This window comes from Streptomyces sp. NPDC003034 (assembly GCF_053591375.1).
Map to the genome: position 1 here is coordinate 1 of NZ_JBSFTS010000019.1, position 56,857 is coordinate 56,857.

47 protein-coding genes, 1 rRNA gene and 2 pseudogenes (1 of these 50 cut by a window edge) are annotated in these 56,857 nt (G+C 72.8%); 37 read left to right on the plus strand and 13 right to left on the minus strand.

Features of this window, described 5'->3' with window-relative positions; genetic code table 11:
- The 3 genes and pseudogenes from rrf to ACWDX7_RS19345 form a co-directional block, all read left to right on the plus strand.
- A 5S ribosomal RNA gene (gene rrf, locus ACWDX7_RS19335) occupies positions 1-105 on the plus strand; the annotation flags it as partial.
- A gap of 673 nt (positions 106-778) precedes the next feature.
- Positions 779-1,741 (plus strand): annotated as a pseudogene (locus ACWDX7_RS19340) (hypothetical protein); the annotation flags it as partial.
- Positions 1,742-1,870: 129 nt separating this feature from the next.
- Positions 1,871-2,707 carry a tetratricopeptide repeat protein gene (locus tag ACWDX7_RS19345; protein WP_451492863.1) on the plus strand — a complete coding sequence of 279 codons (837 nt, stop codon included), beginning with the start codon at positions 1,871-1,873 and terminating at the stop codon, positions 2,705-2,707.
- Positions 2,708-2,784: 77 nt separating this feature from the next.
- Here ACWDX7_RS19345 and ACWDX7_RS19350 read toward each other — a convergent pair whose 3' ends face one another.
- The gene (locus ACWDX7_RS19350) at positions 2,785-4,056 is read right to left on the minus strand and encodes a DUF1015 family protein (protein WP_451492828.1); all 1,272 of its coding nucleotides are present in this window, start codon (positions 4,054-4,056) and stop codon (positions 2,785-2,787) included.
- Positions 4,057-4,151: 95 nt separating this feature from the next.
- On the opposite strand from ACWDX7_RS19350, the gene ACWDX7_RS19355 reads away from it, so the two are divergent.
- From ACWDX7_RS19355 to ACWDX7_RS19370, 4 genes are all read left to right on the plus strand, one after another.
- A complete protein-coding gene (locus ACWDX7_RS19355) occupies positions 4,152-5,219 on the plus strand; it encodes an HAD-IIA family hydrolase (protein ID WP_451492829.1) in 1,068 nt (355 codons plus the stop codon).
- A 46-nt stretch (positions 5,220-5,265) separates the two neighbouring features.
- A complete protein-coding gene (locus ACWDX7_RS19360; RefSeq protein WP_451492830.1) occupies positions 5,266-6,318 on the plus strand; it encodes a FecCD family ABC transporter permease in 1,053 nt (350 codons plus the stop codon).
- Positions 6,315-7,391, plus strand: a complete 1,077-nt coding sequence (locus ACWDX7_RS19365; protein ID WP_451492831.1) for a FecCD family ABC transporter permease — start codon at positions 6,315-6,317, stop codon at positions 7,389-7,391. The genes ACWDX7_RS19360 and ACWDX7_RS19365 overlap by 4 nt, the downstream gene beginning before the upstream one ends.
- A 112-nt stretch (positions 7,392-7,503) precedes the next feature.
- Positions 7,504-8,310, plus strand: a complete 807-nt coding sequence (locus ACWDX7_RS19370) for an ABC transporter ATP-binding protein (RefSeq protein ID WP_451492832.1) — start codon at positions 7,504-7,506, stop codon at positions 8,308-8,310.
- Positions 8,311-8,411: 101 nt separating this feature from the next.
- Here ACWDX7_RS19370 and ACWDX7_RS19375 read toward each other — a convergent pair whose 3' ends face one another.
- Positions 8,412-8,759: an SCP2 sterol-binding domain-containing protein gene (locus tag ACWDX7_RS19375; protein WP_451492864.1), complete on the minus strand. Its 348-nt coding sequence runs from the start codon at positions 8,757-8,759 to the stop codon at positions 8,412-8,414.
- A gap of 64 nt (positions 8,760-8,823) precedes the next feature.
- Here ACWDX7_RS19375 and ACWDX7_RS19380 point away from each other — a divergent pair, with 64 nt between their 5' ends.
- From ACWDX7_RS19380 to ACWDX7_RS19400, 5 genes are all read left to right on the plus strand, one after another.
- A complete protein-coding gene (locus ACWDX7_RS19380; protein WP_451492833.1) occupies positions 8,824-9,132 on the plus strand; it encodes a hypothetical protein in 309 nt (102 codons plus the stop codon).
- Positions 9,133-9,139: 7 nt separating this feature from the next.
- Positions 9,140-9,955: a TlyA family RNA methyltransferase gene (locus ACWDX7_RS19385; protein ID WP_451492834.1), complete on the plus strand. Its 816-nt coding sequence runs from the start codon at positions 9,140-9,142 to the stop codon at positions 9,953-9,955.
- Positions 9,952-10,869, plus strand: a complete 918-nt coding sequence (locus ACWDX7_RS19390; RefSeq protein WP_451492835.1) for an NAD kinase — start codon at positions 9,952-9,954, stop codon at positions 10,867-10,869. Before ACWDX7_RS19385 ends, ACWDX7_RS19390 begins: the two co-directional genes overlap by 4 nt.
- 163 nt (positions 10,870-11,032) lie before the next feature.
- The gene (gene recN / locus ACWDX7_RS19395; protein ID WP_451492865.1) at positions 11,033-12,769 is read left to right on the plus strand and encodes a DNA repair protein RecN; all 1,737 of its coding nucleotides are present in this window, start codon (positions 11,033-11,035) and stop codon (positions 12,767-12,769) included.
- 276 nt (positions 12,770-13,045) lie between these two features.
- Positions 13,046-14,158, plus strand: coding sequence for a glycosyltransferase family 4 protein (locus tag ACWDX7_RS19400; protein WP_451492836.1), 1,113 nt, complete (start codon positions 13,046-13,048; stop codon positions 14,156-14,158).
- Between the two features lie 138 nt (positions 14,159-14,296).
- Here ACWDX7_RS19400 and ACWDX7_RS19405 read toward each other — a convergent pair whose 3' ends face one another.
- Positions 14,297-15,922, minus strand: a complete 1,626-nt coding sequence (locus ACWDX7_RS19405; protein ID WP_451492837.1) for a PucR family transcriptional regulator — start codon at positions 15,920-15,922, stop codon at positions 14,297-14,299.
- 180 nt (positions 15,923-16,102) lie between these two features.
- On the opposite strand from ACWDX7_RS19405, the gene ACWDX7_RS19410 reads away from it, so the two are divergent.
- Both ACWDX7_RS19410 and ACWDX7_RS19415 read left to right on the plus strand, forming a co-directional pair.
- Positions 16,103-17,743, plus strand: coding sequence for an amino acid permease (locus ACWDX7_RS19410; protein ID WP_451492838.1), 1,641 nt, complete (start codon positions 16,103-16,105; stop codon positions 17,741-17,743).
- Between the two features lie 12 nt (positions 17,744-17,755).
- A complete protein-coding gene (locus ACWDX7_RS19415; RefSeq protein WP_451492839.1) occupies positions 17,756-19,381 on the plus strand; it encodes a flavin monoamine oxidase family protein in 1,626 nt (541 codons plus the stop codon).
- A 107-nt stretch (positions 19,382-19,488) separates the two neighbouring features.
- On the opposite strand, the gene ACWDX7_RS19420 is transcribed toward ACWDX7_RS19415, so the two are convergent.
- Both ACWDX7_RS19420 and ACWDX7_RS19425 read right to left on the minus strand, forming a co-directional pair.
- On the minus strand, positions 19,489-20,871 hold the full coding sequence (locus tag ACWDX7_RS19420) for an FAD-binding protein (protein ID WP_451492840.1): 1,383 nt from the start codon (positions 20,869-20,871) through the stop codon (positions 19,489-19,491).
- 150 nt (positions 20,872-21,021) lie between these two features.
- On the minus strand, positions 21,022-22,827 hold the full coding sequence (locus ACWDX7_RS19425; protein WP_451492841.1) for a glycoside hydrolase family 15 protein: 1,806 nt from the start codon (positions 22,825-22,827) through the stop codon (positions 21,022-21,024).
- Between the two features lie 459 nt (positions 22,828-23,286).
- On the opposite strand from ACWDX7_RS19425, the gene ACWDX7_RS19430 reads away from it, so the two are divergent.
- The 13 genes from ACWDX7_RS19430 to ACWDX7_RS19490 all read left to right on the plus strand — a co-directional run bounded on the left by ACWDX7_RS19430 (position 23,287) and on the right by ACWDX7_RS19490 (position 38,020).
- Positions 23,287-24,957 (plus strand): CTP synthase, encoded by a 1,671-nt coding sequence (locus ACWDX7_RS19430; protein WP_451492866.1) that lies wholly within the window; start codon positions 23,287-23,289, stop codon positions 24,955-24,957.
- Between the two features lie 78 nt (positions 24,958-25,035).
- Entirely contained in the window at positions 25,036-25,692 is a 657-nt protein-coding gene (locus ACWDX7_RS19435) for an NUDIX domain-containing protein (RefSeq protein ID WP_451492842.1), read from the plus strand.
- Positions 25,693-25,831: 139 nt separating this feature from the next.
- Positions 25,832-27,805 carry a tetratricopeptide repeat protein gene (locus tag ACWDX7_RS19440; protein WP_451492843.1) on the plus strand — a complete coding sequence of 658 codons (1,974 nt, stop codon included), beginning with the start codon at positions 25,832-25,834 and terminating at the stop codon, positions 27,803-27,805.
- Positions 27,806-27,957: 152 nt separating this feature from the next.
- Positions 27,958-29,073: an alanine dehydrogenase gene (gene ald, locus ACWDX7_RS19445; RefSeq protein ID WP_451492844.1), complete on the plus strand. Its 1,116-nt coding sequence runs from the start codon at positions 27,958-27,960 to the stop codon at positions 29,071-29,073.
- A gap of 368 nt (positions 29,074-29,441) precedes the next feature.
- Entirely contained in the window at positions 29,442-30,560 is a 1,119-nt protein-coding gene (locus ACWDX7_RS19450; protein WP_451492845.1) for a ParA family protein, read from the plus strand.
- Entirely contained in the window at positions 30,545-31,090 is a 546-nt protein-coding gene (locus ACWDX7_RS19455) for a hypothetical protein (protein WP_451492846.1), read from the plus strand. The genes ACWDX7_RS19450 and ACWDX7_RS19455 overlap by 16 nt, the downstream gene beginning before the upstream one ends.
- Positions 31,091-31,139: 49 nt before the next feature.
- A complete protein-coding gene (locus ACWDX7_RS19460; protein ID WP_451492847.1) occupies positions 31,140-32,300 on the plus strand; it encodes a segregation/condensation protein A in 1,161 nt (386 codons plus the stop codon).
- On the plus strand, positions 32,297-32,953 hold the full coding sequence (gene scpB, locus ACWDX7_RS19465; RefSeq protein WP_451492848.1) for an SMC-Scp complex subunit ScpB: 657 nt from the start codon (positions 32,297-32,299) through the stop codon (positions 32,951-32,953). Before ACWDX7_RS19460 ends, scpB begins: the two co-directional genes overlap by 4 nt.
- Complete coding sequence (locus ACWDX7_RS19470) at positions 32,953-34,344, plus strand: pseudouridine synthase (protein WP_451492849.1); 1,392 nt, start codon at positions 32,953-32,955, stop codon at positions 34,342-34,344. The genes scpB and ACWDX7_RS19470 overlap by 1 nt, the downstream gene beginning before the upstream one ends.
- Positions 34,345-34,516: 172 nt before the next feature.
- Positions 34,517-35,125: a nicotinamide riboside transporter PnuC gene (gene pnuC / locus ACWDX7_RS19475; RefSeq protein ID WP_451492850.1), complete on the plus strand. Its 609-nt coding sequence runs from the start codon at positions 34,517-34,519 to the stop codon at positions 35,123-35,125.
- A complete protein-coding gene (locus ACWDX7_RS19480; RefSeq protein WP_451492851.1) occupies positions 35,122-36,255 on the plus strand; it encodes an AAA family ATPase in 1,134 nt (377 codons plus the stop codon). Before pnuC ends, ACWDX7_RS19480 begins: the two co-directional genes overlap by 4 nt.
- Positions 36,252-36,995 carry an NUDIX domain-containing protein gene (locus tag ACWDX7_RS19485; RefSeq protein WP_451492852.1) on the plus strand — a complete coding sequence of 248 codons (744 nt, stop codon included), beginning with the start codon at positions 36,252-36,254 and terminating at the stop codon, positions 36,993-36,995. The genes ACWDX7_RS19480 and ACWDX7_RS19485 overlap by 4 nt, the downstream gene beginning before the upstream one ends.
- Positions 36,992-38,020 (plus strand): ADP-ribosylglycohydrolase family protein, encoded by a 1,029-nt coding sequence (locus tag ACWDX7_RS19490; protein WP_451492853.1) that lies wholly within the window; start codon positions 36,992-36,994, stop codon positions 38,018-38,020. The genes ACWDX7_RS19485 and ACWDX7_RS19490 overlap by 4 nt, the downstream gene beginning before the upstream one ends.
- A 2-nt stretch (positions 38,021-38,022) precedes the next feature.
- Here ACWDX7_RS19490 and ACWDX7_RS19495 read toward each other — a convergent pair whose 3' ends face one another.
- The 3 genes from ACWDX7_RS19495 to ACWDX7_RS19505 all read right to left on the minus strand — a co-directional run bounded on the left by ACWDX7_RS19495 (position 38,023) and on the right by ACWDX7_RS19505 (position 39,669).
- Entirely contained in the window at positions 38,023-38,706 is a 684-nt protein-coding gene (locus tag ACWDX7_RS19495) for a nucleotidyltransferase domain-containing protein (RefSeq protein WP_451492854.1), read from the minus strand.
- Positions 38,707-38,798: 92 nt separating this feature from the next.
- Entirely contained in the window at positions 38,799-39,242 is a 444-nt protein-coding gene (locus ACWDX7_RS19500; protein ID WP_451492855.1) for a Rieske (2Fe-2S) protein, read from the minus strand.
- 85 nt (positions 39,243-39,327) lie between these two features.
- Entirely contained in the window at positions 39,328-39,669 is a 342-nt protein-coding gene (locus tag ACWDX7_RS19505) for a DUF952 domain-containing protein (protein ID WP_451492856.1), read from the minus strand.
- 131 nt (positions 39,670-39,800) lie between these two features.
- Between ACWDX7_RS19505 and ACWDX7_RS19510 the strand changes: the two genes are divergently transcribed.
- From ACWDX7_RS19510 to der, 4 genes and pseudogenes are all read left to right on the plus strand, one after another.
- Positions 39,801-40,889 (plus strand): prephenate dehydrogenase, encoded by a 1,089-nt coding sequence (locus tag ACWDX7_RS19510; RefSeq protein ID WP_451492857.1) that lies wholly within the window; start codon positions 39,801-39,803, stop codon positions 40,887-40,889.
- 293 nt (positions 40,890-41,182) lie between these two features.
- Positions 41,183-41,875: pseudogene (gene cmk / locus ACWDX7_RS19515) on the plus strand ((d)CMP kinase); the annotation flags it as partial.
- A 173-nt stretch (positions 41,876-42,048) separates the two neighbouring features.
- The gene (locus ACWDX7_RS19520) at positions 42,049-42,636 is read left to right on the plus strand and encodes a lysophospholipid acyltransferase family protein (protein ID WP_451492867.1); all 588 of its coding nucleotides are present in this window, start codon (positions 42,049-42,051) and stop codon (positions 42,634-42,636) included.
- A 75-nt stretch (positions 42,637-42,711) separates the two neighbouring features.
- Complete coding sequence (der, locus tag ACWDX7_RS19525; RefSeq protein WP_451492858.1) at positions 42,712-44,172, plus strand: ribosome biogenesis GTPase Der; 1,461 nt, start codon at positions 42,712-42,714, stop codon at positions 44,170-44,172.
- A gap of 33 nt (positions 44,173-44,205) precedes the next feature.
- Here der and ACWDX7_RS19530 read toward each other — a convergent pair whose 3' ends face one another.
- Together ACWDX7_RS19530 and ACWDX7_RS19535 are read right to left on the minus strand one after the other, a co-directional pair.
- Positions 44,206-44,580 carry a hypothetical protein gene (locus ACWDX7_RS19530; protein ID WP_451492859.1) on the minus strand — a complete coding sequence of 125 codons (375 nt, stop codon included), beginning with the start codon at positions 44,578-44,580 and terminating at the stop codon, positions 44,206-44,208.
- A gap of 346 nt (positions 44,581-44,926) precedes the next feature.
- A complete protein-coding gene (locus ACWDX7_RS19535) occupies positions 44,927-45,739 on the minus strand; it encodes a hypothetical protein (protein ID WP_451492860.1) in 813 nt (270 codons plus the stop codon).
- Between the two features lie 334 nt (positions 45,740-46,073).
- Between ACWDX7_RS19535 and ACWDX7_RS19540 the strand changes: the two genes are divergently transcribed.
- The 3 genes from ACWDX7_RS19540 to ACWDX7_RS19550 all read left to right on the plus strand — a co-directional run bounded on the left by ACWDX7_RS19540 (position 46,074) and on the right by ACWDX7_RS19550 (position 48,633).
- The gene (locus ACWDX7_RS19540; RefSeq protein ID WP_451492861.1) at positions 46,074-46,931 is read left to right on the plus strand and encodes a transglycosylase family protein; all 858 of its coding nucleotides are present in this window, start codon (positions 46,074-46,076) and stop codon (positions 46,929-46,931) included.
- A 117-nt stretch (positions 46,932-47,048) separates the two neighbouring features.
- Positions 47,049-47,591, plus strand: coding sequence for a hypothetical protein (locus ACWDX7_RS19545; RefSeq protein WP_451492868.1), 543 nt, complete (start codon positions 47,049-47,051; stop codon positions 47,589-47,591).
- A 61-nt stretch (positions 47,592-47,652) separates the two neighbouring features.
- A complete protein-coding gene (locus tag ACWDX7_RS19550; RefSeq protein ID WP_451492862.1) occupies positions 47,653-48,633 on the plus strand; it encodes a helix-turn-helix transcriptional regulator in 981 nt (326 codons plus the stop codon).
- Positions 48,634-48,956: 323 nt separating this feature from the next.
- On the opposite strand, the gene ACWDX7_RS19555 is transcribed toward ACWDX7_RS19550, so the two are convergent.
- Positions 48,957-50,069, minus strand: a complete 1,113-nt coding sequence (locus tag ACWDX7_RS19555) for a phosphatase PAP2 family protein (RefSeq protein ID WP_451492296.1) — start codon at positions 50,067-50,069, stop codon at positions 48,957-48,959.
- Positions 50,070-50,316: 247 nt separating this feature from the next.
- Positions 50,317-51,432, minus strand: a complete 1,116-nt coding sequence (locus ACWDX7_RS19560; protein WP_451492295.1) for a hypothetical protein — start codon at positions 51,430-51,432, stop codon at positions 50,317-50,319.
- A gap of 282 nt (positions 51,433-51,714) precedes the next feature.
- Between ACWDX7_RS19560 and ACWDX7_RS19565 the strand changes: the two genes are divergently transcribed.
- Positions 51,715-53,403, plus strand: a complete 1,689-nt coding sequence (locus tag ACWDX7_RS19565; RefSeq protein WP_451492294.1) for an MFS transporter — start codon at positions 51,715-51,717, stop codon at positions 53,401-53,403.
- A gap of 255 nt (positions 53,404-53,658) precedes the next feature.
- The gene (locus ACWDX7_RS19570) at positions 53,659-54,831 is read left to right on the plus strand and encodes an acyl-CoA dehydrogenase family protein (protein WP_451492293.1); all 1,173 of its coding nucleotides are present in this window, start codon (positions 53,659-53,661) and stop codon (positions 54,829-54,831) included.
- Between the two features lie 9 nt (positions 54,832-54,840).
- Here the strand turns inward: ACWDX7_RS19570 and ACWDX7_RS19575 are convergent, their stop codons facing one another.
- The gene (locus ACWDX7_RS19575) at positions 54,841-55,290 is read right to left on the minus strand and encodes a cell division protein SepF (protein WP_451492292.1); all 450 of its coding nucleotides are present in this window, start codon (positions 55,288-55,290) and stop codon (positions 54,841-54,843) included.
- 286 nt (positions 55,291-55,576) lie between these two features.
- Between ACWDX7_RS19575 and ACWDX7_RS19580 the strand changes: the two genes are divergently transcribed.
- A protein-coding gene (locus tag ACWDX7_RS19580; RefSeq protein WP_451492291.1) for a DUF5685 family protein crosses the window boundary here: on the plus strand, positions 55,577-56,857 show its 5' portion. The gene runs 9 nt beyond the window's last position; only the first 1,281 of its 1,290 coding nucleotides appear in the window; the start codon lies at positions 55,577-55,579; the stop codon falls past the right edge of the window.

Genomic DNA, 56,857 nt, shown 5'->3' on the forward strand with positions numbered 1-56,857 from the left:
AGCGTTAGGGAAACGCCCGGTTACATTCCGAACCCGGAAGCTAAGCCTTTCAGCGCCGATGGTACTGCAGGGGGGACCCTGTGGGAGAGTAGGACACCGCCGAACAATCTTTCAAAGGACCCTTGGTCCAGCGTTCAACGCTGGACCAAGGGTCTTTTTTGTTTTTGTACATCTTTGCGCCGAAGCGCGGCCATGGGTTGGTTGCGCGAGAATGACTAGCGGTACCCCGAAGACAGGAGCTACACCCATGTCCAACTCTCCCGACGATCGTCCGGAGCGCGAGCCTCGGCGCAACGACGGTGGTGACAGGGGCGGCTACCGCGGGGGCCGTGACGACCGTGGCGGTGACCGTGGTGGCGACCGTCCCCCGTTCCGTCGCGACGACCGTGGCGGTCGGCCTGCCGGTGCCGGTGGCGCCGGTGGCGGCTTCCGTCGCGATGACCGCGGTGGTCGTCCGGCCGGCGGTGGCAGCGGCGGCGGTTTCCGCCGTGATGACCGTGGCGGTGACCGTCCGAGCTACCCCCGCCGTGACGATGACCGCGGTGGTCGTCCTGCCGGTGCCGGTGGCGACCGTCCCTCCTTCCCGCGTCGTGACGACCGGGGTGGCGACCGTCCCCCGTTCCGTCGTGATGACCGTGGTGACCGGCCCTCCGGTGGTGGCGGCGGTTTCCGCCGTGATGACCGTGGCGGTGACCGTCCGAGCTACCCCCGCCGTGACGATGACCGCGGTGGTCGTCCTGCCGGTGCCGGTGGCGACCGTCCCTCCTTCCCGCGTCGTGACGACCGGGGTGGCGACCGTCCCCCGTTCCGTCGTGATGACCGTGGTGACCGGCCCTCCGGTGGTGGCGGCGGTTTCCGCCGTGATGACCGTGGTGGCGACCGTCCGAGCTACCCCCGCCGTGACGATGACCGCGGTGGTTTCCGCGGCGGCCGTGACGACCGTGGTGGGGACCGTCCGTCTTTCCCCCGTCGTGATGACCGTGGTGACCGGCCCTCCGGTGGTGGCGGTGGCTTCCGTCGCGATGACCGTGGTGGGGACCGTCCGTCTTTCCCGCGTCGTGATGACCGTGGTGACCGGCCCTCCGGTGGTGGCGGCGGTTTCCGTCGTGACGACCGTGGTGGCGACCGTCCGTCCTACCCCCGTCGTGATGACCGTGGTGGGGACCGTCCGTCTTTCCCGCGTCGTGATGACCGTGGTGACCGGCCCTCCGGTGGTGGCGGCGGTTTCCGTCGTGATGACCGCGGTGGGGACCGTCCCTCCTTCCCCCGTCGTGATGACCGTGGTGGGGACCGTCCGTCTTTCCCGCGTCGTGATGACCGTGGTGACCGGCCCTCCGGTGGCGGTGGTGGTTTCCGTCGTGATGACCGTGGTGGGGACCGTCCGTCTTTCCCGCGTCGTGATGACCGTGGTGACCGGCCCTCCGGTGGTGGCGGCGGTTTCCCTCGTGATGACCGCGGTGGCGACCGTCCGTCCTACCCCCGTCGTGACGACCGTGGTGGCGACCGTCCCCCGTTCCGCCGTGACGACCGTGGCGAGCGTCCGAGCTTCCCGCGCCGTGATGACCGGGGCGGTGACCGTCCGTCGTACCCGCGCCGTGACGATGACCGCGGTGGTTTCCGCGGCGGCCGCGATGACCGTGGTGGCGAGCGTCCGAGCTTCCCGCGCCGTGACGACCGTGGTGGGGACCGTCCGTCCTACCCCCGTCGTGACGACCGGGGCGGCGGTGACCGTGGTGGCTTCCGTGGTCGCGATGACCGTGGCGGCGACCGCGACTTCCGCGCGGACCGCGACCGGGACCCGGTCAAGCGGCTTCCGATCGACGAGGACGTCACCGGCCTGGAGATCGACGCCGATGTGCGTCAGGAGCTGCTGAGCCTGCCCAAGGGGCTGGCGGAGGAAGTCTCCCGCAACCTGGTCATGGTCGCCCGGCTCATCGACGAGGACCCCGAGCAGGCGTACGCGTACGCGCGCATCGCCCTGCGACTGGCCTCCCGTGTCGCCGCCGTCCGCGAGGCCGCAGGCTTCGCCGCGTACGCCACGCAGAAGTACAGCGAGGCGCTCGCGGAGTTCCGCGCCGCCAAGCGCATGACCGGCTCGGTCGAGCTGTGGCCCGTCATGGCCGACTGCGAGCGCGGCCTAGGCCGTCCCGAGCGGGCGCTGGCCATGGCCGGCGAGCCCGAGGTGCAGAAGCTGGACAAGGCGGCCCAGGTCGAGATGCGTCTGGTCGCCGCCGGTGCGCGCCGTGACATGGGGCAGCTCGATGCCGCCATCGTGACCCTGCAGAGCCCCGAGCTGGCCTCCAGCGCCGTACAGCCCTGGACCGCTCGTCTGCGGTACGCCTACGCCGACGCCCTGCTGGCCGCCGGTCGTGAGGACGAGGCGCGCGAGTGGTTCGCCAAGACCGTCGAGGCGGACAAGGACGGGTCCATGGACGCCTCGGACCGGCTCGCCGAGCTGGACGGGGTCGAGTTCGTGGACGCCGCGACGCACGACGAGGACGACGACGATGACGCCGACGACCCCGAGGTGGCCGCGGCCGAGCGTGCCTCGGACGTGGCCGAGTACTACGACGAGGACGACGAGGAGTACGAGCCCCTCGAACCGTCCGAGTCTGACGTCGATGTCGATGTCGATGACACGGATGTCGCCGATGAGATCGTCGTCAGCGGGGACGACGAGCGCGACGCGGGCCACGACAAGGCCTGATATCGGGTGAGACGAGAAGGGCGGTACCCCTCGGGGTACCGCCCTTCCGCATGTCCGGGGTGGCCGACCGGTGAGCGTCAGTCCAGGGTGCGCAGGACCAGGCCGGTGGCCGGCTTGGGGCCGAAGGACGTGGACTTGCGGGGCATCGTGACGCCCTGGCGGGCCAGGTCCCGGACGACTTCCTCCCGTACGGGGTGGAGCAGGACCGCCGTGCCGCCGTGGCGTTCGGCCATGGCGACGGTCGCCGCCGCGTCGTGGATGTACGCGATGTGCTCCGGCGCGTCCGGGACGTGCCAGAGGGCTTCGAGCAGCGTCGCGTGCAGGACGGTGGCGTCCAGCCGGCGCCAGGCCTCGGGCCGGTCGTGCCGGACGGTGCTGTCGAGGAGCGCCAGATCGGGATCGGTGACCAGGTGGAAGGAGCCGTCGCCGGTCAGGAGGAAGGCGTTGCCGCGTTCCGCCGCGTCCGCGAGGCTCTCCAGGGCGAGCGGGAGGGGGCCTTCGACCGTGCGGACCTGGAAGTGCCCTTCGAGCGCGGCGAGGGCCTGCGCGACCGGCAGGCGGCGCAGCATCCGGTGGATGGCGCGCACCTGGAGCGGATAGCGGGCGGTGTCCACGAGGAGGACGAGGCCGAAGTCCCAGGGGGTGGGCGAGCGGTGCTCCTCCTGGAGGCGCAGATACGTCGCCCAGCGGTGGTGGCCGTCCGCGATGAGGGCCTGGCGGTGGGCGAGGTCGGCGGTGACGGCGGCCAGCTCGGCGGGGTCCGTGACGGCCCACAGCCGGTGGCAGAAGCCGTCCTCGGTGACGGTGGCCAGGAGGGGGGCGCGGCCGGCCGCGGACTCGACCACCGCCGCGGCGCCGCCGCCGGGCTCTTCGCCGCGGTAAGTGAGGAGGAGGGGTTCGAGGTTGGCGGAGGTGGCCCGCATCAGGCCGGCCCGGTCGGTGACCACGTCCGGCATGACGTCCTCGTGGGGCAGGACGATGCCCGCTTCGGCGGTGGACAGGGCGAGGGCGCCGATGATGCCGCGCTGGAGCAGGCTGCCCTTGCTCTGCTCGTAGACGTAGAGCGCGGGCTCGGGGTCGGCGCTGAGGATCCCCTCGGCGAGCCAGTGGTGCAGGGTGAGCGCGGCCTGTTCGTTGCGCGCCGCCGGGGTGCCGGCCTGCGGAAGGATCAGGCGGACGATGTTGTGCGGGTCGGCGGATTCGAGGTAGTCGACTCCGTCGGGACGTACGACCACGTCGTAGGGCGGCGAGGTGACGGCGGCCAGACTGCCGACACGCTCCGGGACATAGCGCAGGCCATGGAAGGGAATCAGGCGCAGCCCATGGTCCGCGGTGCCAGATGTGGTCATTGGTGCATGGTATGACCCGTCCCGCGTTACGGGATGATCGGGGGGAAGAGTGAATCAGACAGAGCGATCGTATGACGACATGAGGAGCCGACAGGATGACCGGGCAGAGCAGGACCAGCCCCGCGGCCAGCGAGCGGAGTCTGCACCAGGCGTACGACACGGCTCTGCTGGACCTGGACGGGGTGGTGTACGCGGGTGGGCGGGCCATCGCGCACGCCGTGGAGTCGCTGGCGGTCGCTCGGGCCGAGGGCATGCACCTCGCGTACGTCACCAACAACGCGCTGCGGACCCCGCAGGCCGTCGCGCGGCACCTGGGTGAGCTCGGCATCCCGACCGAGGCGGGCGAGGTGATCACTTCCGCGCAGGCGGTGGCCCGGTTGATCTCGGAGCAGGTCGAGCCGGGGTCGAAGGTGCTGGTGATCGGCGGTGAGGGGCTGCGGGTCGCGCTGCGCGAGCGGGGGCTGGTGCCGGTGGAGTCGGCCGACGAGGAGGGGCTCGCGGCGGTCGTCCAGGGGTACGGGGGTCCGGATCTGGCGTGGGGGCGGTTCGCGGAGGCCTCGTACGCGATCAACCGCGGGGTGCCGTGGTACGCGTCCAACACCGACCTGACGATTCCGGGGGCGCGCGGGATCGCCCCGGGCAACGGGGCGGCGGTCCAGGTCGTACGGATCGCCACGGGCGCGGAGCCGCAGGTGGCGGGCAAGCCGCTGCCGCCGATGCACCGCGAGACGGTGCTGCGGACCGGGGCGAAGCGGCCGCTGGTGGTGGGGGACCGGCTCGACACCGACATCGAAGGCGCCTTCAACGGGAAGGTGGACTCGCTGCTGGTGCTGACCGGGGTCACGGACGCCGAGCAGCTGGTGCGGGCCGAGCCCAAGCACCGGCCGACCTACGTGGACCGGGACCTGCGGGGACTGCTGACCGGGCAGCCGCCCGTACGGGAGCAGGCGGGCGCCTGGCGCTGCGGCGGCTGGTCGGCGGTGGCGAACGACCACACGCTGGACCTGAGCGTGATCATCGACCCGGAGGCGGGCGGGAGCTCGGCGGCGGACGGCGATCCCCTGGACGGTCTGCGGGCGCTGTGCGCGGCGGCCTGGACGGCGGCCGGCGACGGGGCCTGCACGCTGGACGCGAAGAAGGCCCTGACCAGGCTCGGTCTGTGAGCGGCCACGGATCAAGGAGGGCGGAGGGTAGGCTAACCTAACCTCCGTGTTGGTTGAGAGTCCCCCCGAACCCGAACAGAGCACGGCGCCGGCCGTCGTCGCCCGCCCGCGCCACGCCGCGCGCGCCGCCGGCCTGCTCGCCGCCCTCGCGCTGCTGGCGCTGGTCGCGGTGGCGAGCATCGCCGTCGGCGCCAAGCAGATGCCGCTGGACCAGGTCTGGCACGGCCTGTTCGACTACTCGGGGACGCCCGCCGACGTGGTGGTGCGGGACCTGAGGATCCCGCGCACCCTCCTCGGGCTGATGGTCGGTCTCGGGCTCGGCCTGTCCGGCGCCGTCATGCAGGCGCTGACCCGCAACCCGCTGGCCGAACCGGGCATCCTCGGCGTCAACGCGGGCGCCGCGGCCGCCGTGGTCTCCGCGATCAGCTTCCTCGGCGCCGACTCCCTGAGCGAGTACGTGTGGTGGGCCTTCCTCGGCGCCGCCCTCGTCTCGGTGGTCGTGTACGTGCTCGGCGGCAGCCGCAGCGCCACGCCCGTGCGCCTCGCCCTCGCCGGTACGGCGGCCAGCGCCGCCCTCGTCGGTTACATCAACGCCGTGCAGCTGATGGACAGCAAGGCGCTCGACAAGCTGCGCTTCTGGACGGTGGGTTCGCTGGCCTCCGCCAACCTGGACACCGTCCGGCAGGTGGCGCCCTTCCTGCTGGTCGGCGCGGTGCTCGCGCTGTCGCTGGGCCGGCCGCTCAACGCGATGGCCATGGGCGAGGACACCGCGCGCGCCCTGGGCGCCAACCTGACGCGGACCCGGATCGGCGCCATGCTCGCCATCACGCTGCTCTGCGGTGCGGCGACCGCCGCCTGCGGGCCCATCGTCTTCATCGGGCTCATGATCCCGCACCTGGTACGGGTGTTCACCGGCCCGGACATGCGCTGGGTGCTCGCCTACTCGGCCGTGCTCTCACCCGTCCTGCTGCTGGGCGCCGACGTCATCGGCCGGGTCGTCACCCGGCCCGCCGAACTCCAGGTCGGCATCGTCACCGCGCTCATCGGCGGCCCCGTCTTCATCTACCTGGTCCGGCGCAAGAGGATGGCCCAGCTGTGACAGTGACCGCCGCACCCCAAAAAGAACGCACCGGCCGGTCCGGGCCCCGCCCGCTGCGCCTGCCCGGCGGGGTGACCCTGCGCGTGGAGCCGCGCGCCCTGGCCACCGGGGCACTGCTGGCCCTCGCGGTGCTCGCGATGGCCGTCGTACTCATCGGCACCGGGGACTTCCAGATCGCGCCGTGGGACGTCGTACGGACCCTGCTCGGCAACGGCACCCCCGCCCACGACTTCATCGTCAACGACCTGCGGCTGCCGCGGGTCCTGGTCGCCCTGCTCGTCGGCGCGGCCCTCGGGATGTCCGGAGCGGTCTTCCAGTCCGTCTCCCGCAACCCGCTCGGCTCTCCCGACCTGCTCGGCTTCGGGTACGGCTCGGCGGTGGGCGCGCTCACGGTCATCATCGTGTTCAACGGCAGCGCCACCGCGGTGGCCGGGGGCGCGCTGCTCGGCGGCCTGCTCGCCGGCGTCGCCGTCTACCTGCTCGCCTACAAGCAGGGAATCCAGGGCTACCGGCTGGTGCTGGTGGGCATCGGGGCCTCCGCGATGCTGGTCGCCGTCATCCAGTACCTGCTCACGAAGGCCCAACTGGTCGAGGCCACCCGCGCGATGGTCTGGCTGACCGGCTCACTGGCCGGCCGGGACTGGGCGCAGGTCTGGCCGCTCCTGGTGACCTGCGCGGTGCTCTTCCCCCTCGTCCTCGGGCAGGGCAGGGCCCTGCGGATGATGGAGATGGGGGACGACGCCGCGTACGCCCTCGGAGTACGGGTGGAACGCACGCGGCTGCTGCTGATGCTGGCGGCGATCCTGCTCACCACCGCGGCCAGCGCCGCCGCCGGTCCCATCAGCTTCGTCGCGCTGGCGGCGCCGCAGCTGGCCCGGCGGCTGACCCGCTCACCCGGCGGGAGCCTGCTGACGGCCGCCCTGATGGGCTCCGTACTGCTGCTGGTGTCCGACTGGGCCTCGCAGCGGGCCTTCGGCGCCGACCAGCTGCCGGTGGGCGTGGTGACCGGGCTGGTCGGCGGCGTCTACCTGCTCTGGCTGCTCGTCACCGAGCGCAAGGCGGGGCGCATATGACCGCGACGCCGACCGCGCCGACCGCGTTGACGGCCAGTGCGGCGGATCCGACGCGGCGGATCCGGACCCGACGTATCGCAACCCGACCCATCGGAACCAGAGGAGTGGGCAAGTGCAGCGGCTGACCGCGGAGAACGTGACCCTCGGCTACGACCAGCGCGTCATCGCCGAGAACCTGTCGGTGGAGATACCCGACAACTCCTTCACGGTGATCGTCGGCCCCAACGCCTGCGGCAAGTCCACGCTGCTGCGCGCCCTGTCGCGGATGCTGAAGCCGTCCGCCGGACGCGTGCTGCTGGACGGCCAGGCCATCGGCTCCCTGCCGGCGAAGAAGGTCGCCAAGACCCTCGGACTGCTCCCGCAGTCCTCGATCGCGCCCGACGGCATCACGGTGTCCGATCTGGTCTCGCGCGGCCGGTACCCGCATCAGGGACTGCTGCGGCAGTGGTCGCAGGAGGACGAGAGGGTCGTGGTCGAGTCGATGGCCTCCACCGGGGTCGCCGAGCTGGCGGACCGGGCGGTGGACGAGCTGTCGGGCGGGCAGCGGCAGCGGGTGTGGATCGCTATGGCGCTGGCCCAGCAGACCCCGCTGCTGCTCCTGGACGAGCCGACGACCTACCTGGACATCCAGCACCAGATCGACGTGCTGGACCTGTGCGCCGAGCTGCACGAGAACCAGGGGCGGACCCTGGTGGCGGTGCTGCACGACCTCAACCACGCGGCCCGCTACGCCACGCACCTGATCGCGATGCGGGGCGGGAGGATCGTCGCGGAAGGGCCGCCGGCGGAGGTGGTCACGGCCGAGCTGGTGGAGAAGGTGTTCGGGCTGCGCTGCCAGATCATCGAGGACCCGGAGACGGGGACGCCGCTGGTCATTCCGGCGGCGCGGGGCGCCCGGGCGGTGGCTCGCGCCGTGTGACGGTGCGGGGCCGCCCTCGCGCGGCTGCGGTGCGGACGGGCGCCTGCCGGCGCGTGGAGCGGGCGCCTGCCGGCAGGCGGACCGGGTGTCCGCCGGCCTGGCTAGAGCAGGCTCTTGAGCCGGAGCAGGTCGCGGAAGCCCGCTTCCAGCCGGACCCGGCCCGAGGCCCAGGCCCTGGAGAACTTCAGCTCGCCCCCGACCATCGCCACCAGGTCGTCCCCGGTCATCGCAAGCCGGATCTCGGCCTTGGCGGCCGGCGGGCCCGGGGTGAGCGTCTCCACGTGGATCCGGCCGTCCTGGAGGCGCCCCGCGAAGGTCCGGTCCAGGTCGGTGATGTGGCAACTCAGGGAGCGGTCGAGCGCGGCCGCGCCGCGCACGCCGCCTTCGGCCCGCGCGAGACTGCCGGAGAGTCGGTCGAGTGCTTCGCGGCACTCCTCGATCGTAGCCATCGTGATCACGACGGTACCTCAGAGCCATGCGTGGTCGCCGGGCGCTTCGCGGTAGCGTCGGGGCATGACCGACCGAGTGCCCGACGCCGAGCCCGATGGCCTGCCGGACGGCGTGAGCGATGGCATGCCCGTCACCCCGCAGGCGCCTGCCGCCGAAGCCGCCGGGCCGGCCGGGCCCGCACCCCTGGGCGTCGTACGCACCACCACCGGCCACGCCGGTGTGGACGGGCACCTGGCGCGGCTGGCGGAAGCCGACCACCTCGCGGCGGACGGACACCTCGCCGTGTACGAGGATGTCCACAGGGGGCTGCGCGAGGCGCTGACCGCGCTGGACGCACCGCCCGTCCCCGGACCGTACGAAAACAGGAGCTGAACCGAACGTGGCAGGAGTGGCACGCCGCCGCCTGGACGCCGAACTGGTACGCCGCAGCATGGCCCGCTCGCGCGAGCACGCCGCGCAGCTGATCGCCGCGGGCCGGGTGACCGTGGGCGGCGCCACCGCGACCAAGGCGGCCACCCAGGTCGAGACCAGCGCGGCTCTGGTCGTCCTCAAGGACGACAGCGACCCCGACTACGTCTCCCGCGGCGGCCACAAACTCGCGGGCGCGCTCGCGGCCTTCCAGCCGCTGGGGCTGCGCGTCGAGGGCCGTCGGGCGCTGGACGCGGGCGCCTCGACCGGCGGGTTCACCGACGTACTGCTGCGCGCGGGCGTCGACCACGTCGTCGCCGTGGACGTGGGGTACGGGCAGCTCGCCTGGTCCTTGCAGAGCGACGACCGGGTCACCGTCAAGGACCGTACGAACGTCCGCGAGCTGACGGTCGAGCAGATCGGCGGAGTCCCGGCCGACGTGGTCGTCGGCGACCTGTCCTTCATCTCGATCGGCCTGGTGCTGCCCGCGCTGGTGCGGTGCACGGCGCCGGACGCGGACCTCGTGCTGATGGTGAAGCCGCAGTTCGAGGTCGGCAAGGACCGGCTGGGCAGCGGAGGCGTCGTGCGCAGCCCGGAGCTGCGGGCGCAGGCCGTGCGGGAGGTCGCCGCGCAGGCGGCGAAGCTGGGGCTGGGCGTGCTCGGGGTGACCGCCAGTCCGCTGCCGGGGCCGTCGGGGAACGTCGAGTACTTTCTGTGGCTGCGGGCGGGGGCACCGGTACTCGACCCGGCGGATGTCGAGCGTGCAGTGGCGGAGGGGCCGCAGTGACACTTTCAGCAACTTCAGCAGTGGTGCGCAAGGTGTTCCTCCTCGCGCACACCGGGCGGCCGGCGGCCATCCGCAGCGCCGAGCTCGTCGTCCAGGGCCTGCTGCGGTCCGGGCTGGGCGTACGGGTCTTCCAGCACGAGGCGGTGGACCTGCCGCTGCCGCCCGAGGTCGAGCTGGTCAAGGAGTCGGATCCCGGGGTGCTCGACGGCTGCGAGCTGCTGATCGTCCTGGGCGGGGACGGGACGCTGCTGCGCGGCGCGGAGTTCGCGCGTGCCTCGGGGGTGCCGATGCTGGGCGTCAACCTGGGCCGGGTGGGCTTCCTCGCCGAGGCCGAGCGCGACGACCTGGACAAGGTCGTGGACCGGGTCGTGACGCGCGAGTACGAGGTCGAGGAGCGCATGACCCTCGATGTGACCGTGCGCAGGAACGGCGACATCGTCCACCGGGACTGGGCGCTGAACGAGGCCGCCGTCCAGAAGGTGTCGCCGGAGCGGATGCTGGAGGTGGTCCTGGAGGTCGACGGGCGCCCGGTGTCCGGTTTCGGCTGTGACGGCATCGTCTGCGCGACTCCGACCGGCTCGACCGCGTACGCCTTCTCCGCGGGCGGGCCGGTGGTCTGGCCGGAGGTGGAGGCCCTGCTGATGGTGCCGATCAGCGCGCACGCGCTGTTCGCCAAGCCGTTGGTGACCTCGCCGACCTCGGTGCTGGCCGTGGAGGTGCAGACGGGGACCCCGCACGGGGTGCTGTGGTGCGACGGCCGCCGCACGCTGGAGCTGCCGGACGGGGCCCGGGTGGAGGTCCGGCGGGGCGCGGTGCCCGTACGGCTCGCCCGCCTGCACCACGCGTCCTTCACGGACCGGCTGGTCGCGAAGTTCGCCCTGCCGGTTTCGGGATGGCGTGGAGCGCCCCACTAGGCCCGCTGGAGCGCCCGCCGTCGTCACGGAGGGCGCGGGGGCGGCACCTCTTCGCCGGCAGGGGGCCTGCCCCCCTAATAGCACGTCCGTTCGGAGAACTCTCGGCGGGTGACGTCACATGGCACCGGGGAAACCTCGGTATCGTCGTCCCGTGCTTGAGGAGATGCGGATACGGTCGCTCGGGGTCATCGACGACGCGGTGGTCGAGCTGTCGCCCGGTTTCACCGCGGTGACCGGCGAGACCGGCGCGGGCAAGACCATGGTCGTCACCAGCCTCGGGCTGCTGCTCGGCGGTCGCGCCGACGCGGCCCTCGTACGCGTCGGGGCCAAGGCCGCCGTCGTGGAGGGGCGCATCGTGCTGCGGCAGGGCGCCCCCGCCGCGCTGCGGGCCGAGGAGGCCGGGGCGGAGCTGGACGACGGCGCCCTGCTGATCAGCCGTACCGTGTCCGCCGAGGGGCGCTCGCGCGCCCACGTCGGGGGCCGCTCGGTGCCCGTAGGCCTGCTCGCCGAACTCGCGGACGACCTGGTCGCCGTCCACGGCCAGACCGACCAGCAGGGGCTGCTGAGGCCCGCCCGCCAGCGGCAGGCGCTCGACCGTTACGCCGGGGACGCCGTCGCCGTCCCCCTGGAGAAGTACGCGGCCGCCTACCGGCGGCTGCGCTCGGTCGCCGTCGAACTGGAGACCATCACCACCCGGGCCCGGGAACGGGCCCAGGAGGCCGACCTGCTGCGCTTCGGGCTGGACGAGATCGCCGCCGTGGAACCGGTGGCCGGTGAGGACACCGACCTGGCGGCCGAGGCGGAGCGGCTCGGCCACGCCGAATCGCTGTCCTCGGCGGCGCAGGCGGCGCACGCCGCCCTCGCGGGCAACCCGGAGGACCCCGAGGGCATCGACGCGAACACCCTCGTCGGCAGCGCCCACCGGGCCCTGGAAGCCGTACGGTCCCACGACCCGGCGCTGGGCTCGCTCGCCGAGCGGATCGCGGAACTGGGGATCCTGCTGGCCGATGTGGCCGGGGAGCTCGCCGGTTACGCCGACGACCTCGACGCCGATCCACTGCGGCTCGCCGCGGTGGAGGAGCGGCGGGCGGCCCTGACCCAGCTGACGCGCAAGTACGGGTCCGAGGGCACCGTGGACTCGGTGCTGGAGTGGGCCGAACAGGGCGCGGCGCGGCTGCTGGAGCTCGACGGCGACGACGAGCGGATCGCCGAGCTGACCGCGGAGCGGGACGGACTGCGCTCCGAACTGTCCCTGCTGGCCCAGGCGTTGACGGACGCCCGGGTGGAGGCGGCGACGCGTTTCGCCTCGGCTGTCACCGAGGAGCTGGCCTCACTGGCCATGCCGCACGCGCGGGTCACGATCGACGTCCGGCAGGTGGAGGACCCCGACGGCGTGGAGGTGGACGGCCGCCACGTCGCCTACGGCCCTTCGGGCGCGGACGAGGTGGAACTGCTGCTGGCCCCGCACCCCGGTGCCCAGCCCCGGCCGATCGCCAAGGGCGCCTCCGGCGGTGAGCTGTCCCGCGTGATGCTGGCCGTGGAGGTCGTCTTCGCGGGCTCCGACCCGGTACCGACGTACCTCTTCGACGAGGTCGACGCGGGCGTCGGCGGCAAGGCGGCGGTCGAGGTGGGCCGACGCCTGGCGAAGCTGGCCAAGTCGGCGCAGGTCGTCGTCGTCACGCACCTGCCGCAGGTGGCGGCCTTCGCGGACCGGCAGCTGCTGGTCGAGAAGACCAACGACGGGTCCGTGACGCGCAGCGGGGTCACCGTCCTGGAGGGCGAGGACCGCATCCGCGAGCTGTCGCGCATGCTCGCGGGCCACGAGGACTCCGCCTCGGCGCGGGCCCACGCCGAGGAACTGCTGGCGGCGGCGCACGCCGACGCGGACGCGGCCACGTAGAGGGCGGGCCGAGACGGCCGGGTCCGGGGTCCGGGGCGCATCGCGTGCCGGGCCCTTCGCCGAAGCGGAACGGGACGGGGCGGGCCGGGAGGGCCCAGGAGGTCCCGCGAGGGGCCGGGAGCGGGCCGGACGGCGCGGTGCTAGTCCGTGTGGGTGAGCCGGGAGGGCGTCTGACGACATCTCACACCGGATCCGCACCCGTATGGTCCCGGAACGCGCGTGCGGGCTGGCATCCTGGGCGACGTCTCTGACTCCCTCATCCAGGAGCTTCGGCCCGTGAGCAGCTCCCCGGTCCCCGCACAGCCCTACGGGCGCCAGCCCCTGCGTACCGTCCAAGTGCTCGGCGGGGCGGGCGCCGACAGCAGCGCGCACGTACGGTCGCTCGCGACCGGGCTCGCCGCGCGCGGAGTACGGGTCACGGTGTGCGCGCCCCCCGAAGCGGAGGGGCAGTACGACTTCACCGGAGCCGGGGCGCGGTTCGCGTCCGACGCGGTGAGCGCCCTGCGGGCCGCCTGCGCCGGCGCCGACGTCGTCCACGCGCACGGAGTACGGGCCGGGATGCGGGCCGCGCTGGCGCTGCGGGGGCGCCGGGTGCCGCTGGTGGTGAGCTGGCACGGTGACGGCCCGGCGGCCGCGGGCGCGCTCGGGCGGCTGAGCCGGATCCTGGAACGCCAGGTGGCACGCGCCGCGGCGGTCGTGCTCGGAGCCTCCTCCGACCAGGTGGACCTCGCGCGGCAGCGGGGTGCGCGGGACGCGCGGCTGGCGCCGGTGGCGGTGCCCGCGCCCGCGTCCGGGTGGCCCGAGCCGGCTGCGGATCCCGGCAAGGCCCGGGCGGAACTCGGGGCCGTGGAAAGGCCGTTGCTGATCGCGGTCGGGAGCCTGGTGCCGCACCGGGGGTACTCCGTACTCCTCGACGCGGCGCGGGCGTGGCGGGCGCTGGATCCCGTACCGCTGCTGGTGATCGCGGGGGAGGGGCCGCTGCGGGCCGAGCTGTCCCGGCGGATCGAGTCGGAAGGGCTGCCGGTGCGGCTGCTGGGGCGGCGCCGGGATGCGGTGCGGTTGCTGGCGGCGGCGGATGTGGCGGTGCTGCCGACCCGGTGGGAGGAGCGGGCGCCGCTGGCCCAGGAGGCACTGCGGGTGGGCGTGCCGCTGGTGGCGACGGCGGTGGGGGGCGTGCCGGAGCTGGTGGGGGAGGGGGCGGTGCTGGTGCCGTACGGGGACGCGGGGGCGCTGGCCGACGCGGTGGCGCGCCTGCTGGAGGATCCCGCTCGGCGGGCCGCGCTCGCCGCCGCGGGGCGCGCCCAGGCCGCGACGTGGCCGTCGGAGGACGACACGGTCGCGCAGGTCCTCTCCGTCTACGACGAGCTGACGCAACGTCCCCGCCGCTGACGGTCCCCTCCGGGGGCGCCGCCCCGGACCCTGCGCCTCAAACGCCGGCGGGGCTGGAGGTGGGCGGCGAAGTCGGGGTGTGGGATGGGCCGCGGCGGACTCCGCGCAGCCGCGCGACGGCCAGCGCCGGGGGAGCGGTCAGGGCTGGGATGGGGTGTGGCGGCGGGCGCGGAGGGCCAGGCTGAGGGAGAGGACCGTTTCGGGGTCGTCCAGGTCCGTGCCCAGCAGCTCCGCGATGCGGGCCAGGCGGTTGTAGAGCGTCTGGCGGTTGAGGTGCAGCTCGCGGGCCGTCTCGGCTTTGCGGCCCGCGTGGGCGAGGTACGTCTCCAGCGTGGGCAGCAGCGGCGGCCGCGAGGTCACGTCGTGCGCCCGGAGCGGACCGATCGCGCGGTCCACGAAGGCCGCCAGGTCGGGCTGTTCGCGCAGCCGCCACAGCAGCAGGTCGATGTCCAGCCGCCGGGCGTCGTACCAGGGGCGGGCCGGCAGGCCGTGGGCGGCCGTGGCCGTCTCCGCGGCGTGGCGCAGGCCCGACGAGGCGGCCGCCCAGCCGCCCGCGACGCCGACGACCACCGCGGCCGGGGCGGTGGCGCGGTCCAGGCCCGCCCGTTCGACCCCGGCCCGCAGCGCGGCGGCGACCCGGTCGGCCACCGCCGTACGCTCGGACTCGGCGCGCAGCGAGACCAGCAGCGGGACCCGGCCCTCGACCGGGCGGACGCCCAGCAGCACCGGGACCCCGACGGACGACAGCTCCTCCAGGACCGCCCGGGCCAGGACGGCCCAGTTGCCGGACGGGCTCAGCTCCGGGGACAGTCGCATGACCACCGGCAGCAGCGGCCCGGCGCCCGGCTTGAAGCCCAGGACGCGGGCCTGCCCGGGGGCGTCCTCCGCGCTGATGCGCCCCTCCGCCAGGTCCGTCAGGAAGTCGCCGCGGCCGCGCGCCGCCAGCTCCTCCTCCTGCTTGGCCTGCATCAGCACCACCGCGAGGACGCCGGCCGTGCGTTCCGCCGCCATGCGGTGCACGGGCAGGAGGGGGGCCGAGACACCCAGCAGCACGACCCGCGCCCGGACCGAACCCGTGCCGTGGCCCCCGCCCGGTACGTCGACGACCACCGCGTTGGCCGGCGGCTCGGCCTCCCGCTGGCCCCGTAGGCCCTCCCACACCTGGAGGGGATCGGCTCCCGGGTCCCCGGCCGAGCTGCCGGCCGCGTACAGCAGCTGTCCGTCGGGGGTCTCCAGGAAGACCGGATTGGCGCTGAAGTCGGCCAGGATGCGCAGGACCTGGGGGATCCCGCCCCCGCCCAGCAGCGCTTCCGTGCACCGCCGGTGGACCTCCTCGGCGCGCTGGAGGAGGGCGTAGTGCCCGTTGACGATCTCGGTGTGGACCTCCTCCGTGACGGTGACGAAGGGCACTTCGCGGTGGAGTTGCACCAGCGGCAGGCCCGCGGCGCGTGCGGTGTCCACGATGGTCGCCGGAAGGCGGGTGAAACGCGGGCCCAGTTCGACCACGAGCGCGGCGATCCCCCGGTCCGCGAGACGGCGTACGAAGGCACGCTGCTCGGCGGGCCGGGTACCGAGGCCGAGCCCCGTGCTCAGCAGCAGTTCACCGCCCTTGAGCAGCGAGGCGATGTTCGGTACCTCGCCGGCGTGCACCCAGCGGACCGTCCGGCCCAGGCGATCGGCGCAGGCCACCACCTCCGGAAGGCCGCTGCGCAGCCCCGGCAGCTCCAATGCGCGCTGAACCGTGATTCCGCCCTGGTCGTCCATATCGCGGGACGGTACCGGCCGGGGTGTTCCCAGCACATCACCCATCGGTTACGGAGACCGTTATGCCCCCATCCGGCCCGACAACTCGTCTTCTTCGCAAGGAGATTATCGGACTACATGCCGATTGTGGTCTGCGTCACGCGGGGAGAGAGTGGCGCCCTCCACACAGAAGAGGACGCCATGAGCAGAGACAACCCCGGCAAGTCGCCCGAGACAGCCACCATCCCGCAGGTGCAGCGGCTGAAGGCCAACTCGGTCGGGTTGGTCGGCGTCGTGTTCATGGCGGTCGCCACCGCCGCTCCCATCACCGCCATGACCGGCAACCTCCCCATCGCGGTCGGATTCGGAAACGGCGTCGGCGCCCCCGCCGGCTATCTCTTCGCGACCCTCGTCCTGACCGTCTTCGCCGTCGGCTACGTCGCGATGGCCAAGCGCATCACCGCCGCCGGCGCCTTCTACGGATACATCTCGCACGGCCTGGGGCGGATCGCCGGAATGGCCTCGGGGATGCTGGCCGTCCTCGCGTACATCGTCTTCGAGGCCTCGATCGTCGGAGTGTTCTCCTACTTCGCCAAGACCACCGTCCAGGACCAGTTCGGGATCGACCTGCCCTGGGCGCTCTACGCGGCGGCCATGCTGGCCGTCACCGCCGCCCTCGCGCACTTCGACATCAACCTCACCGCCCGGGCGCTCGGCGTGATGCTCGTCGCGGAGATCGCCGTGCTGTTCGCCGTCGCCACCGCGGTCCTGATCGCCGGCGGCGGTCCGGACGGGATCCCGCTCGAACCCGTCAACCCGAAGAACGCCTTCACCGGCACCTCCGCAGGGCTCGGCCTCTTCTTCGCCTTCTGGTCCTGGGTGGGCTTCGAATCCACCGCCATGTACGGGGAGGAGTCGCGCGACCCGAAGCGGGTCATCCCCCGGGCCACCCTCATCTCGGTCGTCGGCGTCGGCCTCTTCTACATCTACGTCTCCTGGATGGCCATCGCGGGCAACGGCCTGGCCAAGTCCGTGGAGCTGTCCGCGTCCGCCAGCCCCCTCGACCTCTTCTTCGCGCCCACCCAGGCCTTCATCGGCGCCTGGGCGGTCGACGCCTTCCAGTGGCTCCTGCTGACCGGCTCCTTCGCCTGCGGGATGGCCTTCCACCAGTGCGCCGCCCGCTATCTCTACGCCATCGGCCGCGAGGGCTTCCTCTCCCCGAAGCTCGGCCGCACGCACGCACGGCACGGATCCCCCTACATCGCCTCCGTGGTGCAGACCGCCATCGCCACCGCGCTCGTCGCCGGCTTCTGGCTCAGCGGTCAGGACCCGTACCTGCACCTCTACACGCTGCTCGCGATCCTCGGCACGATGGCCATCCTCATCGTGCAGACGCTGTGCTCCTTCGCCGTCATCGGGTACTTCCGCAAGAACCACCCGGAGGACCGGCACTGGTTCAAGACCCTGACCGCCCCGCTGCTCGGCGGCGTCGGCATGACCGCCGTCGTGGTCCTGCTCGTGCTCAACATGGAGACCGCGGCGGGCAGCGCGGCCGGTTCGGTCTTCTTCACCCTGATCCCGTGGATCGTCGGCGGCGTCTTCCTGGGCGGGCTCGGCCTCGGCTTCTGGCTCAAGGCCAAGGCGCCCGAGCGGTACGAGATCATCGGCCGGATCGTCCTGGAGGACGCCGCCGAGCGCCCCGGCGACACCGCCCCGTCCGGCCCGGGCACCTCCTCGGAACCGGGCGCCCCGTCAGACCCGGGCGCCCCGTCCGACCCTTCATCCCCTGTGAACCCCGCCATCCCCGCCGCGCCGTCCGACCCGAGCGCCGCGAACGTCTGAGGAGCCCCCGCCATGGCCCGTACCCCCGTCATGCACGCCCTGCGGCAGCTCGCCGCCGAACACGCCGCCGCCAGGAGGCTCGCACTGCCCGCCGAGGAGGTCCGCGGCTCCACCCGCCGCCAACTCTTCGGCCGCGCCGCCGCCCTCGGCCTCGGAACCGCCCTCGCCTCCTCCGCGACCGCCCACGCCGCCGCGCCCCTGCCCGACAAGCGGCGCGTCACCCCCGCCCGCGTGGCCGTGGTCGGCGCCGGCATCTCGGGCCTGACCGCCGCGCTCACCCTCCAGGACGCCGGCGTCGCCTGCACCCTCTACGAGGCCAACCCGAGCCGGGTCGGCGGCCGGATGTGGAGCCAGCGCGACCACTGGGCCCACGGCCAGGCCTCCGAGATCGGCGGCGAGCTGATCGACACCAGCCACAAGAAGATCCTGGCCCTGTGCCGCCGCTTCGGGCTGTCCACCGAGGACTTCCTCGGCGGCGGCCCCACCGGAGCGGAGGAGGTCCTCTGGTTCAACGGCGAGTACTACCCGCGCCACCAGGCCGACGAGGACTTCAAGGCCGTTTTCCAACGGCTGCACCGCGACCTCCAGGAGGCCGGCGAGGTCAGCTGGAACAGCACCACCCCCGCCGGCACGGCCCTCGACAACATGTCGATCTACGAGTGGATCGAGACCCGGGTCCCCGGCGGCCACGGCTCCCAGCTCGGCCGCTTCATCGACGTGGCCTACAACGTCGAGTACGGGGCCGAGACCGACCAGCAGTCGGCCCTCGCCCTGGTCCTCCTGATGGGCTATCAGCCCAACCCCGGCCACTTCAACGTCTGGGGCCTGTCCAACGAGCGCTACCACATCACCGGCGGCAACGACCAGCTGCCGAACGCCATCGCCGCGGCGCTCCCGGCCGGCTGCCTGGTCATGGGCCGCGAGCTCGTCGCCGTACGCGCCAACGCCGACGGCACCCAGACCCTCACCTTCAACGACTCCGGGGCGATCCGCACCGTGACCGCGGACCACACCGTCCTGTGTCTGCCGCTCCCCGTCCTCAAACGCGTGGACACCGCCGGTGCGGGCTTCGACCCGCTCATGCGCAACCTCCTGCGCGACGCCCGGATGGGCCACTGCACCAAGCTGAACATGCAGTTCACCGCGCGGCCGTGGCGCGGCACCGGAGCCTGGCCGGGCGTGTCCGCCGGGGACTGCTTCACCGACTCCTACGTCCAGCAGACCTGGGACACCACCAAGGTGCAGCCCGGCAGCGGCGGCATCCTGCTCCAGTACGGGGCCGGCAGCCTCGCCGCCTCCCTCACCCCGGCCACCCCCTTCGCCACCGAGTCCGACCCCTACGTCCGCGACCTCGCCAAGCGCATGCTCACCGGCATCGACGCCTTCTACCCCGGTACCAAGGCGGTCTGGAACGGGCGCGCCCAGCTCTCGGCATGGCACCGCAGCCCGTACGCGCTGGGGGCGTACTCGTACTGGCCCACCGGATACCTGCACCGCTACGCCCAGTACGAGGGCACCGCGCAGGGCAACATCCACATCGGCGGCGAGCACACCAGCTACGACTTCCAGGGGTTCATGGAGGGCGGCGCCACCGAGGGCGAGCGGGCGGCGCGCGAGGTGATCGACGCGCTCACGTGAGGATGCGAGGTGAGGATGCGGCTCAGGTGACGACGCAGGTCACGTGAGGATGCCGCTCACGCCCGCGTGAACACCGCCCGCACCGCCGGACATCAGGCCCACCTGCCTCAGGTGGGCCTGATGTTGTGGTTGAAGCGGAAGACGTTGTCCGGGTCGTACGCGCGCTTCACCTCGCCCAGGCGGCGCATGTTCTCCTCGCCCAGCCCGGCCACCAGCCGCCGCGAGCCCTCGTTCCCCGTGAGGTTGAGGTGGACCGCGCCGGTGGACCAGGGCTGGACGGCGGCGCGTACGCCGTCCACCCACCGGCGGATCCGCTCGTCGTCCACCGGGTCCTCCCAAATGCCGAACGGGTGCACGGCCCAGGGCGCGCCGCGGTACGGCACCGGGTATCCGGCCGGGCCGGCGGCGACGGCGCCGCCCTGCGGCCACAGGAGGTGCCGGGTGCCCGTAGGCACCGGCATGGTCCCGCCGAGGCCGCAGAAGACGTCCACGAACGCGTCGGGCGCCCCGGTCAGGCACTCCGCCGACCAGTGGTTCCGCATCCCCTGCGGGTCATCGGTCATGCACTGCAGATCGGCGTAGGGCAGGGCCGTGACGGTCTCGGACACGTGCGGCAGCGCCAGCAGCGGCCCGGCGAGCCGCCGCAGCCCGTCCTCGGGACCCGCGTAGGTCAGCAGCACGCCGCTCAGCGGCTGTCCGACCAGGTGCGGCGGTACGGACTCCCCGGGCGGGCCGGTCAGGTAGAGGGCCGCGCCGCTCGCCTCCGGCGGCCCGGACTCGATGAGGTCCCGGAACCTGCGGACCACCTCCGGCCCGTGCTCCGGCAGGTACAGGACGTACGCGATCGACATGTGCGGCAGCTCGTGCAGGCGCAGGGTCAGCGCCGTCGCCACCCCGAAGTTGCCGCCGCCGCCGTGCAGGGCCCAGAACAGCTCCGGATGCTCCTCGGTGCTCGCCGTGAGCGTGCTGCCGTCGGCGGTGACCAGCTCGACGGCGAGGAGGTTGTCCACCGCCAGGCCGAACTTCCGGTCCAGCCAGCCCGAGCCGCCGCCCAGCACGAACCCGCCGACACCGATGGTCGAGCTCCGCCCGCCGGTCGTCGCCAGTCGGTGCGGCTCGCAGGCCCGGTCCAGGTGGCTCATGGTGGCGCCGCCGCCCACCCGCACCGTCCGGGCCGCCGGATCGACCACCACCCCGTGCATCCGGCGCAGGTCGATGACGAGGGCCGCGTCCCCCAGCCCCATCCCGGCCACGCTGTGGCCGCCGCCGCGGACCGCGATCGAAAGGTCCAGATCGCGGGCGAAGCGGACGGCGGTGACGACGTCCGCCTCGTGCTCGCACCGGGCGATCACCGCCGGCCGCCGGTCGATCATGGCGTTGAAGACGGTCCGGGCCTCTTCGTAGCCGCTGTCGCCCGGAGCGAAGACCGCCCCCGCGAGGTCCTCGCGGAGCTCGGCCAGCGCCGTGCCCGCCTTCGAGGGGAAAGCCATGGCCGCCGCCTTCCGGGAAGGGCGCAGGACCCCCTCAGGCTAGGCGGAGGCCCCGCCCAGGGCATCCCGGGGCCGCGGCCCTCGGGCAGAGCCCCCAGGACGTGCTCGGGGCCCGCCCGGCAGCCTCCGTACGCGCCGCTAGCCGTACCGCTAGCCCCCGTACGCCCCGCTCGCCGTCAGCCGCAGCGCCGTGTCGATGAGCGGAACGTGACTGAAGGCCTGCGGGAAGTTGCCCACCTGCCGCTGGAGCCGCGGATCCCACTCCTCCGCCAGCAGCCCCACGTCGTTGCGCAGCGCCAGCAGCTTCTCGAACAGCCGCCGTGCCTCATCGACCCGCCCGATCATCGCCAGGTCGTCGGCCATCCAGAAGGAGCACGCGAGAAAAGCCCCCTCGTCGCCCTCCAGGCCGTCCACGCCGGCCTCCTCGCCCGCCGTCGGATAGCGCAGGATGAAACCGTCGGACGTGGACAGCTCGCGCTGGATCGCCTCGATGGTGCCGATGACCCGCTTGTCGTCCGGCGGCAGGAAGCCCATCTGCGGAATCAGCAGCAGGGAGGCGTCCAGCTCCTTCGACCCGTACGACTGGGTGAAGGTGTTGCGCTCCTTGTCGTAGCCCTTCTCGCACACGTCCTGGTGGATCTCGTCGCGCAGCTCGCGCCAGCGGTCCAGCGGGCCGTCCGCGTCGCCGCTCTCGATCAGCTTGATCGTGCGGTCCACGGCCACCCAGGCCATCACCTTCGAGTGCACGAAGTGGCGGCGCGGGCCGCGCACCTCCCAGATGCCCTCGTCCGGCTGGTCCCAGTGGGTCTCCAGGTAGCGGATCAGCTTCAGCTGGAGCAGCGAGGCGTAGTCACTGCGGGCCAGGCCCGTCATGTGGCCCAGGTGCAGGGCCTCGGTGACCTCGCCGTACACGTCCAGCTGGAGCTGGCCCGCGGCCCCGTTGCCGACGCGGACCGGGCGGGAGTTCTCGTAACCGGGCAGCCAGTCCAGCTCGGTCTCGCCGAGCTCGCGCTCACCCGCGATCCCGTACATGATCTGCAGGTTCTCGGGGTCGCCGGCCACCGCGCGCAGCAGCCACTCGCGCCAGGCACGGGCCTCCTCGCGGTAGCCGGTGCGCAGCAGCGAGGAGAGGGTGATGGCGGCGTCGCGCAGCCAGGTGTAGCGGTAGTCCCAGTTCCGGACGCCGCCGATCTCCTCCGGGAGGGAGGTGGTCGGCGCGGCGACGATCCCGCCGGTGGGGCCGTACGTCAGGCCCTTGAGCGTGATCAGGGAGCGCACCACGGCTTCCCGGTAGGGACCGTGGTACGTGCACTGCTCGACCCACTCGCGCCAGAACTCGGTGGTGGCCTCCAGGGCCGCCTCGGCGTCCGGAGCCTCCGGGGCGCCGCGGTGCGAGCGCTGCCAGCTGATGCTGAAGGCCATCCGGTCGCCCGGCCCGACCGTGAAGTCGGAGTAGGTCGTCAGGTCCTTGCCGTACGTCTGCGCCTCGGTGTCCAGCCACACGGAGTCCGGGCCGGCGACGGCGACGGTGCGCCCGTCCACCTTGTGCACCCAGGGCACGACGCGTCCGTAGCTGAACCGCATGCGCAGCGCGGACCGCATCGGGACGCGCCCGCTGACGCCCTCCACGATGCGGATCAGCTGCGGGGCGTGGTCCTCGCGCGGCGGCATGAAGTCGATGACGCGGACCGTGCCGCGTGGGGTGTCCCACTCCGACTCCAGCACCAGCGAGTCACCGCGGTAGCTGCGGCGAGTGGCATGCGGAGCCTCGGAGCCGGCCGGGTAGGCCGGGCCGACCCGCCAGAAGCCGTGATCCTCGGTGCCGAGGATGCTCGCGAAGACGGCATGGGAGTCGAAACGGGGCAGGCAGAGCCAATCCACGGCCCCGTCCCGGCAGACCAACGCTGCGGTCTGCATGTCCCCGATCAGTGCGTAATCCTCGATGCGCCCGGACACGTTGCATCTCCAGTCGAACGGCCACGTCCGCCCCGAAGGGCGCTTGCATTGCGGTTGCGCGGGACTCCTGTGTGCAGGGATGCCCGCGTGCAGCCCATGATTCCGTATGCCGGCTCCATCTGGCCGTCTGCCGGTCTGCTCGGCGGCGATGTGTGCAATATCCGAGCAGGATATGACTGCACCCTAGTGATCCCTTAATCCTGACAAGAATGCGGCTCCGCCAAACGGGTGAGCGGCTTGTCCGTCACGTCGGCGGTGCGGCACGGAGGCCCCCGCCGCGTGGCCGGAGGCGGACCGGCCCGGGCGCTGATAGGCTGGTACCCCGTGGACCGGTGGTCTGCCTGTGCGAATCAGGAGCCCCGAAACCGCAGCTTCGGCGCCCCCCGAGACCCTTCCGGTTCGACGGTGGCCGGTGCCGGACGCACCTCACTTCGCGACCACGGGAGCCCCCTCTTGGCGATGCCGCCCGCTGCTTTTCGAAACAGCACAGCCATGACGACCAAGCACATCTTCGTCACCGGGGGTGTCGCCTCCTCCCTCGGCAAGGGCCTGACGGCCTCCAGCCTGGGTGCGCTGCTGAAGGCGCGCGGTCTTCGGGTCACGATGCAGAAGCTCGACCCGTACCTGAACGTCGACCCCGGCACCATGAACCCGTTCCAGCACGGCGAGGTGTTCGTCACCAACGACGGCGCCGAGACCGACCTGGACATCGGCCACTACGAGCGCTTCCTCGACGTCGACCTCGACGGCTCGGCCAACGTCACCACCGGCCAGGTCTACTCGCAGGTCATCGCCAAGGAGCGGCGCGGCGAGTACCTCGGTGACACCGTGCAGGTCATCCCGCACATCACCAACGAGATCAAGCACCGCATCCGGCGGATGGCGACCGACGACGTCGACGTCGTCATCACCGAGGTCGGCGGCACGGTCGGTGACATCGAGTCGCTGCCCTTCCTGGAGACCGTCCGGCAGGTCCGCCACGAGGTCGGCCGCGACAACGTCTTCGTCGTGCACATCTCGCTGCTGCCCTACATCGGCCCCTCCGGCGAGCTCAAGACCAAGCCCACCCAGCACTCCGTCGCGGCCCTGCGCAACATCGGCATCCAGCCCGACGCGATCGTGCTGCGTGCCGACCGCGAGGTGCCGACCTCCATCAAGCGCAAGATCTCGCTGATGTGCGACGTGGACGAGGCGGCCGTGGTCGCCGCCATCGACGCCAAGTCGATCTACGACATCCCGAAGGTGCTGCACACCGAGGGCCTGGACGCGTACGTCGTGCGCAAGCTCGACCTGCCCTTCCGCGACGTGGACTGGAGGGTCTGGGAAGACCTCCTGGACCGCGTCCACAACCCCGAGCACGAGGTCAGCGTCGCGCTCGTCGGCAAGTACATCGACCTGCCCGACGCCTACCTGTCGGTGACCGAGGCGCTGCGCGCCGGAGGTTTCGCCAACAAGGCCCGCGTCAACATCAAGTGGGTCACCTCCGACGACTGCAAGACCCCGGCCGACGCCGCGGCCCAGCTGAGTGACGTGGACGCGATCTGCGTCCCCGGCGGCTTCGGCGACCGAGGTGTCAACGGCAAGGTCGGCGCGATCACCTACGCCCGCGAGAACAAGATCCCGCTGCTGGGCCTGTGCCTGGGTCTGCAGTGCGTGGTCATCGAGGCCGCGCGCAACCTCGCGGACATCGCGGACGCCAACTCCACCGAGTTCGACGCGTCCACCCCGCACCCGGTCATCTCGACCATGGAGGAGCAGCTGGCCTTCGTCGAGGGCGCGGGCGACCTGGGCGGCACCATGCGCCTGGGCATGTACCCGGCGAAGCTGGCCGAGGGTTCCATCGTGCGCGAGGTCTACGGCGACCAGGCGTACGTGGACGAGCGCCACCGGCACCGCTACGAGGTGAACAACGCCTACCGCGGCGAACTGGAGAAGAAGGCGGGCCTCGTCTTCTCCGGCACCTCCCCGGACAACAAGCTGGTCGAGTACGTCGAGTACCCGCGCGAGGTGCACCCCTACCTGGTGGCCACCCAGGCCCACCCGGAGCTGCGCTCGCGCCCGACGCGCCCGCACCCGCTCTTCGCCGGTCTGGTCAAGGCCGCCGTCGAGCGGCAGCAGGCCGCCAAGTAAGGGCCGACCGCATAACGTAGGCAGCCGGGGCACGGATCGTGCCCCGGCTGTTTTCATGTTCTCGGGAAGGTACTGGCCATGGCCATGGGCAACGACAGCGGCAACGACGGCGGCATCGAGGACACCCCGGAGTCGTGGGAAATCGTCGCCTCGCGAACCCCGTTCCAGGGTGCGAAGACGGCGGTCCGCTCGGACCAGGTCCGCATGCCGGACCGCGCGGTGGTCCGGCGCGACTACCAGGTGCACCCCGGTTCGGTGTGCGTACTGGCCTTGGACGAGCAGCAGCGGGTGCTCGTGCTGAGCCAGTTCCGGCACCCGGTGCGGCAGCGGCTGTGGGAGCTCCCGGCGGGGCTGCTGGACGTGCAGGGGGAGAACCCGCTGCACGCGGCCCAGCGGGAGCTGTACGAGGAGGCGCACGTCAAGGCGGAGGACTGGCGGGTGCTGGTCGACTTCTTCTCCTCGCCCGGGGGGTCGGACGAAGCGGTACGGGTCTTCCTGGCGCGGCAGCTGTCGGAGGCGGAGGGAGCGCGGTACGCGGCCTCCGAGGAGGAGTCGGACATGCAGATCGCCAGGGTTCCGCTGGCGGAGCTGGTGACCGGCGTGCTGGAGGGGCGGCTGGGCAATCCGGGACTGGTGGCGGGTGTGCTGGCGGTCTCCGCCGCCCTCGCGGGCGACGGCCTGGACGCGCTGCGCCCCGCCGTCGCCCCCTGGCCGGCCCGCCCGTACGAGGCGTAGCCGGGCGGGTTCGCCCGGCGAATGCCATCGGTGTGACCATCCGCTGATCCGATTGGGGGATTTGCCCGCCGCGCTCCACCCGGGTCGTCGCTCTGTGTGAACTACGCTCGCAACCCGAAGCAGGGAGAGGAGCGGATCCGTGACGGATTTCGTCGGGCGGCGGCGTGAGCTCAAGGAGCTGCGCGAGGACATCGCACGGACCGGGCTCGACACCCTCTCGGGCCGCAAGGCCAAGGCGCCGCGGGCCCGGGTGCTGCTCATCGCCGGGCGGCCCGGGTCCGGGCGCACCGCACTGGCCGAGGCGTTCGTGCGCGAGGTCGCCGGCCAGTACCCCGACGGGGTGCTCCGGACCCGGCTGACCACTCCCGGCGGGCAGCGCGTCGACACCGAGCGCGCCGTCCGGGGCCTGCTCGAAGGGCTGGGGCAGCACACGGCCGCCGGGGCGGGGGAGGACGAGCTGAGCTCCGCCCTGCGCGGCGCGCTCACCGGCCGGCGCGTGATCATCCTCGTCGACGACGCCGCCGACCCGCACCAGGTCGACGCGCTGCTGCCCGACACCCCCGAGTGCCTGGTCGTGGTCACCGCCGAGGGCCCCCTTACCGGGATCCCCGACGTACGGCCCTGCACCCTCGGCGGCCTGGACACGCCCTCCGCCGTCGAGATGCTCGTACAGCGCATCGGGGACACCCGGGTCACCGCCGACCCCCGCGCCGCCGAGACGCTCGCCGAGGAGTGCGGGGGCCAGCCCGCCGCGCTCAGCCTCGTGGGCGGCTGGCTCGCCGCCCATCCCAAGGCATCCGTGGCCGATGTGGCCAAGCAGCTGCACGACATGCCCGCCAGCACCGGCGGGCCGCTCGCGCGCGGCTTCCGGCTCGTCTACGAGTCCCTGCCCCAGCCCGCCCAGCGGACCCTGCGGCTGCTGCCGCTGGCCCCCGCCGGCGTCATCGACTCGCACACCGCCTCGGCCCTGGCCGGCTGCTCCGTGGCCGCCGCCCAGTCCACCCTGGACGATTTCGCCGGGCTGGGCCTCGTACGGCATGCCCAGGACGGGCTGTTCCTGCTGCCCGGCTGCCTCGCTCCGCTCCTCCAGGCACTGCTCGAAGCCAAGGAGCGCCCCGCCGAGGTCCAGCTGGCGCGGGCCCGGATGCTGGAGCGCACCGTGCGGCTGCTCCACTCCTGCCGGGCCATGGCGGACGCGGACGAGGGCCCCCGCTTCGGCGGACCCGAGCAGCTGGACGGCTTCCCGCGCGCGCTGCGCTTCCCCGACCGCCGGGCGGCGGCGACCTGGCTGAACACGCGGCTGCCGGCGCTGTCCGCGGCGGCCTCCCTGGCCGTGGCCGACGGCGAGCTGGACACCCTGGCCAGGCGGCTGGTCGCCGCCCTCGTACGGGCCCTGGCCGCTCACCGAGGCACCGCCGAGGCCGCCCCCGAGCTGTACGGGCTGCACCGGCTCGTCCTGGACGTGGCCGAGCGCCGCGAGCTGCACCGGGAGCAGGCCGCCGCCCTGCTGAACCTGGCCGACCTGGACGCCGAGACTGGCCGGACGCAGGAGGCCCTCGACCGCTACCGGGCCGCGCTGGACGCCGGACGGGCCGCGAAGGACCCGTACGCGACGGGCCGCGCGATGGAATCCGTAGGCGGCGCCTACCAGGAGATGGGGGACTGGCACCGGGCCTGCGACTGGTTCGGCCGGGCCCTCGCCCAGGCCCTGGCCCGGGGTGAACGGGCGGACGAGGCCCGCCTGTACGGGCGGCTCGGCAACGTCCACACGTACGCGGGCCGGTACGGGGACGCGCTGCGCAGCTGGCGCGCCGCGGCGGCCGGGTACCGCAAGCTCGCCGATGTCCCGGGTCAGGCAAAGGCGTTGAGCGAGATGGCGCGGATCCAGGAATACGCCGGCCGGCCGGAGGAGTCCCTGCACACCTGCCGGGAGGCCGTGGAACTGGCGCGCAAGGCGGGGGACCAGCGGCTTCAGGCCGCGCTCCAGGTGCGGTTGGCCGACACGCTGGACCGGCTCGGCGACCCGGCGGCGGCGAGGCTGCACCGATCCGCGGCCGACAGATTGCTGGGAGATGACCCCGCAGCCTGCGAAATCCGCAGTACTTCCGACTGAGATTATTCGTTTGCAAGGCTAGACAGCGCCTCATCCTTCATTAGACTGGCTCCACCACGTCATCCTGTGGTGCATCCCGTTGCGCGTTCTTGTGGGCGGGTATGTATGTCATTGCCCCAAAAAATCCCCTGAGCCAAGGACCGTGATCGACGATGAAGGTCGGCATCCCCCGCGAGGTCAAGAACAACGAGTTCCGGGTCGCCATCACGCCCGCCGGCGTGCATGAGCTGGTCCGGGGCGGCCACCAGGTCTTCGTCGAGCAGAACGCCGGTGTGGGTTCCTCGATCACGGACGCCGAGTACGTCTCCGCCGGCGCCGAGATCCTCGGCACCGCCGACGAGGTCTGGGCCACGGCCGACCTGCTGCTGAAGGTCAAGGAGCCGATCGCCGAGGAGTACCACCGCCTCCGCAAGGACCAGACCCTCTTCACCTACCTGCACCTCGCGGCCTCCCGCGAGTGCACGGACGCCCTGCTGGAGTCCGGCACCACCGCCATCGCGTACGAGACGGTGGAGCTCGCCAACCGCGCGCTGCCGCTCCTCGCCCCGATGTCCGAGGTCGCGGGCCGCCTGGCCCCGCAGGTCGGCGCCTACCACCTGATGCGGTCGGCCGGCGGCCGCGGCGTGCTCCCGGGCGGCGTGCCCGGCACCACGGCCGGCAAGGCCGTCGTCATCGGCGGCGGCGTCTCCGGCTGGAACGCGGCGCAGATCGCCATCGGCATGGGCTTCCACGTGACCCTGCTCGACCGCGACATCAACAAGCTCCGCGAGGCCGACAAGATCTTCGGCACCAAGATCCAGACGATCGTCTCCAACGCCTTCGAGCTGGAGAAGGCCGTGCTGGAGGCCGACCTCGTCATCGGCGCCGTGCTGATCCCGGGTGCGAAGGCCCCGAAGCTGGTCACCAACGAGCTCGTCTCCCGGATGAAGCCCGGAAGTGTCCTTGTCGACATTGCGATCGACCAGGGCGGCTGCTTCGAGGACTCCCGTCCGACCACCCACGCCGAGCCGACCTTCATGGTCCACAACTCGGTCTTCTACTGCGTCGCCAACATGCCGGGCGCGGTGCCGAACACCTCCACCTACGCGCTGACGAACGCCACGCTGCCCTACATCGTGCAGCTCGCGAACCTCGGCTGGGTCGAGGCGCTGCGTCGCGACCCCGCGCTCGCGCTGGGCCTCAACACCCATGAGGGCCAGGTCGTTTACGGCCCCGTCGCCGAGGCGCACGGTCTGAAGACCCTTGAGCTGAGCGCGCTGCTCGGCTGAAGCGTCAACGACTGACGTCAATCTCACGTATCCGGCCGGACCTTGCCCCCAAGGTCCGGCCGGACGCGTTGGCGGGGGGACCGGCGGAGCGGCCCAACTCGCCTCGAACGTAACCCTTTAACCCTTTCGCACACCCGCGAAACTTCGCAGTGGCAGCCCGCACGCCCTTGACAGAGTGGTGTTCGGTTGCCGACACATCCTGCCGGGTCCGGCGGATTGTGTTGCCGCTGAGTGGTGACACGCCATAGAGTCGCCAACCGTCGGCATGGTGCCACGCTGACCTATCGATAAGTGTCCTGGTCACGTCCGAGGAGGTAAGACGACTTGTGAATGAGTCGACATTTGCTCCTGGAGGTGGTCAAGCAGGTGTGCCTGCGCCGGGCCAGGGCCCAGTCGGACTCGAAGCTGTCGGCTCCGTCGCGGTCCGCACCTTCGCAAACCACCAGCACATGACGACGCCCCGAAAGAGCATGGACGGCCTAGACGTGAACTCCAGGGCCGGCGACCTGAGCGGCGAAAAGCCCACTGGTTTCGCCGACTACGACAATGTGCCCGAGGGGCACTTCTACGACCCCGACGCGGAGTACGAGCCGGACCCCGAGTACGCGGCCACTCTCGCCCCCGACGCTGCCCGCCAGCGCCGTGAGCGGATCGGCCCGACCGGACGCCCGCTGCCCTACTTCCCGATCCCGGGTCCGCTGACCGACCACGGTCCGGCGAAGATCATCGCGATGTGCAACCAGAAGGGCGGCGTGGGCAAGACCACGTCGACCATCAACCTGGGCGCCGCGCTCGCCGAGTACGGGCGCCGCGTGCTGCTCGTCGACTTCGACCCGCAGGGCGCGCTGTCCGTGGGCCTCGGCGTGAACCCGATGGAACTCGACCTGACGGTCTACAACCTGCTCATGGAGCGGGGCATGTCGGCCGACGAGGTGCTGCTCAAGACGGCGGTCCCCAACATGGACCTGCTGCCGAGCAACATCGACCTGTCCGCCGCCGAAGTGCAGTTGGTGAGCGAGGTCGCGCGCGAGTCCACGCTGCAGCGGGCGCTCAAGCCCCTGATGGCCGACTACGACTACATCGTGATCGACTGTCAGCCCTCGCTCGGCCTCCTCACCGTCAACGCCCTGACGGCGGCTCACAAGGTGATCGTCCCGCTGGAGTGCGAGTTCTTCGCGCTGCGCGGTGTGGCGCTGCTGACCGAGACCATCGAGAAGGTGCAGGAGCGGCTCAACCCGGAGCTGGAGCTCGACGGCATCCTCGCCACCATGTACGACTCCCGTACGGTGCACAGCCGCGAGGTGCTGGCGCGCGTCGTCGAGGCCTTCGACGACCACGTCTACCACACGGTCATCGGCCGCACGGTGCGCTTCCCGGAGACCACGGTCGCCGGTGAGCCGATCACGACGTACGCCTCCAACTCCGTCGGCGCCGCCGCCTACCGACAGCTCGCCAGGGAGGTGCTCGCCCGGTGTCACGCCGAGTGAGTCTGCCCGGAGCCGACGAGCTGTTCCGAACGACCGGCGGGATGGCACTCCAGTCCTCCTCGCCGCGACGGGGGGCGGCGGAAGCGCCTGCCGCGGAGCACTCGGCCGGTTCGGCGCAGGGCACGTCGGGGGAGGGCCGCGGCCGGGAGGCGGAGGCAGGCACGGAGCCCGTCGTGGGCGCGCCCAGGAGGCCGCAGGAAGGTTCTGCCGGACCGGGCGGGCCGGGTGGTCCCGGCGTGCCGGGCGGGCCGGTCAACGGAGCCGCCCAGCCGGAGCGGCGGGTCAAGGGCCAGGGCCGGGGCGCCAACCGGCGGCCCAGCGGGCGCGAGCGGCACGACGAGAAGATCACGGTCTACGTCTCCGCCGAGGAGCTCATGGACCTGGAACACGCGCGGCTGGTGCTGCGCGGGGAGCACGGCCTGGCGGTCGACCGGGGGCGTATCGTCCGTGAGGCGGTCGCGGTCGTCCTCGCCGACCTCGAATCCCGGGGCGACGCGAGCATCCTCGTACGGCGACTGCGCGGCCGCTGACCCGGCGGTCGTATCCGTACCCCGCCCGTGCGCACCCCCCTGGACCGCGATGCCCCTCCCCGCCCAATCCGGCCGACCGCCCCGCCGACCGCTGGGACGTGGCCCCGGTCCCGGTCCCGGTGTCGGTACGCCGGCCGAGGACCCCGCAAGCCCGCCAGCGCCTCCCGTGCGGCGCCTGCCGGCCGAGGAAGGGGCGGAGCCCGCTGAGGAGCCCGAGCAGGGCCACGGGGCCACGGGGGAGCACCGGGCCGCTGAGGAGCCCGTACGGGCTGAGCCAGTAGCCGCCGAGCCCGTACCCGCTGGACCCGTACCTGCTGGACCCGTACCGGCCGAGTCCGTACCGGCCGAGCCGGTAGCCGCCGAGCCCGTACCGGACGGGGCCGGGGCCGCCGGCATCGAGGGCCCCGCGGGAGGCGACGGGCGGTTCACCCTCCGGCTCGCCAACTTCGAGGGGCCCTTCGACCTCCTGCTCCAGCTGATCTCGCGGCACAAGCTCGACGTCACCGAGGTCGCGCTGTCCCAGGTCACCGACGAGTTCATGGCCCACATCCGCGCCATGGGCCCCGACTGGGACCTGGACCAGACCACCGAGTTCCTCGTCGTCGCCGCCACGCTGCTCGACCTGAAGGCCGCCCGGCTGCTGCCGGCCGCCGAGGTGGAGGACGAGGGCGACCTCGCCCTGCTGGAGGCGCGGGACCTGCTCTTCGCGCGCCTGCTCCAGTACCGGGCGTACAAGCAGATCGCGGAGATCTTCGAGGGCCGGGCGGAAGCCGAGGGCAAGCGGTATGCCCGCACGGTCGGCCTGGAGCCGCACCACGCCGAGCTGCTGCCCGAGGTCGTCATCAGCATCGGCCCGGAGGGTTTCGCCCGCCTCGCCGTCAAGGCCATGCAGCCCAAGGCCAGACCCCAGGTGTACGTGGGCCACATCCACGCCCCGCTCGTCAGCGTGCGGGAGCAGGCGGGGCTGGTCGTACGGATCCTCAAGGCCCGCGGCGAGGCCACCTTCCAGGAGCTCACCGAGGACGCCGAGGACACCCTCACCGTCGTCGCGCGCTTCCTGGCCCTCCTGGAGCTCTACCGGGAGAAGGCGGTGGTCCTGGAGCAGGAGGAGCCCCTGAGGACCCTCACCGTGCGCTGGAGCGGCGGGGACGGCGACGGCATGCCGACCGTGACCGACGAGTTCGACCAGATCGTGGAGGTCAAGGAATGAGAGACCCGGGCGACATGGACGACGCGGGCGACGTGGGCGACGTGGCCGCGCTGGCGCTGAAGCCGGCGCTGGAAGCCGTACTCATGGTCGTGGACGAGCCGGCGACGGAGGCGCACCTCGCCAAGGTGCTGGCACGCACCCCGCGCCAGGTCGCGGACGCGCTGCGTGAGCTGGCCGACGAGTACACGAGCGCAGGCCGGGGCTTCGAGCTGCGCCTGGTCGCCGGGGGATGGCGCTTCTACTCGCGGGCCCGGTACGCCCCGGCGGTCGAGGGCTTCGTACTGGACGGCCAGCAGGCCCGGCTCACACAGGCGGCTCTGGAGACGCTGGCGGTCGTCGCGTACCGCCAGCCGGTGAGCCGATCACGTGTCTCGGCGGTCCGCGGAGTGAACTGTGACGGGGTCATGCGGACCCTCCTCCAGCGGGCTCTGGTGGAGGAGGCGGGGACGGAACCCGAAACAGGTGCGATCCTGTACAGGACGACGAACTACTTTCTGGAGCGGATGGGCCTGCGCGGCCTGGACGAGCTCCCGGAGCTCGCGCCCTTTCTCCCCGAGGCGGACGCGATCGAAGCCGAGACGCAAGAGGGTGTTCCGTCGTTCGATCCGGACGCACCGGACACCGATGAAGACGACAAGACGACGGAACTTTGATGCGAAGCAACGGCAGCGGCAACGGCGGCGCCAACAGGAACAGCGGCGGTGCCAACAGGAACAGCGGCGGCGGTGGCGGCGGGCGCGGTAACTCCCCCCGCGGCGGCGGCTCCGGCGCGGGCGGCGGCTACCGCGGCTCCGGCGGCGGCAGCTCCAGCGGCGGCGGTGGCTACCGCGGCTCCAGCGGCGGCAGCTCCAGCGGTGGCGGTGGCTACCGCGGCGGCTCCAGCAGCGGCAGCGGTGGCGGCTACCGCGGTGGCGCCGGCGGCTCCGGCACGGGCGGCTCGCGAGAGCGCGACCGCGACCAGGGCGCGCCGCAGCGCCCGCGCAACCCGCGCCCCGAGGAGCGCCGCTACGACGTGGGCCCCGAGGGCGAGCGCAACGGCCGTGGCGGTGCCAAGGCCGGCGGCGGCGGTGCCCGCGGCGCGGCTGACGCCGGCCGGGGTGGCTCCGGCGCCCGTGGCGCGGCCGCGCGCGGTGGCGCCAAGGGCGGCCCCAAGACCTCCAGGACCCCCGGCATCGGCGGAGCCGGCGGCCCGCGCCGCGGTCCGGGCAGCCGCAGCGGCCAGTCCCGCCCGCGTGAGCTGGAAGCGCGGATCGAGGAGCGCGTGCGCGACCGGTACGCGGACAAGCCCGAGATCAAGACCCCCAAGACCTTCCCGGGCGCCGAGGAGGAGGGCGAGCGACTGCAGAAGGTGCTCGCCCGTGCCGGCATGGGCTCGCGCCGCGCCTGCGAGGAGCTGATCGAGCAGGCCCGTGTCGAGGTCAACGGCGAGATCGTGCTGGAGCAGGGCAAGCGCGTCCTGCCGAAGGACGAGATCAAGGTGGACGGCCTGACCGTCGCCACCCAGCAGTACCTCTTCTTCGCGCTGAACAAGCCGGCCGGTGTCGTCTCCACGATGGAGGACCCGGACGGCCGCCAGTGCCTCGGCGACTACGTCACCAACCGTGAGACGCGTCTCTTCCACGTCGGCCGGCTCGACACCGAGACCGAGGGCATCATCCTGCTCACCAACCACGGCGAGCTGGCCCACCGCCTCACGCACCCGAAGTACGGCGTGAAGAAGACGTACGTCGCCGCGATCACCGGCCCGCTGCCGCGTGAGATCGGCAAGCGCCTCAAGGACGGCATCGAGCTGGAGGACGGCTACGCCCGCGCCGACCACTTCCGCGTCGTCGACCAGGTCGGCAAGAACTACCTGGTCGAGGTGACCCTCCACGAGGGCCGCAAGCACATCGTCCGCCGCATGATGGCGGAGGCCGGATTCCCGGTCGAGAAGCTCGTACGGACCTCCTTCGGGCCGATCGAGCTGGGCGACCAGAAGTCCGGCTGGCTGCGCCGCCTGACCAACACCGAGGTCGGCATGCTCATGCGCGAGGTCGGTCTGTAGCAATCCCTGATCAGCGACCGCTGATCGCGATCCGAGGAAGAGCCCGCAGTGCCGGAAGGCGCTGCGGGCTCTTTCCCTTGCCGCCCCTGCTCTCCCTTGTCTGTTTCCCCTTGTCCCGCCCCCGGGCAGGGTTTATAGTCAGTCTGACTATAAAGGGGGGTGAGGGTTCGGCATGAGTTGGACCATGAGCTGGACCGAGGTGCTCGGCTTCGCCACCGGCGCCGTATGCGTCTGGCTGGTCGCCCGGCAGCACATCGCCAACTGGCCGATCGGCATCGCCAACAACATCTTCTTCATCTTCCTCTTCGCCCAGGCCGGCCTGTACGCCGACGCCGGGCTGCAGATCGTCTTCATCGGCCTCGCCGCGTACGGCTGGTGGTCCTGGACCCACGGGGGTGGACCGGGAACCGCCGCAGCCCTGCCGGTGCGCCGCACCACACGCACCGAGTGGGTCTGGCTGAGCGCGGCGGGGGCGGTGGGGATCCTCGCCCTCACCGTGCTGCTGAGCCGGGCCACCGACTCCACCGTCCCGTTCTGGGACGCCGCCACCACCGGCCTCTCGCTGATGGCCACCTACGGCCAGTGCCGCAAGCTCGTCGAGTCCTGGTGGCTGTGGATCGCCGCCGACCTCCTCTACGTCCCGCTCTACGCCCACAAGGGGCTCTACCTCACCTCCGTCCTGTACGTCGGCTTCCTGGCCCTCTGCGTGGCGGGGCTGCTCGGCTGGCGGCGGAGCCTGGCGGCGCGGGGCGGCCGTACGGCCCTGGAGGCGACGGCATGAGGCGCTACGGGCACGGGCTGGTCCTCGGCAAGTTCTATCCGCCGCACGCCGGCCACCACCACCTGGTGCGCACCGCTCAGGACCAGTGCGAGCGGCTGACCGTTTTGGTGTGCGCGGCCTCCGTGGAGTCGGTGCCGCTGGCCGACCGGGTCGCCTGGATGCGGGAGGCGCACCCCGAGGCGCGGGTCGTGGGCGCGGTGGACGACATTCCGGTCGACGTGCACGACCCGGCCGTCTGGGAGGCCCACATGGCCGTCTTCCGGGGCGCGGTGACCGGCCGGGTGGACGCCGTCTTCACCTCCGAGGCGTACGGGGCCGAACTCGCGCGGCGCTTCGGCGCCGAGGAGGTCTGCGTGGACCCCGGGCGGAGGCTCTTCCCGGTCTCCGGGACGGCGGTGCGGGCGGATCCCGTCGGCTGCTGGGAGTACCTGGGGCCGGCCGTACGGGCCGCCCTGGCCCGGCGGGTCGTCGTACTGGGCGCCGAGTCCACGGGGACGACGACGCTGTCGCGGGCGCTGGCGGACCACTACCGGCAGCGCGGCGGGGTGTGGGCCGCGACGGGGTGGGTCGCCGAGTACGGGCGCCGCTACAGCGAGGAGAAGCTGGCGGCGGCGCGGGCGGCGGACCCGGCGGCGTCCTGGGCGGACGTGTCCTTCACGTCGCGGGAGTTCCCCGTCATCGCGCGGCGGCAGGACGCCGAGGAGGAGCGGGCGGCCCGGCTCGGCTCGCCGGTGCTGTTCTGCGACACCGACTCCTTCGCGACCGGCGTCTGGCACGAGCGGTACACGGGATCCCGCAGCGAGGAGGTCGAGAGGATCGCCGCTCTGGCGCGACGGGACCTGTACCTGCTGACGGACGACGCGGACGTGCCCTTCGAGGACGACGGGCTGCGGGACGGGCCGCAGCTCAGGCCCTGGATGACCGGGCGGTTCCGGGAGGAACTCGCGCGCACCGGGAAGCGTTTCCTCCTCGTACGGGGGGACCGCGAGGCGCGGCTCGCGGCGGCCGTGGCGGCGGTCGACGAACTGCTCGCCGAGGGCCGGCACTTCGCCGATCCGCTGCCGGAGCGGACGCGGCAGGCGCAGCCGCGGCAGGCGCCGTCTCGGCGTATTCCGCGGGAGCGCCGGTGAAGGGCTACGACCCGCATGCCTTCGAGCCGTTCGCGGTGGCCGTCGACCTCGCCGTCTTCACCGTGCGCGGCGGGGCCCTGCACGTACTGCTGATCCGGCGCGGCCAGGAGCCGTACGCGGGAGCCTGGGCGCTCCCCGGCGGCTTCGTCCTGCCCCGCGAGTCCGCGGAGGAGGCAGCGCGCCGCGAACTCGCCGAGGAGAGCGGCCTGGCGGGGGACGTGGTCGCGGCCCTGCACCTGGAGCAGCTGCGGACCTACAGCGAACCGGACCGAGACCCCCGGATGCGGGTCGTCTCGGTCGCCTTCACGGCGCTCGTCCCCGACCTGCCCGAACCGGCGGAACAGGGCGGGGGCGACGCGGACGCGGCCCGCTGGATGCCCGTCCACGCGGTCCCCGTCCATGCGGTCCCGGGCCTGGCCTTCGACCATGCGGTGATCCTGGCGGACGCGCGGGAACGGGTCCGCGCGAAGCTGGAGTACACCTGCCTGGCCACCGCCTTCTGCCCGCCCGAATTCACCCTGGGCGAGCTCCAGGCCGTCTACGAGACCGTCTGGGACACCGCCCTGGACCGCCCCAACTTCCGCCGCAAGGTCCTGGCCACTCCCGGCTTCGTGGAAGCCGTACCGGGAGCCTCCCGGCTGACCGGCGGCCGCGGCAAACCGGCCGCGCTCTACCGGCCCGGACCGGCGACCACCCTGCACCCGCCCCTGCTCCGACCCTGGGAAGGTTCCGCACGATGAAGACGACTGCCACGACGACGAAGCGGCCCGCGACGGGCGCTCTGATCGGCCTGGCCCTGGGGGACGCCCTCGGTTTCCCGACGGAGTTCAACGACGTGCCGTCGATCCTGGCCAAGACCGGCCCGTGGCGCGAGATGAAGCTGCCCCGCCCCGCGATCGTCACCGACGACACCCAGATGACGCTGGCCCTGGCGCGCGGCATACGGACGGCCATGGAGCGGGGCCCGATCGGCCCGCTGCGGCTGACCCGGCCGGTGCGCGAGGAGTACGTCGACTGGTACCACTCCCCGGAGAACAACCGCGCCCCCGGCAACACCTGCCTGACGGCCTGCCGGCTGCTGGACCACCCGCAGCGGGACTGGCGGGACGCCAGCCAGACCGGCTCCAAGGGCTGCGGCGCGAACATGCGGGTCGTCCCCGTGGGCCTGGTCCCCGGCTGGACCGAGGAGGAGCGGGCGGGCGCGGCCCAGCTCCAGTCGGCGCTCACCCACGGCCACCCGACGGCGCTCGCGGCCAGCGACCTCACGGCGCGGGCGGTGTACCTGCTGGCGCAGGGGGTGGAGGTGACGGGCCTGGTCGGCCGGCTGCGCTCCTACGCGCTGGAGAACCGCACCCGCTACCACGAGCGCTGGCTCGGCGACCTCTGGACGCGCACGGCCTCGGACGCGACGCCGGAGTCCTTCATCGCCCGCGGCTGGGACGACTGCCTGGCGGCCCTGGACCGCCTGTCGGCGGCCCTCCGTACCCCCTCCCCGGAGACGGACCCGTGCCTGACCACGGGTGACGGCTGGATCGCGGAGGAGGCCCTCGCCACCGCCCTCCAGTGCTTCCTGCTCTTCCCGGAGTCCCCGCTGACCGCCCTGCGCCGCGCGGCCTGCACCCGGGGCGACTCCGACTCGATCGCCTGCCTGGCGGGCGCCTTCGCGGGCGCCCACCTCGGCGCGTCCACCTGGCCCCACGACTGGGAGACCGCCATCGAATACCGCGAGGAACTCCTCACCTTCGGAGCCCTCTGGGACGCGTGATCTCAGGCGGACACCGAGGCGCGGCGGGTGCGGTGGAGGAAGGCCTCGACGCGGGCGTGGTCCGGGGACGGGGGGAGGGGGGTGGAGGCGAGGGCGCTGTCGTTCTCCTCCGTGAGGCGGGTCATCCAGGCCTCGGCCTCGTCCCAGGTGAGCTCGCCGCGCCGGACCGCGAGGAGGCGGTCGCGGTAGGGCTCCGCGTCGATGGTGAGGCGGCCCGTGCGCAGCAGGTCGCGGCAGGACAGGAGCAGGCGCAGCAGGTGCATGGCGTGCTTCCAGCGGGCGGCGCCGTGGATGCGCAGGTCCGCGAGGAGCTTGCCGCGCTGGGAGGCCGCGTACCGGGTGAAGGTGGTGTGGGCCTGGCGGGAGAGGAAGGCCTCGCGCAGCGAGAGGAGTTCCTCGCCGACCGGGCTGATCCGTTCCACGAGGGGGGAGTGCAGGCACTCCAGGATGTTCGGGTTGGCGCGCAGCGCGAGTTCGCAGAAGCGCTCCAGCTCCCAGGAGAACTCCTCCTCCCGCGGGCCTTCCACATGGGTGGGGGGCTTCTCGAAACGCCAGAACAGCGGCGTCGGGGCGAGGTAGACACCGCGCCGGTCGGTGTCGCTGGCCTCCGTCGCCAGGCCGAAGGCCCGGGAGCCCATCACGCACTGGTAGACCGTGTGGTCCCGTACGAGGGTCAGTTCGTCCATCCGGGGAGCGTAGGCGTCAAGGCCCTGTCGTCAAAGTCCCTCCGGCCCGGGGCGTTACCGGAGCTACTTTGACGACAGGGCCTTGCCTGCGCTTACGCGAGCGAGATATTGCCGTCCGGCGCGACCGTGATCTTCTTCTCCGCGAGGGGGCGGGTGGCCGGGCCGCCCGTGGGAGCACCGTCCGCCACCTTGAACTTGCTGTCGTGGCAGGGGCAGTCGATGGTGCCGTTCTCCACCTTGTTCACCAGACAGCCCTGGTGGGTGCAGACCGCCGAGAAGCAGCGGAAGGAGCCCGCGGTGGGCTGGGTGACGACGACCTTCTCGTCCTTGAAGACCTTGCCCCCGCCGACCGGCACGTCCGCCGTCGTGGTGAGCGGCTTGGGAGCTGCCGCGGGCGGAGTCGCCCCGGTGCCCTGCTCGCTCGCGGGCCCGTCCTCGCCGCCTCCGCCGCCGCAGGCGGTGAGCGCGCCGCCTGCCAGGGCTGCCGCGCTCGCTGCCAGTACGGTGCGCCGGGCGGCGCCCGTGGGTTCGCTCATGGGGATGTGTCTCCTCGCTCGTGGGCGGATGGCGCAGCAGCATCCTGGCGCGCGCCGGGCCCCAGGAGAAGCCCGCCGCGCCGGTTCACGGGCCCGGCTGCCAGGGAACCAGGGACGCCGGACGGCCGGGGGTGCGTACGACTTCCCACACGCGGCTGACGGCGTCCCGGTTCAACGGGCCGTGGACGTGCGGGTAGCGGCCGCCGGAGGCGGCCTCCCGGCGGACCTCCGGGGACAGGGCGCCCTCGTCCAGCTCCACCGCCAGCAGGGTTCCCGGTTCGTCCCGGTAGTGGGCGTCGGCGATGGCGAGCGCGGTGGCGCGGTCCGCCGAGCAGTGCACGAACCCCTCGGAGCCGAGCGAGGGCGGGGCGTACGGGAGGTGCGGCGCGGCGGTCCAGTCGGCGAGCGGGACGATGTGGAAGATCATGCCGATCGTTCTACCGCAGGGACCGCGCGCGGACAGCACCACGTCGGACCGCCGGACCCTCGACGCGTCCGCGCTGGCTACCCTGGGCAGCAGTCCCGCCGCCGTGCCGTCATGCAACCCTGGAGCGCCCCGTGAGAACCGCCGTCGTCATCGGAACCGGACTGATCGGCACCTCCGCGGCGCTCGCCCTGACCGCCCGCGGGATCACCGTCCACCTGATCGACCACGACCCTGCCCAGGCCCGCACGGCGGCCGCGCTCGGCGCCGGCACGGACGAGGCCCCGGAGGGCAGGGTCGACCTCGCGGTCGTCGCCGTACCGCCGGCCCACGTGGCCGCGACCCTCGCCGACGTGATCGGGCGGGGAGTTGCACGGGCGTACGTGGACGTGGCCAGCGTCAAGGCCGGGCCGCGCCGGGAGCTCGCGGCGCTCGGCGTGGACCTCACGGCGTACATCGGCACGCACCCGATGGCCGGCAAGGAGCGCTCGGGACCGCTGGCGGCCACGGCGGACCTGTTCGAGGGCCGCCCGTGGGTGCTGACCCCCACCCGCGACACGGACCACGAGGTGCTGAACCTCGCGCTGGAGCTGGTGGCCCTGTGCCGGGCGGTGCCGGTGGTGATGGACGCGGACGCCCACGACCGGGCGGTGGCGCTGGTGTCGCACACCCCTCAGCTGGTGTCGAGCATGGTCGCGGCGCGGCTGGAGGAGGCCGACGAGACGGCGGTCCGGCTGTGCGGGCAGGGGATCCGGGACGTGACGCGGATCGCGGCGTCCGATCCGCGGATGTGGGTGGAGATCCTCTCCGCCAACCCGGGACCGGTGGCCGACGTCCTGTCGGGCATCGCGGCGGACCTGGAGGAGACGGTGGAAGCCCTGCGGGGCCTCCAGTCGGCCGACGAGGAGAAGCGGCGCGGGGGCGCGGCGGGCATCGAGGACGTGCTGCGGCGGGGCAACGCGGGGCGGGTCCGGGTGCCGGGCAAGCACGGTGCGGCGCCCACGGTGTACGAGACGGTGGCCGTCCTCATCAGCGACCAGCCGGGCGAGCTGGCGAGGATCTTCGCCGATGCCGGGCGGGCCGGGGTCAACATCGAGGACGTACGGATCGAGCACGCGACGGGCCAGCAGGCCGGGCTCGTGCAGCTGATGGTGGAGCCCCGAGCGGCGGCCGCCCTCACCACCGAGCTGCGGGAACGCGGCTGGGCCCTGCGCCAGCAGTAGGCGGCCCCGCGACGCCGGGGCGGGTGCTGCCCCGAACGCCGCGGCCCGGACCCGCCGACGGCGTCGGCAGGCCCCGTCACCGACCCCGGCCGGGCCGCCGCCGGGGGCCGCCACCGACCCCGGCCGGGCCGCCGCCGGGGGCCGCCACCGGAGCGGCGGCGCATGCCCCCGGGCCTGGCGCGACGGCCCGGGCGGGGCGGCCGGGATCCGGCGGCGCCCGGGGCCGGTAACCTTGGGCAGGGGCGTTTTGCCGCGCCCGGACACGTACGCGCAACCAGGAAGGTGCCCGCACCGTGGAAACCGCAGCTCCGTCCGCCGTGATCGTCGCCATCGACGGTCCCTCCGGCACGGGCAAGTCCAGCACCTCCAAGGCCGTGGCCGCCAAGCTCGGGCTGCGCTATCTGGACACCGGTGCCCAGTACCGGGCCATCACCTGGTGGATGATCACCAACGGCGTCGACACCGACGACCCGCACGCCATCGCGGTCGCGGCGGGCAAGCCGGCCATCGTGTCCGGCACCGATCCGGCCGCCCCCACCATCACCGTGGACGGCCTGGACGCCGCGGGACCGATCCGGAGCCAGGAAGTCACCTCCAAGGTCAGCGCGGTCAGCGCCGTCCCCGAGGTCCGCACCCTGATCACCGACCTCCAGCGTTCCATCGCCGCCGAGGCGGACGGCGGCATCGTCGTGGAGGGGCGGGACATCGGCACCACCGTCCTGCCCGACGCCGACCTCAAGATCTTCCTGACCGCCTCCCCCGAGGCACGCGCCGCACGCCGCAGCGGCGAGCTGCGGGGCAAGGAGGCCGGCGCGGCGGACCTCGTGGCCACCAGGGAGGCGCTGATCAAGCGCGACGCGGCCGACTCCGGACGCAAGACCTCCCCGCTCGCCAAGGCCGACGACGCCGTCGAGGTGGACACCACCGAGCTCAGCCTCGAACAGGTCATCGAGTGCGTCGTTACACTGGTGGTTGAGCGGCAGAGCCGAGGCGCAGCGCAGGTTGAGGGTTCCGAGCGAGGGACGAGCGAGGAGCACTCGGGCGGAGCGGAGTCGAGGCGGAGCGCGACCGAGATCACTGAGAAGCGGGCGGGCCGCAGGTGAGCGAAACGCCCTCCCTCAAGGGTGCGGCGGTCGGCAGGCGGATCGGCATCGGGCTCATGTACGGGCTGTGGAAGCCCCGCGTGCTCGGCGCCTGGAAGGTGCCCGCCTCGGGCCCCGTGATCCTCGCGGTGAACCACTCGCACAACATCGACGGCCCGATGGTGATGGGCACCGCCCCGCGACCGCTGCACTTCCTGATCAAGAAGGAGGCGTACGTCGGCCCGCTCGGCCCCTTCCTGGAAGGGATCGGGCAGGTGAAGGTCGACCGCGCCGGAGCCGACCGGACGGCGATAAGCCGCGCCCTGGGCGTGCTCCACAACGGCGGCGCCCTGGGGATCTTCCCCGAGGGCACCCGGGGCGAGGGCGACTTCGCCTCGCTGCGTGCGGGCCTCGCCTACTTCGCGGTCCGCGGTGGCGCGCCCATCGTGCCCGTCGCCGTGCTCGGCAGCACCGAGGCCCGCGGCTGGCTGGTCAAGGGACTGCCGCCCTTCCGGAGCCGGGTCGACGTCGTCTTCGGGTCGGCCTTCGACGCGGGGGACGGCAGTGGCCGCCGTACCCGGACCGCGCTGGACGAGGCCACCGTACGCATCCAGGACCGGCTGACCGCCCACCTGGCCGATGCCAAGCGCCTCACCGGGCGCTGAGCGAGACTTGACCTAGTAGTGGAACCGCGCTGCGCGGGTGCCACCGATCACCACGAACGACGAGGAACGGACTTCATGAACGACCAGCACGACCACGGAGCACTTGGCGATGCCGAGTACGCGGAGTTCATGGAGCTCGCCGCGGAAGAGGGCTTCGACGTCGAGGACGTCGAAGGCGCGATCGAGGCGGCGGGCCACGGCCCGCTGCCCGTCCTCGCCGTCGTCGGCCGGCCCAATGTCGGCAAGTCGACCCTGGTGAACCGGATCATCGGCCGCCGCGAGGCGGTCGTCGAGGACAAGCCGGGCGTCACCCGCGACCGCGTCTCGTACGAGGCCGAATGGGCCGGCCGCCGCTTCAAGGTGGTCGACACCGGCGGCTGGGAGCAGGACGTCCTCGGCATCGACGCCTCCGTCGCCGCCCAGGCCGAATACGCCATCGAGACGGCCGACGCAGTCGTCTTCGTCGTGGACGCCAAGGTCGGCGCCACCGACACCGACGAGGCCGTCGTCAAGCTGCTGCGCCGGGCCGGCAAGCCCGTCGTGCTGTGCGCCAACAAGGTCGACGGGCAGAGCGGCGAGTCCGACGCCGCCTCGCTGTGGTCCCTCGGGCTCGGCCTGCCGCACCCGGTCTCCTCCCTGCACGGGCGCGGTACCGGCGACATGCTGGACGCGGTCCTGGAGGCCCTGCCGGACGCCCCCGCGCAGACCTTCGGCGGCGCCGCTCCCGGCGGCCCGCGCCGCATCGCGCTGATCGGCCGGCCGAACGTCGGCAAGTCCTCGCTGCTCAACAAGGTCGCGAAGGAGGACCGCGTCGTCGTCAACGAGATGGCCGGCACCACCCGCGACCCGGTGGACGAGCTGATCGAGCTCGGCGGCATCACGTGGAAGTTCGTGGACACCGCGGGCATCCGCAAGCGCGTCCACCTCCAGCAGGGCGCCGACTACTACGCCTCCCTGCGCACGGCCGCCGCCGTCGAGAAGGCGGAGGTCGCGGTCATCCTGATCGACTCCACCGAGAACATCAGCGTCCAGGACCAGCGCATCATCACGATGGCCGTCGAGGCGGGCCGCGCGATCGTGATCGCCTACAACAAGTGGGACGAGCTGGACGAGGAGCGCCGCTACTACCTTGAGCGCGAGATCGAGACCGAGATGCAGCAGGTCGCCTGGGCGCCCCGGGTGAACGTCTCGGCGCTCACCGGCCGCCACATGGAGAAGCTGGTTCCGGCGATCGAGACCGCTCTCGCGGGCTGGGAGACGCGTGTCCCCACCGGCCGCCTGAACGCCTTCCTCGGCGAGATCGTCGCCGCCCACCCGCACCCGGTCCGTGGCGGCAAGCAGCCCCGCATCCTGTTCGGCACCCAGGCGGGCAGCAAGCCGCCGCGGTTCGTCCTGTTCGCCTCCGGCTTCCTGGAGCACGGTTACCGGCGCTTCATCGAGCGCCGGCTGCGTGAGGAGTTCGGCTTCGAGGGCACCCCGATCCACATCTCGGTGCGGGTGCGCGAGAAGCGCGGCGCCCAGCACAAGAAGAAGTAGTACGGCGTCAAGAAGTAGTACGGCGTCCCGGGGTCAGTAGCCCCGGCGCGGAGCGGGCGGCAGGGCCGCCGGGATGTGCTGCATCCCGGTCTGGTGCTGTCGCCCGCCGGCGTATCCGGGACCGCCCGCGCCCTGGCCGGCGGAGGAGTACGAGTACGCCGGCTGCGGGGTGTACGAGGGCTGCCAGCTGTCGCTCTGCTGCCATGAGGAACCGTTCCAGCCGCTGCCGGCGCCGGTGCCCGCGCTGTACGCGCCGCCGTACGAGAAGGACGTGAAGCCGAGGTCCTCCTCGCCGGTGCGGTCGCCGGGCAGGGTCCGGAAGGCGCGCAGGTACTCCGAGTACAGCGTGTCGTAGATCGGCGTGTGCGATGCGGCCGGAGCGCTGTCCCGGTCCCGTGCGGGGCGCATGGGGGGAACGGTGCTGGAGTAGGCCGGGTCGCGGGAGGAGTCGTATGAATGCACGTATCAGCCAACGAAACCGGCGGCCTGCGGATGCGGGGTGACCGGGCGGAAAACGCAGATCGCCGGGGGTGCGCGGGACGGACCGCGCACCCCCGGCGCATGCCGCCGGGCCCCCTGGGCGGGGGCGCCGACGACGCTTCGGGGCCCGAAGGAATCAGGCTGAGGAGTCAGGCGAAGGAGTCAGGGAAAAGGGCGGTCAGGCAAGGGAGTTGGGCAAGGGAGGCGGGCGGGGTGGCAGGCGGAGGGGCTGACGGGCGCCGGCTGAAGGAGACCGGCCCGGCCGCAGGGGGGATCAGGTCCCCGGCGTACCGGCCAGGGGCATCGAGGCGGCCACGAGCTTGCCCGCGGCGGCGGCCTTGTCGAGGGCGTCGCGCAGCAGGTCCTCGCGGGGCTGCTGGCCGATGGAGCCGACCGGGGCGGCGTAGATCAGGACGCGCTGGGTCTTGTTGACGGCGGCCCGCCAGCCGTCGGTCACCGACAGCGCCTGGTGCGCCTGCCACCAGGCGACCTGGCCGCCGCCCTCGGTACCCGGCTGGAGCACGGCGTGCAGCTGGCCGCCGGCGAGCAGGACCGACCAGCCGTTGAGGGGCGAGGGCAGCTCGGCGGTGTCCGTGACGGGGACGAAGCCCTGCTCGATCAGGAGCGGCAGGAAGTCGTCACCGGGGCCGTCGCTGCCGGGGCGGGCGATCGGCGCGGTCGGCTCGACCACCAGCGCCGGGTGCAGGTCGCCGCCGATCAGGACCAGGCCGCTGGTGATGCCGAGGACGGCCTGGCCGCCGGGCACGTTCTGCGGGCCGCCTTCGAGGACGGGCGCGGTGGGCGCCGGGCTGTCACCCGTGATGCTGCGGACGGCTCCCTGGAGCTGCTCCTCGGAGACGGAGACGACCTGGGAGGGGATGCAGGTGGCGTGGGCGAAGGCGAGGACGGCGGTCTCCTCGCCGACGAACAGCACCGTGCTGGTCCGGTCGTTCTCGGGGTCGCCCGGGGTACGGCAGGAGGTGCAGTCGTAGCTGCGTGGCGCGTCCTCGCCGACGAGCAGCCTGTCGGCTTCTTCGTCACCGATCTCGGCACGTACCTCATCACTGACGTCGAGCATGCGCGGCACGGGGTGGCTCCTCGGACTAGGCGACGGGCGGCCGGTGCGGCCGGCCCGTCTCGGCATACGTGCGGGGCCGGGGTGGTTCCCGGCTCGTCCGGCTCAACGGGGGAGCGGCGGCCGGGGTCACGCCATTGGAGGGAACGGAATCGAACCAGGCCCCCGGACGAGTGAACCGGCCGATCGGACCTCCCTTTTCATGGCAACTGTTTGCCGCTTGTGTGCAGTTGGCGGTCGGAGACGGTCATTTCCGGAGGCGGGGCGTGTCGGCCGACCGGGTGGGACGAGGAGGTGTGCCGCACGGCGGCCCGGGAGCCGGCCGGCGGCTGCGTAGCGTGACCCGATGCCCAACCTCCGCTCCACCTGGGCCGCGCCGTTGGCCGCCGCCACCGCGCTGGTCCTCGTACTGCCGCCGGGTGCGGCCGCCGCTCCGCCGCCGCCCGCGCCGGGCCCGGCCGGCGCGGCGTACCCCCGCTCCTCCGGCGTGACCGGGGACGGGGCCGGTGACTGCGGACCGGGCGGGGAGTGGCCCTGGGACTGCGTGGCCGACTGTGAGAGCGGCGGGCGCTGGGCCGTCAACACCGGCAACGGCTTCTACGGCGGGCTGCAGTTCCGGCAGCCGACGTGGGAGGAGTACGGCGGGCTGAGCTTCGCCCGGCGCGCCGACCTGGCGAGCCGGGAACAGCAGATCCGGGTCGCGGAGGAGGTGTTGGGCACCCAGGGGTGGGAGGCGTGGCCGGTGTGCTCGAAGCGGTACGGACTCGCGGGCCGGATGCATGTGGTGCGGGACGGGGACACGCTGGACTCGATCGCGCGCCGGCACCGGGTGAAGGGCGGGTGGCGGGCGCTGTACGAGGCGAACCGGACGGTGCTCGGGGAGAACCCTGAGGCGCTCGCGGCCGGCACGCTGCTGGTACTGCCCACGACCGGCCGGGACCCCGCTCCTCCCGCCCCGCCCGCACCGGCGCCCACGCCCACAGCTACGCCTGCGCCCCCACCCACGCCTGCGCCTGCGCCTGTGACAACGCCTGCGCCTGCGCCTGCGACCACACCCGTGCCTGGGCTCGCGCCCACGCCTGGGCCTGCGACCAAGGCCACGCCCACGCCTGCGACCACACCCACGTCCGCGCCGACGACCGTTCCCGCGCCGTCGCCGAGTCGGGCCGCCGCTCCCGTACCCGCTGCGCCGCCTGCCCGCTGAGCAGCGCCGGGCCCGCCCGGCCGCGCTCGGCCGTCTATTTCTTGCGCTGTGCCCGGAAGGCACCCACGCTGAGAACGTCGAGCCGACCGGCTCGCCCGGACACCGGTGGTGAGCCAGATGGTCCTGAGCGGAACCCCCCGCACCGTCGCCTGGGCGGCGGCAGCGGTACTCCTCCTCGCACCCGCCGCCGCGGGTTGTACCTCCGATCCCGCAGACGAGACCGGCACCGGTACGAGCCCCACCACGAGCCCGAGCTCGCCTCCCCTGGTGCCCGTCGTGCCCACGACGGAGCCGCCCCAGCCCGCCGACCCGGCTGCCGCCAGGGCGGAGGTCCAGAAGAACTGGACGGCCTTCTTCGACCCCGGATCCTCCGTCGACCAGAAGGCCGGTGTCCTGGAGAACGGTGACACCCTCAAGCCCCTCCTGAACGCGTTCGCCGCCGACCCCAACGCCTCCAAGTCCTCCGCCAAGGTGACCGGCGTCGCCTTCACCTCGCCCCGGGAGGCGCAGGTGACGTACGACCTGCTCGTCGGCGAGACCCCGGCCCTGCCCGGAAGCAAGGGCACCGCGGTCCTCCAGGACGGTGTCTGGAAGGTCTCGGCCAAGACGCTGTGCGGGCTGGTCAAGATCAGCGGCAATACGGCGGTACCGGGCTGCTGAATCCCGCCGCCCGGACCCCCGGTCCCCCCGGCGGCCGCGGGGGCGCTGGCAGACTCGGGACATGCTGGATACCTCCGCCCGACTGCTGCGCCTGCTCTCGCTGTTGCAGGCCCACCGTGACTGGACCGGTGCCGATCTCGCGGAGCGGCTCGGTGTGACCCCGCGTACCGTCCGGCGGGACGTGGACCGGCTGCGGGAGCTCGGGTATCCCGTGAACGCGAGCCCCGGCACCGGCGGCGGGTACCAGCTGGGGGCGGGGGCCGAGCTGCCCCCGCTCCTGCTGGACGACGACGAGGCCGTGGCCGTCGCGGTCGGGCTGCGGACCGCCGCCGGGAACGGCGTCGAGGGGATCGGGGAGGCCTCCGTACGGGCCCTCGCGAAGCTCGAACAGGTGCTGCCCGGCCGGCTGCGGCGCCGGGTCTCCGCGCTGAACGAGTTCACGGTGCCCATGCTGCGCGGGCCGCAGCGCTCCACGGTCGACGCCTCCGTCCTGACCGAACTGGCCTCCGTCTGCCGGGACAGCGAGCTGCTGCGCTTCGGGTACCGGGACCACGAGGGCAAGGCCACCCGCCGCACCGTCGAGCCGCACCGGCTGGTGTGCACGGAGCGGCGCTGGTACCTGGTCGCCTGGGACCTGGACCGGGAGGACTGGCGCATCTTCCGCGCCGACCGCATCGAGCCCAGGGCGCCGCACGGCCCGCGGTTCACGCCCCGTCCCGGACCCGCCGAGGACCTGGCCGCCTACGTCTCGCAGGGCGTGGCGCAGCGGGCGTACGCGGCCCGGGCGGTGGTGCGGCTGAAGGTTCCGGCGCAGCGGGCGGCGGAGATCATCGGGCCGAGTGCCGGCGCCCTGGAGGCCGTCGACGGGAGCAGCTGCCTGCTGCGCACGGGGGCGGTGAACCTCGACGTTCTGGTGATTCATGTCATGCTGCTCGGCTGTGAGTTCGAGGTCGTCGAGCCGCCGGAGCTGACCGACCGGATCAGGGCCGCACGGGATCTCCTGGGGCGGGCCGTGGAGGCGGCGGCAGTGAAGGAAATGTAGCGGACCTGAGATTATTTGGCCTTGGTTCGGTCCGCCGCGGTGCAAATCTCCGATCGGAATTCCCGCCCGTTGGAAGAAATTCCAAAGAATCTCCGCGGCGGCTGTCGCGGCCGGGAAACCAATTGCGCCGGGCGTCCCCGGATGGCCCTACGGTTGTCGACATTCCGTGACACAAGTGTGACCCGGGATGGACGAACGTGGGGGCGTGGCGCTGACGTTGTTCCGCGCGGTGCGCCGCGAACGCAGGAGGCGGGCCCGGTCGGTGACCGGGCCCGCCTCGGTGCCGCGCGGGAGGAGGTGCGTACCGCCCCGCGGGCGGTGGTTCAGCCGCCGGTGACCGGGTGGGCGGCGCTCCCGCGGGTGGTGGCGGCCCGCTCGGTGTGCGCCGGGCGGCGGCCGCCGCCGGGCGTGACCGGGGCCCGCTCGGACCGGATCAGGTGCGGCCGCGCGGGCAGGTGCGCGGTGGGCCGGGGCGCCGGGGAGTGCCCGGTCGGGGCGGCGGCGCTGGCGGTGGCTGCGGCGGTCTGGGCGATGGCAGTGGTGGCCGCCCGGGCCGCGGCCGGCGCGGGTGCGGGCTCCTCGGCGGCGTCGGAGGTGAGTTGGAGCTGCCACTTGCCGCCCGCCGAGAGCAGCGGGGTGAGCGCGACGGCGACCGGTCCCGACACGCGCCCGGTCTCCAGGCGGCGGCGCAGCAGCTCGCGCAGGCCGAAGACGTAGGCCTCGGCGCGGGCGATGAGCGGCTCGAACCAGGGGAGCGCCAAGAGGATCAGCAGACCCGCGGACCAGCCGAGCAGGACGTCGCTGACCCAGTGGGTGCCCAGGTACACGGTGGTGGCGCCGACGCTCAGCGAGACGACGGCGGACACCACGGACAGCACCCGCCGGGTGACCGTGGTGGAGGCCAGGTAGGCCAGGATCCCCCAGGTCACGACGGCGTTGGCGGTGTGGCCGGAAGGGAATATATCGCCGCCCGCGAAGAGCTCGGCAGAGCCGATCTCGGTGGCGTAGTGCGGGCCGAGCCGGCCGAGGCCCAGCTTGACCGAGCCGACGGTGACGTTGAGCAGCAGGAGTGCCACGCCGAGGGTGATCAGCGGACGCAGCGTGTGCTGGCGCCAGGAGCGCCAGCCGAGCCAGGCGGCGACCATGACCGCGGTGGGTCCGCGCTGGCCGAGGACGACGAGGTAGTCGAGGAAGGCGTGCAGCTGCGGCCACTGCTCGTAGGGCCGGAAGAACATCACCTGCCAGTCCAGGCGGACGAGCCAGGACGTGGTCAGTACGGCCACCACGATCGCGAGATAGAACGCGAAGGTCGATCCGAGGAGCACGACGCGGTGCCGGCTCATCTGCGGGGTTTGCAGATGAGCCGGTCGCTCTGGTTCCCGGTCCAGTCGGGCGAACACCCGCTCCAGACGGGCCGGGATTTGGTCGGTACGCACTCAATCGACGTTACCGCGCGTTGCTGGTCGGGCCAGGCGAACCACGGGCTTTGTGATGACCATGTGATGTGGAGTTGGTCTCATGCGGGACTTAATGCACGGTATTTCGGGAGCCTCCGGAGCGGTCCCATCCGCCCGTCCCGGAATTCACTCCGCGGACTTAACCCGGCTTTATCGGTCGCGGTCGATTCGCTTGCCCGAGAGGAATAGGAATGATCTATTCCGTTATGTCGGCTGACCCGCGCCCCTACGGAGGCCCCGAGCCGTTCAGCCAGAACGCCCCGTAGAGCGCCGACGCCACCGACACCGCGCCCAGCACCAGCGCCGCCCGGCGCGCGCTCCACCGGGCCATGGCCAAGGCGATCGGCAGCAGCAGGGGGAAGGCCGGCAGCAGCAGCCGGGGCTTGGAGCCGAAGTACCCGGACGCGCACAGGGCCAGCGCCACGACGACCCCGCAGTACACGAGCAACGGCGCGGGCTGCCGCTGCCGCACGCACCGCCCGTACAGCCACAGCACCAGCGCGACTCCGGCGAGCAGCCCCACCCCGGCCGGGAACGCCGACGAGGCCAGTCTCGCCCCGATGAAACGGGCGAAGGCCCAGCCCCCGTCGAAGCCGTTGCCCCAGCCGCCCTGCACGTCCAGGTACCCGAACAGGCCCTGCCCGGTGTGCGCGCCGACCCACAGCACGTACGCCCCCGCCCCCAGCGGAGCCAGCAGCGCGCCGCCGGCCATCCGCCAGGACCGCTCCCCGCGCCGGCGGGCCAGGAGCACAGCCACCCACACCGCCGCGGCCACCGCCGCGCCGACCGGGCGGGTCAGGCCCGCCCCGGCCGCCAGCAGCCCGGCTGTCAGCCACCGGCCGCGCAGGGCCCCGTACAGCGCCCAGGCCGCCAGCGCGGTGAACAACGACTCGCTGTACGCCATGGACTGCACGATGCCGACCGGCAGCGCGGCCCAGGCCGCGACCGCCAGCACCCCGGCACGGCGGCCGTGGAGCAGGTCGGCCACCGCGAAGATCCCCCAGGCCGCGGCGAGGCCCGCGACCGCCGACACCACCAGGCCCGCGGAGCCGTACGAGAGCCCGGACCCGGCCGCCACCACCCGCTCAAGCCAGGGAAGCAGCGGGAAGAAGGCCAGATTCGAGTGGACGTCCCCGTTCGGGAGGACCACCTCGTACCCGTACCCCTCAGCCGCGACGCGGGCGTACCAGAGCGAATCCCAGCGGGCCGACATCAGCGTGTGCGGGCTGCTGCCGACCGCCGCACCCCATACGCCGAGCACGGCCAGCCCGAGCAGCCGGACCGCCGCGAAGACGGCCAGGGCGGGCGCGGCCCGGCGAAATCCAAGATCTTCCACGGGCATGATTATCGGTGGCCGCGGCCCGTCGGCCGATCGAGAACCACGTGCGGTGAGCGTGCATGTACAGGGGGGAAGGAGCGGGCCGTTCGAGTGGCGTACACCACACCACCGCCGCCGTCGTGATGAGAGCTTGACCACGTGTGGGGCAGACGAACTCGCGTACGCTGACCGTTCAACTCGTGTGTCGATGCCGGACCCCGTAGGAAGCCGCAGAGCGCAACACTCACCGTGGCTCCAGACGACGCTGGTCCGCCGAGTGCGAGGGATCACCTGGGAGGTACATGCATGTCGGGGACGAACGTGGCCGGCGACAGGAACCCTTCCCCCTGGCAGCGGCTCCACGCGGCCTCCGGCGGGGCCAACCGCTGGGTCGTGCTCGCGGTCCTGTGCGTCAGCCTGGTCCTCGTCGCGCTCGACGCGACGATCCTGCACGTCGCCGTCCCCTCCCTCACCGAGGACCTGCGCCCCGGCTCCACCGAACTCCTGTGGATCGTCGACGCCTACCCGCTGGTCTGCGCCGCACTGCTGATCCTCTTCGGCACCCTCGGCGACCGGGTCGGCCGCCGCCGCGTCCTGCTCCTCGGCTACGGGCTCTTCGGCGCGGCCTCCGCCCTGGCGGCCTTCGCCGACAACGCCCAGGTCCTCATCGCCGCCCGCGCCCTGCTCGGCATCGGCGGCGCGATGATCATGCCGGCCACCCTGTCGATCCTGCGCCAGGTATTCCCCGACCGCCGGGAGCGGGCCCTCGCCATCGGCATCTGGACGGCCGTCGCCGCCATCGGCGCCGCCAGCGGCCCCGTACTCGGCGGCTTCCTCGTCCAGCACTACTGGTGGGGATCGGTCTTCCTCATCAACATCCCGCTGATGGCCCTGATCCTGCCCGTCGGCCGCTGGCTGCTGCCCGAGTCCAAGGGGTCCTCCGACGGGCCGTGGGACGTGGTCGGCGCGCTGACGGCCGCCGCCGGCGTGCTCGGATCGGTACTGGGGATCAAGCGGCTCGGAGCCGAACGGGAGCTGCTCGACCCGCAGGCGCTGGTCCCGCTGGCGATCGGTGCGGCCCTCCTCATCCTCTTCGTGCGGCGCCAGAAGCGGCGTCCGCATCCGCTCATCGACATGCGGATGTTCTCCCGCGCCGCCTTCTCGACCTCCGTCGGCTGCATCGTGCTCGCCATGCTGGCCCTCGTCGGCCTGGAGCTCATCGCCGTCCAGTACCTCCAGCTCGTGCTGCACCTGAGCCCGCTGGAGACCGGCCTGCGGCTGCTGCCGCTCACCTTCGCCGCCATGGCCGCCGGCGCCACCGGGTCCCACACCCTGGCACGCGTCGGCCCGCGCACCATGGTCTCGCTGGGCTTCCTGCTGACCGCGTTCGCCGTGCTCCTGCTCACGCTCATGGGCCAGCAGGACCGGCCCGTACTGCTCACCGTGGGCTTCGTCCTGCTCGGCTTCGGGCTCCAGACCACGCTGTTCGCCGCGTACGAGTCCATGCTGAGCGAGGCGCCGGCCGCCACCGCGGGCGGCGCGGCCTCGATCGGCGAGACCTCGTACCAGCTCGGCGCGGGCATGGGCATCGCGCTGCTGGGCAGCGTCATGAACGCCGCGTACGCGCCGGGGCTCATGGGGGTGCCGGGGGTGTCCGAGGCGGACTCGGCGGACGCGGGGAACTCCCTGGGCGAGGCCTACCAGATCGCCGCGCACCTCGGCGGCCCGGCGGGCGAAGCCCTCTACGCCGCGGCCCGGCACTCCTTCGTCCACGGGCTGCACGTCACCCTGCTGGTCAGCGCGGGGCTGTTGCTGGCGGGAGCGGTCATGGCGCGGAAGCTGCCGCGGAGGATGGAGTGCGGGGAGGTCGAGGGCGCGGCGGTACGGGTTCCGGGGCAGGCGGTCGCGGAGCCGGCCGCGGCGCGCGCCGCGAGGGTTCCGGCGCCGGTCCGTCCGGATCCGGCCCCCAGCAGGCTGTCCGGCCGGCCGAGCTGAGCCGTGGCGGGGCCGCGCCGGGGTTTCGCCTCAAGCGCCGGCGGGGCTGGAGTTGCCGGCGGGGCTGGAGTTGCGCCTCAAGCGTCGGCGGGGCGGGGCAGGGTGGGGGTGGACTCGGGGGATCTTGGGGTTTAGCGTCCGCAGTGCAGCGCGGGACCCGCGCTGCCGGGCCCGGCCGCGCGGTCACCCCGTACGAGGCGGCCGGCAGGCCGCCCACGGCAGGGCCCCGACCGCATCCGGCCGCCGGGAGGCCCCGTGTCCGCGTTCCTGCCCCATGACCCGCTCGGGCTGGACGAGCTCCTCGACCCCGAGGACCTCGCCATCCGTGACTCCGTCCGCGCCTGGTCCGCCGACCGCGTGCTGCCGCACATCGCCGAGTGGTACGAGCGCGGCGAGCTCCCCGGCATCCGGGAGCTGGCACGGGAGCTCGGCGCGCTGGGGGCGCTCGGGATGTCGCTGACCGGCTACGGCTGCGCGGGCGCCACCGCCGTCCAGTACGGCCTCGCCTGCCTGGAACTGGAGGCCGCCGACTCCGGCATCCGCTCACTGGTCTCCGTACAAGGCTCCCTCGCCATGTACGCGATCTGGAAGTACGGCTCCGAGGAGCAGAAGCAGCGCTGGCTGCCCGGCATGGCCGCCGGCGAGCTGATCGGCTGCTTCGGGCTGACCGAACCCGACGTCGGCTCCGACCCCGCCGCCATGCGCACCTACGCCAAGCGGGACGGCGGCGACTGGGTGCTGAACGGCCGCAAGATGTGGATCACCAATGGTTCCGTCGCGGCCGTCGCCGTGGTCTGGGCACAGACCGACGAGGGGATCCGCGGGTTCGCGGTGCCCACCGACAGCGCGGGCTTCTCCGCGCCGGAGATCAAGCACAAGTGGTCGCTGCGCGCCTCCGTGACCAGCGAGCTGGTGATGGACGACGTACGGCTGCCCGCGGACGCGGTCCTTCCGGAGGTCACCGGCCTCAAGGGTCCGCTCGGCTGCCTCAGCCACGCGCGGTACGGGATCATCTGGGGAGCCATGGGCGCGGCGCGCGCCAGTTTCGAGTCCGCGCTCGGCTACGCGAAGACGCGGGAGCAGTTCGGAAAGCCGATCGGCGGCTTCCAGCTCACGCAGGCCAAGCTCGCGGACATGGCGCTGGAACTCCACAAGGGCATCCTGCTCGCCCACCACCTGGGCCGGCGGATGGACGCGGGCACCCTGCGGCCGGAGCAGATCAGCTTCGGCAAGCTCAACAACGTCCGCGAGGCCATCGAGATCTGCCGGACCGCGCGGACCGTCCTGGGTGCCAACGGGATCTCCCTCGAATACCCCGTCATGCGGCACGCCACCAACCTCGAATCGGTCCTCACCTACGAGGGCACCGTCGAGATGCACCAACTGGTGCTGGGTAAGGCACTCACCGGGCTGGACGCCTTCCGGTGAGGGCCCGGCTCAACTCTGGTTGAAGAAGTCGCGCGAGCGGCCGCCGGGCTCGCCGCTCACCACCTGGGTGTCGGCCGGGGTCAGCAGGAAGACCCTGGTCGCCACCCGCTCGATCGATCCGCGCAGCCCGAAGGTCAGTCCGGCCGCGAAGTCGACCACGCGCTTGGCGTCGCTCGGGTCCATCGACGACAGGTTCACGATCACCGGGACGCCCTCGCGGAACAGCTCGCCGATGCCCCGCGCGTCGCGGAAGCCGTCGGGGGTGACCGTCGCGATCCGGCGGCCCTGGTCCACGGCCGACTCGGAGGCCACCCTGACGCGCGGGTCCGTGACCCACTGCTCGCCCGGTCCGGCAACCGAGCCCTGAGCCGCCTCCGCGTAGTCGTCGTCGTAGTAACGCTCGTCGTCGCTGTCTTCCACGAGACCCAGCCAGGCACTCGCCTTGCGCACCGAACCCATGGACGCCTCCTTTCACCGCGCGGTCATCTGTCTTCTCTCCGCTGCCCCTATGGTCGTCCATGATGCTGACAACGCGCCAAGTGGATAGTCACCGCGCAGGGTTTTCGTGACGGTACTGGTGCAGAACATCCGTTGCACCGTCAAGGAACCTGGCGGTTACTACTGCTGACTGAGTGAAAATATGACTGATACCTCTGTCCGGGTGGTCGATGGGGACGTACGAGTGAAGGACACGGCTCGATACGATGCCCGGCAGGTATGCGCACTACACACGGGGGAAGCGGATTTGTTCGGCATAGTCAGGCCTTGTACGCACCGGCTGGGGGACAGGTTCAAGACGGAGTGGATGGCCCATCTGTGCGGGCTGTGCCTGGCACTTCGGGGGGACCACGGCCAGTTCGCCAGGATCGTCACCAACTATGACGGACTGCTCGTCTCGGTCCTGACGGAGGCTCAGTCCGGGCCCGCCCCCGGCACCCGGCGGACCGCGGGCCCCTGTCCACTGCGCGGCATGCGCACCGCGCCGGTGGCCGAGGGCGAAGGTGCTCGGCTCGCAGCCGCGGTCTCGCTCGTCCTTGCCTCGGCGAAGGTACGGGACCACGTGGCCGACCGGGACGGCCTGTTGGCCCGCGCCCCCATCGCCGCAGCCGCGCGCAGGGTGGCCCGTGGCTGGGACCGGGCCGGCGCCCGCACCGGGGCCTCGCTAGGCTTCGATACGGCCGTGCTGGTCGATGCCGTGGACCGGCAGGCGGGCATCGAGGCGCTGGCCGGCCCCGGTACGCCCGTGCTCGTGGTGACCGAGCCGACGGAGACCGCGACGGCCGCGGCCTTCGCGCATACCGCGCGGCTGGCCGGAAGGCCGGGCAACGCCCCCGCGCTCGCCGAGGCCGGCCGGTACTTCGGCCGGCTGGCGCACCTGCTGGACGCCGTGGAGGACCGGGACGCGGACGCCGCGGCCGGCGCCTGGAACCCGCTCACCGCCACCGGGACCTCCCTCACCGAGGCCCGGCGGCTGTGCGACGACGCATTGCACGGCATCCGGCTGGCGCTGCGCGAAGTCGAATTCGCCGACGCGGGACTGGCCCACCGGCTGCTGGTGCACGAGCTGCGCACCTCGGTGGACCGGGCCTTCGGGACCACCGGCTGCGGGCACGGCCACGCCGCGACGGCCTCCTCCGGGCCGGGCGGAAACCCGTACGGCCAGAACCCGCCCGGCCAGAGCCCCTACGGACAGAGCCCCTACGGGCAGAGCCCCTACGGGCAGAGCCCCTACGGGCAGAACCCCTACGGCGGCAACCCGTACGGCCAGAACCCCCAGGGCGGAGCCCCGTACGGCGGTGGAGCCCCGGGAGGGCCGGGCGGGCCGGGGATGCCGCCGCCCACGGGTCCCGGTGGCGGCGGGGACGGGCACCCCGGGCGCAAGCCGCGCCGCGGGCTCCTCGCGGGCTGCGCGGTGGCCATCGGGCTGTTCTGCACCTGCCAGATCTGCTGTACCCGGTACGAGGGTCCGTGGTCCCGGAAGAAGCGCGACCCCTGGTGCGATGCCTGCGACTGCTGTGACTGCGAC

Excerpts from the sequence above, each read along its gene's own strand:
- recN (WP_451492865.1), top strand. The coding sequence starts at position 11,033 with ATGCGGATACGGTCGCTCGGGGTCATCGACGACGCGGTGGTCGAGCTG.
- ACWDX7_RS19575 (WP_451492292.1), bottom strand. The coding sequence starts at position 55,290 with ATGGGTTCGGTGCGCAAGGCGAGTGCCTGGCTGGGTCTCGTGGAAGAC.
- ald (WP_451492844.1), top strand. The coding sequence starts at position 27,958 with ATGAAGGTCGGCATCCCCCGCGAGGTCAAGAACAACGAGTTCCGGGTC.
- ACWDX7_RS19405 (WP_451492837.1), bottom strand. The coding sequence starts at position 15,922 with ATGGACGACCAGGGCGGAATCACGGTTCAGCGCGCATTGGAGCTGCCG.
- ACWDX7_RS19520 (WP_451492867.1), top strand. The coding sequence starts at position 42,049 with ATGTACGGGCTGTGGAAGCCCCGCGTGCTCGGCGCCTGGAAGGTGCCC.
- ACWDX7_RS19545 (WP_451492868.1), top strand. The coding sequence starts at position 47,049 with ATGGTCCTGAGCGGAACCCCCCGCACCGTCGCCTGGGCGGCGGCAGCG.
- ACWDX7_RS19380 (WP_451492833.1), top strand. The coding sequence starts at position 8,824 with ATGACCGACCGAGTGCCCGACGCCGAGCCCGATGGCCTGCCGGACGGC.
- ACWDX7_RS19470 (WP_451492849.1), top strand. The coding sequence starts at position 32,953 with ATGCGAAGCAACGGCAGCGGCAACGGCGGCGCCAACAGGAACAGCGGC.
- ACWDX7_RS19530 (WP_451492859.1), bottom strand. The coding sequence starts at position 44,580 with ATGCGCCCCGCACGGGACCGGGACAGCGCTCCGGCCGCATCGCACACG.
- ACWDX7_RS19350 (WP_451492828.1), bottom strand. The coding sequence starts at position 4,056 with ATGACCACATCTGGCACCGCGGACCATGGGCTGCGCCTGATTCCCTTC.
- ACWDX7_RS19540 (WP_451492861.1), top strand. The coding sequence starts at position 46,074 with ATGCCCAACCTCCGCTCCACCTGGGCCGCGCCGTTGGCCGCCGCCACC.
- ACWDX7_RS19560 (WP_451492295.1), bottom strand. The coding sequence starts at position 51,432 with ATGCCCGTGGAAGATCTTGGATTTCGCCGGGCCGCGCCCGCCCTGGCC.
- ACWDX7_RS19500 (WP_451492855.1), bottom strand. The coding sequence starts at position 39,242 with ATGAGCGAACCCACGGGCGCCGCCCGGCGCACCGTACTGGCAGCGAGC.
- der (WP_451492858.1), top strand. The coding sequence starts at position 42,712 with ATGAACGACCAGCACGACCACGGAGCACTTGGCGATGCCGAGTACGCG.
- ACWDX7_RS19480 (WP_451492851.1), top strand. The coding sequence starts at position 35,122 with ATGAGGCGCTACGGGCACGGGCTGGTCCTCGGCAAGTTCTATCCGCCG.
- pnuC (WP_451492850.1), top strand. The coding sequence starts at position 34,517 with ATGAGTTGGACCATGAGCTGGACCGAGGTGCTCGGCTTCGCCACCGGC.
- ACWDX7_RS19375 (WP_451492864.1), bottom strand. The coding sequence starts at position 8,759 with ATGGCTACGATCGAGGAGTGCCGCGAAGCACTCGACCGACTCTCCGGC.
- scpB (WP_451492848.1), top strand. The coding sequence starts at position 32,297 with ATGAGAGACCCGGGCGACATGGACGACGCGGGCGACGTGGGCGACGTG.
- ACWDX7_RS19430 (WP_451492866.1), top strand. The coding sequence starts at position 23,287 with ATGCCGCCCGCTGCTTTTCGAAACAGCACAGCCATGACGACCAAGCAC.
- ACWDX7_RS19420 (WP_451492840.1), bottom strand. The coding sequence starts at position 20,871 with ATGGCTTTCCCCTCGAAGGCGGGCACGGCGCTGGCCGAGCTCCGCGAG.
- ACWDX7_RS19565 (WP_451492294.1), top strand. The coding sequence starts at position 51,715 with ATGTCGGGGACGAACGTGGCCGGCGACAGGAACCCTTCCCCCTGGCAG.
- ACWDX7_RS19460 (WP_451492847.1), top strand. The coding sequence starts at position 31,140 with ATGCCCCTCCCCGCCCAATCCGGCCGACCGCCCCGCCGACCGCTGGGA.
- ACWDX7_RS19495 (WP_451492854.1), bottom strand. The coding sequence starts at position 38,706 with ATGGACGAACTGACCCTCGTACGGGACCACACGGTCTACCAGTGCGTG.
- ACWDX7_RS19355 (WP_451492829.1), top strand. The coding sequence starts at position 4,152 with ATGACCGGGCAGAGCAGGACCAGCCCCGCGGCCAGCGAGCGGAGTCTG.
- ACWDX7_RS19550 (WP_451492862.1), top strand. The coding sequence starts at position 47,653 with ATGCTGGATACCTCCGCCCGACTGCTGCGCCTGCTCTCGCTGTTGCAG.
- ACWDX7_RS19505 (WP_451492856.1), bottom strand. The coding sequence starts at position 39,669 with ATGATCTTCCACATCGTCCCGCTCGCCGACTGGACCGCCGCGCCGCAC.
- ACWDX7_RS19410 (WP_451492838.1), top strand. The coding sequence starts at position 16,103 with ATGAGCAGAGACAACCCCGGCAAGTCGCCCGAGACAGCCACCATCCCG.
- ACWDX7_RS19415 (WP_451492839.1), top strand. The coding sequence starts at position 17,756 with ATGGCCCGTACCCCCGTCATGCACGCCCTGCGGCAGCTCGCCGCCGAA.
- ACWDX7_RS19490 (WP_451492853.1), top strand. The coding sequence starts at position 36,992 with ATGAAGACGACTGCCACGACGACGAAGCGGCCCGCGACGGGCGCTCTG.
- ACWDX7_RS19435 (WP_451492842.1), top strand. The coding sequence starts at position 25,036 with ATGGCCATGGGCAACGACAGCGGCAACGACGGCGGCATCGAGGACACC.